Origin of the sequence: Chitinimonas viridis (assembly GCF_030409555.1) — a bacterium.
Classification (GTDB): Bacteria; Pseudomonadota; Gammaproteobacteria; order Burkholderiales; family Chitinimonadaceae; genus Chitinimonas; species Chitinimonas viridis.
In genome coordinates, this window is record NZ_JAUFPU010000019.1 from 345,182 (window position 1) to 402,852 (window position 57,671).

Consider the following 57,671-nt stretch of genomic DNA (forward strand, 5'->3'; position numbering starts at 1 on the left):
GTCCCTGGGCGCTCGCCCACATCTACCCACGCGCGCTGCTGGCAGAAACCGTGCGCATTGCACAGCGCTGCGGCCAGTTCCTGGCTGATCTGGGCTATGAATACCCCGCCGAACTGGTACCCGAGGGCGCAACACCGGCAAGCCATCTGTGCACACTGACCGAAATCGGCTTAAACCAGCGCTATCCAGCAGGCGCGCCAGAAAAAGTCCGCCGCCAGATAGCGCACGAGCTGGCGCTGATCACCAGGCTTCGCTATGAGTCGTTCTTTCTCACCGTCCACGATATCGTCGCCTACGCCCGTAGCCAGAAGATCCTCTGTCAGGGCCGTGGCTCAGCGGCCAACTCGGCCGTCTGCTTTGCCCTGGGCATCACCGAGGTAGACCCAGATAGATCCAATCTGCTGTTCGAGCGCTTTCTCTCGCAAGAGCGGCAGGAACCACCCGATATCGATGTGGATTTCGAGCATGATCGACGGGAGGAGGTCATCCAGTACATATATAAGCGCTATGGCAGGGAGCGCGCCGCACTGGCCGCCACCGTGATTACCTACCGCCCGCGTAGCGCCCTGCGGGATGTGGGGCGTGCACTGGGGTTTGACGAAGAGCAACTGGATCAGATCAGCAAAACCCTGGCCTGGTGGGATAGCCGCGCAGAGCTGCCCAAGCGCCTGCAGGAGGCAGGCTTCGACCCCGAGAGCCGGCCAGTCCAACTACTGCTGCGGCTGGCACAGGTGCTGATGCGCTTCCCTCGCCATCTGTCGCAACATGTGGGCGGTTTTGTTATCTCCCACAGTCCCTTGGCACGGTTGGTCCCCATAGAAAACGCCGCCATGCCAGACCGCACCGTCATCCAGTGGGACAAGGATGATCTGGACGCCATGGGTCTGCTCAAGGTCGATGTGCTGGCATTGGGCATGTTGAGCGCCATACGCCGTACGCTGGCACTGGTGTCCGCGATACGCCAGCAACCACTGATGCGCATGGCCGATATCCCCGCAGAAGACCCACAGGTCTACGAGATGATAGGACATGCCGATACCGTGGGCCTGTTCCAGATCGAATCCAGAGCGCAGATGTCCATGCTGCCGCGACTCAAGCCCAAAACCTTCTACGACCTGGTGGTCGAAGTAGCCATCGTGCGCCCTGGGCCCATACAAGGCGGCATGGTGCATCCCTACCTGCGGCGGAGACAAGGGCTGGAGCCCGTCGATTACCCATCCGAAGCCGTCAAGAAGACGCTGGAGCGAACCTTGGGTGTGCCTATCTTCCAGGAGCAGGTCATGCAACTGGCCATCGATGCCGCTGACTTTACCCCCGGCGAGGCCGACCAGCTTAGGCGCTCCATGGGCTCCTGGCGCCGCACGGGTGAACTGGCGGATTACCAAGAGCGGCTGGTCACCGGCATGCTGGCCAATGGCTATACCCAGGAATTTGCAGACCGGCTATGCAAGCAGATAGAAGGCTTCTCCGAATATGGCTTTCCCGAATCCCATGCCGCCAGCTTCGCCCTGCTGGTGTATGTATCAGGCTGGCTCAAGCGGCACGAACCTGCCGCCTTCACCTGCGCTCTGCTCAACAGCCTGCCCATGGGTTTTTACTCCGCATCGCAGCTGATACAGGACGCAAAGCGGCATGGCATCGTCGTGTACCCTGTCGATGTGCAGCGCAGTGATTGGGATTGCACACTGGAAGACGAACAGCGCCCCCAGCACGCACTCCGACTGGGTTTGCGGCTGATCAGCGGCCTGGGCCGGGGCGTAGGCGAGCGCATTGCCGTCCACCGGCCAGCGGCTGGTTACGATAGCCTGATCCAGCTACAGCGCCTGGCCGGTCTCGACAAGCGCAGCTTGGGCATCCTGGCGGATGCCGATGCGCTGGCCAGCCTGGCTGGAAATCGCCGACAAGCCCGCTGGCAGGTAGGCGGCCTACAGCTGGAGCAAGACCTCGCAGGCATGGCCGCCAAGGCAGAGGCAGCCATCACCCTCCCGCTCCCCAGCCTGGGCCAGCAGGTGCTGGAAGATTACCGCAGCCAGGGCCTCACCCTGAGGGCCCATCCCCTCAGTCTGCTACGCCCACGCCTGAGTCGGGATCGCCTGCTCAGTTCCGCCGAGCTGCGCGCCTGCCAGCACGGCCAACCCGCACGGGCCTGCGGCATCGTAGTTGGCCGCCAACGTCCCGGCACGGCAAGCGGCGTCACCTTTGTTACCCTGGAAGACGAAACCGGCAACACCAATGTCATTGTCTGGCAGGATCTGGGCGAAAGGCAGCGCAAGGAACTGCTGGGCGCCCGGCTACTGGCCGTCTACGGCGTGGTGCAGCGGGAAGGCGAGGTCGTCCATCTGCTCGCCAAGCGCCTGGCCGACAAATCCGAGCTACTGGGAACCCTGTCGGTAGAGAGCCGCGATTTCCACTAGTCCCATCGCAGCGCCAGCCAACCAGCCATCAAAGACGACCCCGATTGATGCGCATCAAGGCACCGCCCCTCGCACCCAGGCACACTGGCCGCACCTCATATCGACATGGTTGCCCGCATGAATGCGCCCGCTCCCACTGCCATTAAGCCGGCCCCAGCAGATTTTGATGTTCAAGGCCTGTCTTTCGACAAAAGCCTGATCGAGCGCCTGGCGGGCAATGGCCCTCGCTACACCTCCTATCCCACGGCCGACCATTTCCATGCCGGGTTCGATGAAACCGCCTATCGCGCAGAAGTGGCAAGGCAGTTCCCCGCTGGTCAGCAAGGCCCGTTGTCGCTCTACGTGCATATCCCTTTCTGCAATACCATCTGTTACTACTGTGGCTGTAACAAGATCATCACCAAGAACAAGGCTCATGCTGAGGTATACCTGGACTACCTCGACAAGGAGCTTGCCCTGCAAGCCCCCCTATTCGCAGGCCGCGCCAGGGTGGAGCAGCTGCACTTCGGCGGCGGCACCCCCACCTTCCTCTCCGATGCCCAACTCGGCCGACTGATGCAGCAACTTCGAGCTCATTTCGACTTCGCCCCCAAGGACGAAGGCGAATACTCGATAGAGATAGACCCGCGCAAAGTCCAGCCAGCCACCGTGGCACACCTGGGTAAGCTGGGCTTCAATCGCATGAGCCTCGGCGTGCAGGACTTCGACCCCGCCGTCCAGCAGGCCGTCAACCGCATCCAGAGCGAAGCCGAAACGTTGGCAGTGATTGAAGCGGCCCGAGCACATGGCTTCAAATCCATCTCCATCGACCTGATCTACGGCTTGCCATTGCAGACCGTACAAGGCTTCAGCGCCACCCTGGACAAAGTGATCGCAGCCCGACCGGATCGCCTTTCCATCTACAACTACGCGCATATGCCGCAGCTGTTCAAAACGCAGCGGCAGATAAACGAAGCCGACCTCCCCGCACTCGACACCAAGCTCGATATCCTCAGCCTCGCCATCAGCAAACTCGCCGCCGCCGGCTACGTCTATGTCGGCATGGATCACTTTGCCCTGCCCGATGACGAACTGGCCATTGCCCAGCGCGCAGGCACCCTGCACCGCAACTTCCAGGGTTATTCCACGCGCGACGACATCGATCTACTCGCCTTGGGCGTCTCAGGCATCAGCAAGTTGGGCGCAAGCTACAGCCAGAATGTACGCGGCACCGAGGAATACTACGCCCTGCTGGATGCCGGCAAACTGCCGCTGTTCCGAGGCATCGCCCTGAACGAAGACGACAGGCTGCGCCGCAGTCTGATACAGCAACTGATGTGTGATTTCGCACTCGACTTCGCCCAGCTGGAGGCGCGCTGGGGCATCCGCTTCAACGAATACTTTGCCGCCGAACAGCCCAAGCTGGCAGCCCTGACAGATGATGGCCTGCTCAGCCTGGATGGACAGCGCCTGCAGGTACTGCCACGCGGTCGCCTGCTGGTACGCAACATCGCCATGATCTTCGACCGCCGCCTACAGCAAAGCCAGCCCCTGCAGCGCTATTCCAAAACCATCTGAGCCCACCACAAGACAAAGGCTGGCACCTTATCGGTACCGGCCCCTGGCACAACCACATCACCGCAACACTTACAGGCGCATGGCAGGTATATGCTCAGCCATCTCCCGGCGCATGAACTCATGGAAATGCAGCATGCCATCCTCCATCGGGCTCTGGTAAGGGCCGAACTCGTCCCTACCCTCCTTGTATAGCCGCTCCCTGCCCTCTTCCATGCGGCGGATGATCTCCATGTCCTCTACCGCCGTCTCCTGGTAGGCCGCCTGCTCCGCCGCCATGAACTCCGGCTCGAACAAGGCCACTTCCTCAGGGTAATAGAACTCCACAATGTTCTTGTAGCGGCGAGGGCCATCCGGCAGCAAGGTCGAGATCACCAGCGTATGCGGATACCACTCCACCATCACATTGGGGTAATAGGTCAACCAGATGGCACCATGCTTAGGCATCTGGCCACGGTTGAATGCCAGCACCTGCTTGTGCCACTCCGCATACGATTTCGAACCGGCCTTCGCCAAGGCATTGTTGATACCCACAGTCTGGACCGAATACCAGTCGGCAAACTCCCACTTCAGGTCATCGCACTCCACAAACCGGCCCAGGCCAGGGTGGAATGGATCCACATGGTAGTCCTCCAGATAAACCTCGATAAAGGTCTTCCAGTTGCCCTCGTAAGTATCCACCTGCACGCTATGCAGCATGTAGTTGCTGAAATCCAGATCCTTGGCCACGCCCAGGTTCTTCAGGTCCGCCTCTACATCCCTGCCGCCCGTACCCAGCTCAAACAGCATGCCGTTCCAGGTCTGCAGCCGGGTCTCCGGCAGGTTCAAGCAGGGCTTCTCAGGAAAATGCGGCGCACCCAGCAGCGTGCCCTGGTTGTCATAGGTCCAGCGATGCAAAGGGCAAACGATGTGCGAGCTATTGCCGCGCCCATCCACCATCAAAGCCTGACGGTGGCGGCAGATATTCGACAGCAGCTTGACGCCAGACTCGGTACGCTTGAGCAAGCGCGCACGATCATACATCTCCAACACCTGATAGTCGCCCACGTTGGGAACCATCAGCTCATGGCCGACATACTTTGGCGCCTGGGAGAACAGCGTTTCCTGTTCTAGCCGATAAAAATCCGGGTCAAAATAGACCGAGATAGGCAATTGCGCTTGAGCCGCGCGAAGCTGGTTGGATGAAGTCAGGTTGGACATATCCCACACCCCCAAGAGTCGGAGTTGGGCGCAATCCATCTAGAGACGCGCCCCAACACCCGAAGGTCTAAGAACGTCTTGCCTTGATGGATTACGAGTCGGCAGGCATTGCGCCTAGCCGGAGACGAGCCCGCAAGCCCAGCCTCCCTAGCCTCATGGCCCTTTGGGGCAAGCACCAGGCACGCTTTTCAGCGCCCTAATACCCGCGTTGGGCGAGGTGCCGCAACGCTATAAAACAAGGGCCGGATTTTCGCCCAATCCCCCCTCGCAGGCAAGTCATTTCTGTCAGAAAACTTGCTTACAGATTAGGGACATAGCACATCAGCAAACAGGCAGCCATCAAAGCGCAACGGCCCACCCCACAGGCAGGCCGAGCGCTCAACGGCAAGATACCCGATTACTTCTCGACAAAGGCACGCTCGATCACATAGTCGCCAGGCACACCAATGCGTGGCGAAACATGGAAGCCACGGGCATCCAGCAAGGCCGCCGTATCCTTCAGCATGCTCGGGCTGCCGCACATCATGGCACGGTCGGTTTCCGGGTTCAGCGGTGGAAGGCCCAAATCCTCACACAGCTTGCCGTTCTCGATCAGATCAGTCAGCCGGCCCTGGTTGCGGAACTCCTCGCGGGTCACGCTGGGGTAGTAGATCAGCTTCTGCTGGATCACATCGCCAAAGAATTCATTCTTGGGCAGCTCATTCTGGATGTAGTCAGCATAAGCCAACTCATTCACAAAACGCACGCCATGGAACAGGATGACCTTCTCAAAATGCTCATAGGTCTCCGGGTCCTTGATGATGGACATGAAAGGCGCCAAGCCAGTACCCGTACCAAACAGGAACAGATTCTTGCCAGGCTTGAGATCATGTATCACCAAGGTGCCGGTAGGCTTGCGGCTCACCAGTAGCTCATCACCCACCTTCAAGTGCTGCAGGCGCGAGGTCAGAGGGCCATTGGGCACCTTGATGCTGAAGAACTCAAGATGCTCTTCATAGTTGGCACTGGCAATCGAGTACGCCCGCATCAGGGGGCGCTCATTCACCTGCAGACCTATCATCACAAAGTGTCCATTCTCAAACCGCAGCCCGGGGTCGCGGGTCGTGGTAAAGCTGAACAAGGTGTCGTTCCAGTGATGGACGCTCAGGACGCGTTCGGTAGCGATGGTGGACATGAGATGAGAACGGTTGTTAATTGGCAGACCGGGATTTTAGCAAAGTATTAGAACCTCCCCCTACACATTCAGGTATTTGCATCCAGCAGAATGGAATAAAGGGGGCGCCCAGCAACCTCCAGCCTCGCAGAAGTCGCCGGCACAGGCATGGCCAGCAAGACGCCAACCACACCCACACCTGCACAGAGCCTTACTTCTTGCCGGCGCGCTCCTGCGCAATCAGCTTGTTCAATATGGCAAACAGCTGCTGCTCGCCACCCGCCTGGCTTACCGAAGTCGAATACTTGCCGTTAACGATAAAGGTCGGCACCCCATTGACGCGATAGTCACGAGTCATCTGCTTGGCACGGCCAATCTGGCTGCCGATACCAAACGACTTGTAGGCAGCCTCAAACTGGGCACGGTTGATACCGCGCTTGGCCACCCACTCAAACAACGTCTTCTCGTCACGCAGTTCCACCCGGCCACCGTGTATGGCATCAAACACGGCACGCTGGTGCTGAGCCAGCAGGCCCATGGTACGCAGTGTCACAAACAGCTTGGTGTGGCCTTCCATGTCCGAGCGGCCATCCCACATCACATGCTCACGGCGCAGAACCACATCAGGCGGCAGGCTCTTCTCCCAGGCCGCCACCGCAGGCTCCAAGGCGCTGCAATGTGGGCAGCCAAACCAGAAGAACTCGATCACCTCGATCTTGCCAGGGGTAGCCACAGGCTGGGCAACCGGCAGCTTGGTTACCGGGCCAGCATGGTCGCCAGCAGCCAAGGCCGAGGCACCGATTACCGACAGACCCAATGCCAACAAGGCACGGGCAAATAGACGCTTGCTGTTCATACAGAGTGCTTTCTCATTGTTTGGATGGATCAGGCGGCCATCCAGCGGCCGCCATTGTAACTGCTGAAAAACTGAAGCTCATTCAAAAAGCGTCGAAAAGCGCGCCAATGCAGCGCCCTCCACGCAACGTGCAAGAGGCACTTCCGTCGCGGCAACAAGGGCGGCACAAAACCTTTACCCGGCCGCCACCCCAACGCCTAGCACAGGGTTTCCCTGTGCGCCAGCGCCTGACCAACATCGCTAGACAAATGCCAGCCACCACGGTTCCCCATCAACAGCCGCTTCAGCGCCGGCGCCACCGGCAATCCAACAGGGCAAACGCCCCGTCAGACGCGTCAACTGCTAGTCTCAGCGGAGAGGCCGCAACTGTCAGCCAAAAACACCAAAGTTATTCAGAAAGGCCGCCATCGAGCCGCCTATCAGCAACACCAGTATCAAGGCCGTACGCAGATTACGGCGCGCCATGGCAGCCCTGTCTCGTTGCTTGTCGTTCATTTCCTGCTCGCTCATTGAATACCCACTCCTTCATTGCCCGGATGCCCTACACCGCACAGATAGCCACAAAACGCTACCGTGACGCCAGTAAAACAAGACTTGTCTGAATACATCATGAAAATCGGCGAAACAGCCCAGTCGGCACAACGCACCGCAGAGACCCTACGCTACTACGAAAGGCCGACAGCCTGCCATGAACCCAATCCTTGGTGGCTACTCGCCGACCGGGTTGGAGCCAGCACTGGCGCTGCATGCCAATGCCGCCTGAACCAGCAGGCCCAACCCAGGTCAAGACGGACACAGCATAAATCTTGAAGTAACTACAAGGTCAAGCACCCAGCTGCAAAATTGCTGCCTGCAGGTTGGCCCGGGCTGGCAGCTCCAGCCGCTTAAACAAAGCATCGGTCGCATAAATACGCGGCCGCGCCAGAAAACCCGCAAGCACAGCAGCGCGCCTGGCCGCAAAAACAGCCGGCGCCACCCAGGCATACTCCTGCCTGATCTGCTGCTCATACTGGGCAAAGCGCGATGCCTCCGCCCCCAGTATCGCCAGGTCGATATCCACCAGCAGCTGGGCATCCACCGTCAGAGGCAGCACGTCATGCCGGGTCGCCATGATCAACTGCACCACCCGCTCCACCGCCGCCCCACCCACCCCGGCCGCCAGCAAAGCCTCCCACGCCCAAGCCGCACTGCGCGCCTCATTATCCCGGCCCTGCACATCATAAATGGCATCATGAAACCACAAAGCCAACGCCACCTCCCCCGGCCGCTCCGCACAGGCAGAGGTGGTTTCAAACAGCGCCAGGCACTCATCCAGGTGCTGCAAGGTGTGGTAGAAGCGCTGGACCTCCCCATACCGCGCCAGCAACGCAGCCAGCAAAGCCGCATCAGGCTCCGCCACCCCCACACCCATCCAGGCATGACGCCAGCTTGCAATTCTGTCCACCATATCCCACGCGCCGCCTGCTATTGAAACGCCACATCGTACCTCAGCTCACCCGATTGGTCGGCCCAAGCAGAGCGGCTACTGCGAGGCTCGGGAGCTGCCAACAGGTATGCGCCGCACACACTGTGTGAGGACTGCCATTTCGCAACAGCGCCGAAATGAGTTGCCTAGTAGCCCGTTTTACCCAGCCGGCGTCGTCAGCGCTGCAATCATCTCCTTGACCGCAACAGCCGCCAGCTCCGGCTTCTCGAAGGGAAACAGGTGCCCGCCATCAAACTCTGCCAGTTTCACGCCGAAATGCCGCTTCATGCTGGCAATGTCGGCTGGCCGTACATAGATCGAGGTCTTGCCGCCGATAAAGCCGGTAGGCACTGTCAGCTTGCCTCTATGGCGTGGAAAAACATGCGGCAGGCCAACATAGATGCGGTACTCCACTTCGGTGTCAAACTTGAGCCTGACGCCGTTTTCCGTCGGTACAGTGCCCTCCATCACATAGTCGCGCAGGCAGCGAGGGTCGAAATCGGCAAACATGCCGCGTCCCTCGAAATGGCGATAGGCAGCTTCCGTGCTGGGCCATTCGCGGCGGCGGGTACGTGACCCCCGGCCTGGGGTCAATCGCTCGATAAAGCCAAACCATTTCCCCAGGCGCAACATGCTGGAAACCCGTCTGCTGAAGATGGGGGAATCGAGCAGCACGACGGCGCGAAACAGGTCGGGCCGCTCCATGGCACACATGAAGGAGAGAAACCCGCCCAGCGAATGACCAACTGCGATCACCGGCTGGTCATAGCGCTGCTCGATGTAGCGTATGGATTCAAGCACCTGATTTGGCCAGCAGTCATGCACGGGATACCGCGGATCATGCCCCAGCGCTTCTATGTAACCCACATCGAAATCAGCTTCGAACTGCGACAGGAACTGCTTGTAGCTGCTGGCCGGAAAGCTGTTGGCGTGGGAGAAATGCAGAGGAGTTTTCATGCGAGTCCGGGGCGGCCAAGTTTGCATGGCAGAAAGGTGACATGTCACCCTATCCGCCACTCAAATAAACTATCTAGCGGTTGCTAGAATATTAACTCGAATCATACCCTCGCCCTGCCCTGACTGTCAGCGTGGTGGATGAATTTCCTGCCAGCCGGCATCCAGCCTGGGCAACAGCACCTTGTCCGCCGACAGGCGCATCATCAGCTCGGATGCAGGCATGGGGCGACCCAGTAGATAGCCTTGCACCAGATCACAGCCGGCGGCACGCAGGAAATCAAACTGCTCAACCGTTTCCACGCCCTCGGCCACAACCTTCAATGCCATCTTGCGGGCGATGGCAACAATGGCCTCCGTGATGACCATGTCGTCGCCTTCGTGTGGGATGCCCGAGATAAAACCACGGTCGATCTTGAGGTTATCCAGCGGGAACTGTTTGAGGCTGACCAGCGAGGAGTAGCCGGTACCAAAGTCATCAATGGACAAGGCGACGCCCATTTCCTGCAAACGCAACAGCAGCCTCACGGCATCCTGCGGTTGTTGCATCACGGTACTCTCGGTCAGTTCCAACTCCAGCATATGGGGTGGCAGGCCGCTCTGGCTCAGCGCCTCGCTGATATAGCCCAGTAGATTGTCGTCGGCAAACTGGCGGGCGGAAAGGTTCACCGCGATATGGCGCAGGCCATAACCTGCATCCAGCCACTCCCTGCCTTGCCGACAGGCCTCCTGCAGCACCCAGGCGCCGATGGGCACAATCAGGCCATTCTGCTCAGCCAGGGGGATGAACCGTGCGGGCGGCACCAGACCCAACTCCGGATGCCGCCAGCGTATCAGTGCCTCCACCCCAACGATCTCGCCCGTCTCGGTCGCCACCTGTGGCTGATAATGCAGTTCAAACTCGCCACGCTCCAGTGCGTGCCTAAGGCTGTTTTCGAGCAGCAGATGCTCAAACGCCTGGGCATTCATCTCCTTGGCAAAAAACTGATAGGTGTTCTTGCCCCGTTGCTTGGCCCTATACATGGCCACGTCAGCGTTCTTCAGCAGCGACGCCGCATCATGGCCGTCCCCTGGGTACACAGCCACACCCACGCTGGCGGTCACGAACATCTCGTGGCCATCGATAAAGAAATGCTGCGCCATAGCATCGACCACCCGGTTCGCCACGTCAGCTGCCATTTCCGGGTTGGGCAGGTTCTCCAGTACGAGGGTGAACTCATCTCCGCCCAGGCGACCCAGCAGATCCGTCGCCTTGACCTGGTTGCGCAAACGCTCGGTGGCAGCCACCAGCAGCTTGTCTCCCGCACCATGCCCCAGTGTGTCATTGATGGCCTTGAATCGGTCCAGGTCGAGAAACAACACGGCCAGCGACTGCTTGAGATTCCGTGCCCGGCTGATCTCGTGCTCCAGCTGGCTCATCAAGCCGCTGCGATTCAACAGCCCTGTCAGACCGTCATGGTTGGCGAGATAGTGCAGCCGGGTTTCCGCCTCTTTGCGGCTGGTGTAGTCGGTAAAGACTCCAACATAGCTATTGATGCGCCCTGCATCATCACGCACCGCCGAGATGGACATCCACACCGGATACCACTCACCACCAAGACGCCGATCACGCATCTCACCCTGCCAGTGACCATCACGTGCCAGGTGGTCGAGCATTTCATGGTTGAATTCAGCACGGGCATCCTGCCGCATCAACATGCGCGACAGCTTGCCTATGGCCTGCTGCGCCGAATAACCGGTAATACGGCTAAATGCCGGGTTCACTGCCACGATCCGGCTATCGGCATCTGTGATCAGTATCCCCTCAGAGGCTGACTCGAATACCCGCTCTGCCAGCCTGGACTGCCGCTCCGCCTCAATCCGCTGGCTTACGTCCAGCGCAATACCCATCACGGCCAGCCGACCATCGTATTCAAATACCCGGCCATGCGCCTCCACCCACAACAAGCTGCCATCGCGACGCCTGGCGCGGTAGGTATAGCGGGCACTTTCCATTTCGCCCGCCAGTCGGCGGCGGTGATAGTCGCGCAACAGGGGTAGATCCTCGGTGGCGGTCATGTCCTCCACCGAAAGACCGATCAGCTGGTCGGCCGAGTCATAACCCAGCACACGCGCAATTTCTGGATTGGCATAAACCAGCCGGCCATCCTGCACCACATACAGGCCAACCAGCGACAGCTCCACAAATGCGCGAAACTTGCCTTCCGATTCCAACAGCTTGCGCTCTGCCGCCCGTATGGGCGAAAGATCGCTGATGATGGCTATGTAGTGGCTGACGGCATGGTGCTCGTTGCGCAGTGCGCTGATCGACAGCATGGTCGGATAGACGTCGCCGTTCTTGCGCAGGGCCAGGAACTCCCCCTGCCAGCGGCCGCTGCTCAGGGCTGCCGCCACGATATGCTCCAGGCGCGTGCCACTGATGCGGTGCTCCAGCGACAGCACAGGCTGCCCCACCAGCTCATCGCGGCGATAGCCCGACAGGCTTTCCAGGGCAGAGTTGACGGTAACGATCATGCCCATGGCATCGGTCACCACGATGCCTTCGCTGCTGGCCTCGAAAGCCCGCGCATACAGCGCCAGTTCATGCTGAACGGTGATGCGGTCGGTAATGTCGATCAACACACCGACCAGACGATGCTCGCCCCCCAGCCGGGCAGCCCTGCTATGCACTTCACAATGCCTTATCTGCCCATCACCGCGCAGGATGCGGAAGGGATAGCGCAGGCTATCGACCTCCCCCGCCATGCGGCGGCGAACGTTCTCGGTTACCAGCTCAAGGTCATCAGGATGTATGACGCGACTGAGCGGCAGGTCAGACAGCGCATCGCGTGGGTAGGCCAGGATATCGGCCATGGCCTGATTGCCATAGACGATGCGGTCAGCCTCCAGGCAGTAGATACCAACCAGAGACTGCTCCACAAAGCCAGCAAGTTCTGCGGCAACTTCGGTGTCGTCAGGCTTGGCGGCAGAACGTAGATGACAGAAATAGGCCACCCCTCCACCTATGGCCACGGCCAGGGGCAGTGCCACCCATGCAGGCAGCAGGCTCGCCGCCAGAACAGCGGTAGCCGCAACCGTCCCCTTCAACAGGGGCGGCCAGATTCCGGGGGTCTTCTCCATTGCGCTCTTGGTGTTTGGGTGTCAGCCAGGGCCAACAACCGTACTCGGCGTATTTCAGCATTTGATTGTAAGGTAAATCCGCCAAACCACCAGTTACCCATCCACCCCAAGCCGCCAAACACCCCAAACCTGATGCAAACCGCCAACTACCCGCGCCAGACGCGAACCACTCAAGCCGCGCCAGACAGCCTCACAATCGCCAGCCCTGGCAGGCTGCGCAAATGCTTGTTCAGTATCTTGTAGCTATCCAGGTCAAACGGCATCTGCCCCACTTGCTCCAGCAGCTCGGGCAAGTCCTCTTCGCAGTTCACTGTACCCAGGTGGCGCCAGTGGTCTATCAGGTGCAGATCCACCGCCGCGCTGGACTCGGCCTGTTCCTTGACCAGGATAGGTCCGCCATAGGGCCAGCTATTGAGCTTGAGCTTGGCCAGCACGGCGCAGGCACGCGCCTGGTGGGTCAGCATGGGTTCCTTGTTGACGCAGGCACCACGGCATTTGCCTATCTGCATGCCAAAACAGGGCGTACCCGCTCGCCGGCTTGTACGTTCCAGCCCCAGTGCCATCATGCATAGCTTGTTGGCCTCGGCGATCTTGCGCAGGGTGTTGGTTGCCTCCCGCTCATTGCCGTAAAGCCCAAACAAATTGGTCTGGCGACTAAAGTCCAACTCGTGGGCGTAGACCAGCTCAAGCTTGGCACTCCCCTCTGCATTGGGCTCATAGCGCCAGGCGCACAACTGCTCGTCGCACCGCTGCTTTGGGTTATGCAGTGGCTGCAGTTGCTTGAGCAGGCGTGCTTCCATCAGCAACGCCCCCAGCTCGCCAGCGGTGGATATCCAGTCTATGCGGGTGATCTGGTGGTGAAAGCGCAGCGCCTTGCTGGCACGCCCATCCCCAGAAAAATGCGCCAGCACGCTGCGCTTGAGATTACTGCTCCGCCCCACATAGAGCGAGGCATCGCTGTCACCATAAAACAGATACACCCCATGGCCATCCGGCATGGACTCGATCACCTCGGGATCAACACCTGCGGGCAGACTGGCCTGGCGGCTGATCTCCTCCAGCACGGCATTCAATTGCTCTGCCGGTAGCTCACGCTTGAGCTTGACCAGAAACTGGTAGATCAACCGCGCATCGGTCAAGGCACGATGCCGCTCACCTTCAGCAACCAGGCCATTGCGCGCCGATACGGCATCCAGATTGTGCTTGTACTCGCCAGGAAACAGCTTTTTCGAAAGCTTGACGGTACACACCACCCGCGCACGGAAGTTGAGGCCAGCGCGCTGAAACTCGTTCTTGAGAAAGCCATAGTCAAAGCGGGCATTATGGGCCACGAATACCCTGCCCTCCAGCCGCGCCAGCAGCGGCTCGGCCAGTTGGGCAAAGGTCGGGGCCTCCGCCACCATTGCGTCGCTGATGCCCGTCAACTGGCTGATAAATGGCGGAATGGCAGTCTGCGGGTTGACAAGGCAGCTCCACTCCGTCATGCACTCGCCATCCCACTCCACCAGGCCAACCTCGGTGATACGGTCGCGCTGCGCATTGGCCCCGGTGGTTTCGAGGTCGACAAAGATCAGCGGCTGGTCTAGCAAATCAGGCATGGTGCTACGCAATGAGAAGGGCAAGGGGCCGTCACTTTAATCGAAAGTCCAGGAATACAGCAGATCCGCCGCACTACTCTGCCCTGCGGTCAAGGCTACCGATACCCGCCGTGTCAGCTGATACGTCAGTTTTACCGCATAACCCACGCCGTCCAGACTCTGCTCGTAGCTCACATAGGCCTTGTCCGATACCCGCTTGCCCAGGCTGACCACCCGTCCCGACAAGGCGCCGCCATCCCCCTCGTCCTTGGTATAGCTGTCAGAGCGGCCAATGCTGATATCGTCCAGCCCCAGGCGGCCCGCCATCTGCTGGCGCAAGCCCACCGAGTCACCCGCTGTAAACAGCGCATCCGCCGCCGTCAGCAAGAGATCGGCATCGCCACCGCCCGCCGCAGAGCCGCGGCCCAATACCAACCAGGACAACTTCTCTGCATCCGACATGGCATCGTTGGATACCAGGCTCACCCTGGGCGCCAGGGCAGTGCCCACGATTTTCACCCCCACCACCACCGGCAGGTTCTTGCGCTCAGCCAGAATATCCAGCGCCGGATTGTCCAGCGGCCCCTGGAAAGTAATGATGCCTCGACTAATGGCCAGATTCTGGCCATAGGCGGCGTAGCGCCCTTCATCCACCTTGAGCGCGCCACTGGCAGAGAGGTTCTGGGTGGGGCTGGCGGCGATTCTCACCAATCCAGACAGGCGGGCATCCACCCCCTGGCCCTTGAACACGAATTTCTGGCCCAGATCCAGATCAAGCCGCAGGGTAATCGGCGGTGCCTTGCTGCGCTTGCGATCAGGCGTCTCCCGCCCCTTCACGATCACGTCGTCACCCAGCGTCGGCGCATCGCCACGCGGTAGCTCTATCAGGCCCTCATCGGCAGATAACTTACCGGTCAGCGTCAGTGCCTCGCCCTGCACACCCAGGGCGGTTTCTCCCGACACCACCAGGTTGCGATCAGGTCGGGTCAGCGCGCCAAATTGCGCAAACTTCACTAGCAGCGAGCCCTCAGGACCGGTATCCCGCAGACTCATACGGCCCGATGCGGTCATTTCCCCCTTGCCGGCCTTGAGCGATAAGGCCGAGAGCTGTGCGGTATCACCGTCCAGCGTGGCATCCAGCTGACCCTCGCGCCAATAGATACCACTGTCGGGCAGCCTCAGTGCCACGTCTTTGGCGCTGAGCCGCCCAAACCAGCTTGGCGCGCCTATATGCCCACCGGCCGTAACTTCAGCCGAAAGCTTGCCTTCGACCTTGGCGGCCGGCCCAAGTAGCGGGCCCACCCAGCCCAGGGATGGCATTTCCGCCTGCAGCTTGCCCTCCAGCGCAGCGCCTGCGGCGGGCCGCCACCCTTGTTCAGTACGCTCGAACCGGGTGCTGATACGGCCCGAAGCCGAACCGAAGGAAGCTGATTTCAGATCCAAGGCCAGGGCCGCCTGATCGCCAGCCAAATCCAGCTGCGCCTTGGCACTCGATAGCTTTAGTGGCATGGGCTTGATCGTCGGGTCATCCACCAGCAGTGCCAGGTCGCCAGTCTGCCTTTCAAGCACCAGGCTGCCTGCCAGTTTCTCATCGCCCTGCAAGTCAAAGCGTGCGGCCAGCACCAGGTCGGTAGACAGATTGGATTTGAACTCAGGCAAACGTTCCAGCCATTCAGCCAGCGCCACATCGCGCATATCGCCTTGGGCGCTGAACCGGCCACCATGATGCCACTCGCCACGCTGCACCCGTATCTTTGCCCCCAGTGCCACAGCATCCAGCCCCTGCACCGCACCGCCATCACGCGCCACCTGCAACTGCGCCGGCATGTTCAGGCGCACGGGCCAGACGCCCTTGTTTTCCAGTGCCACTACCTGCCCACGCCACTGCTGTGTATCCAGGCTGCCGCCCCCCTTCAGTAGTAGCTCGAAATCTTCCTCCGCCAGCTTGCCTGCCCCCTCCAGCTCCACCGTGTGGGCAGCCTGGGTGCCGCTAATCTGCAGCCGTGCCCGGTTCAATGCCAGCTTGGGGGCGGTCAGCTGTGTCACATCCAGCTTCAGCATGAGCGGGCTGCTGGCAGGCTTGTCGGGTGCGGCATCCAAGCGGGCCGCCAGCACGGCATTGCCTATTGCGATCTCACCAGGCAGGCGCAGCTGCTCACTACGGGCCGTCCCCTCCAGCGAAGGCCGTTGCAAGGTGCCGGACAGATTCAGCTGCGCCTCCAGGCGGCCGTTGAATCCCTTACCGAAGTCGCTGACATCCGGCATTTGTATATCCAGACGCAGGCTATTACCAGGCAGGCCAAAATCACCCTGCGCGTTCAAGCGATTCGGCCCCAGCGCCAATGCAGCCCTCACCTTCTGCAACACGGCCGCGGCCCGCCAATCCGCTGCCAGTTCGCCTTGCAGTGGCTGCCCGTTGAAACGGCTGGGAGCGATATCCGCCTTGAAGGTGAGTGCCATAGGCGCGGCCAGTTGCCCTGCCGCAGTGATATCTGCATTGATCTGACCAGCAGGCAGGGGGTAATCCACCAATTTGGCCAGGACTTGCGGGTCCATCCCTGCCAGTTTTCCGGTCAGCTTAAAGCTTTGCTTGCCTGCCAGCCCCAGCTCCCCGGTAAGCGCCAGGCTGCCTTCCGCCGCCTTCAAGATCAGTTGCTTCGCCACAAGCTTGTGGGCTGGCAACTCGCCAACCACGCCCAAGTCCATCGCCAGCGTCAACCGGCCATCGCCCACCTCACCTTGCAGCAGTGGCGCTTGCGGGCTACCGGACAACACCAGCTGACCGGATAACGGCCAGGCAGGGCCACCAAAAGCGGCGGGATTCAGCTTGCTCAGCACGGCCTTGATATCCAGCTGATCCAGCGTTGCCGTCCCCGCCAAGCCCAATTCCCCCTCCGCCAAACCGGCGTTCAGCTGCTCTATCCAGAGGTGTTCGGTATCCAGCCGCAGGCTGGCAGATGCTTGCCGAAGAGGCAGCCGGCCGGCTGGCCAGTTGCCAGCCAGCGGATTGCTCAGTTGCACACTCACCGCCACCGCCTCTTCGCGGCAGGGGGCACGCCTATGTTCCTGCCCTTGGCTGCCGACACGGGCATCATTGCACCTTGCCGGCCTGGCTTGCAGTTGTAAATCCAGCGCCGTGCGCGGCAGGCTGGCAGAGAGCACACGCAGATCCATCGCCTCGGTAGCCACTTCACCTGCCTTGAGTATGCCGTAGGCCGAGCGGGAAAACGGCGCAAGCCGCAAGTCGTAACGGGCACGGAATGGCTTATCCTGCACCGGGCCACCCTGGGCCTGTCCTACCAGGCGCAGGCTTTCCAGTGATTCAGACATTTTCAGTCCGGCCTGCCAGGGCGCGCCCTCTGCGCTGCCAGTCATCTTGAGCTCGCCGTGGAGCTTGAACGGCCGGGTACCCGTCAGTTGCAACTGGCCCTTGCCATCGAACCAGGGGGTGCGGGCTTGCTGTACCGTCAGCTGATGCAGCGTGCCAGTGCTCTCCAGCGTCAGGCTGGCAGATTGCAGAACATGCACGCCATCCACCACCACCTTGCCGACAGTGGCCGAGCGGACGCGCAAAGCCATCGGCAGATCCAAGGCATCGGGGACTTCGGTGGGGCTTGTACTGGGTTGGGTCCGTATGTCCAGATTGCCTAGCACCAGTGCATCCACCGCCACCCGCCCCACCAGCAATTGCGCTGGCTGCCAACGCAACACAGCACTGTCCAGCCGCACATCCTCAGTTTCGGTCTTGATCTGCACACCCTGCAGGCGCAGCTCTCCCCATAGCGTTCCTTCCACCTGGGCCACCCGGATCATGCCGTCGGTCAAATGCGTCAGCAGGGCAAACAGGCCACGCGTCCCGGTGGGGCTGGCTGCCATCAAAACTGCGGCCGCCAGCAGCGACACCAGCAGAAACAGGAACAACTCCAGCCACACCGGCCCCAGGCGCCATCTACGCTTGGCCTTGGGTGTTGCTGGCTGTGGGGCGGAAGTGGTCTGGGGCTCGCTCAAAACCCTATCCCCAGCGAAAAGTGAAAGCGCACTTTCTTGTCCGCCGCACCATAGGCCGCATCAAGTGCAAAGGGCCCCACCGGGCTAACCCAGCGGGCACCGACCCCATAGCCTTTGTACGCCTTGAAACTGAGCCAGTCATCAGCGGCGGCACCCACATCGGCAAATACTGCACCGCGCCACTTGCCCACAATGCGGTGCTGATACTCCACACTACCTATAGCCAGCACCCTGCCCCCCTCCACCGCACCGGTATCCGTCTTGATGCCGATGGACTGGTAGTTGTAGCCGCGCACCGAACCCGCGCCGCCGGCCCGGAACAGGGAATCGGTCGGCACACTGTCGCTGTTGTCGCTCACTACCTGGCCGGCTTCTCCACGCAACAGCACGATGCCCGCATCCCCGACAGGCATATACCAGGTGGCCCGCCCCCAGGCGCGCACAAAGTTGGTATCCGACAGCAAAGCCTTGGCCGCCCCCCCCAACTGCCAACTCAGCGCTAAACCGCTGCGTGGGTCTACCGGGTTGTCCAGCTCAGATCGCGACCAGGCTTGCGATGCAATCAGGGCGCGGTTGAGCTGCCTCTCCTTGCCCTCGGCCTGCTCCGCGCTACGGGTGTACTGCAAGGCCTGGGTTACCTCGATCAGACCCTTGAGCCGGCTGCGTTGCACCCCCAGGGTTTGCGCCGAAGTCCGTACCGCCTCCACATCTTCGTTCTTGGCCTGAAAACTGCTGCTGTAGCGATAGCCATCGACATCGGGCGGCAGCTTCACATCGGCATCAAAGCGCTGCTCTCGCCGCTGCAGTTTCAGCTCCAACGATCCTATCCAGCCACGGCCTCGCAGATTATTGTCAGTAAACGCCAGCCGCGTCCGTGCCCCCTTGTCGGTTTCATAACCCACACCGGCATCGGTGCGATAACGCGGTGCCTCGGCCAACTCCAGCTTGACCGGCACATCATTGGGCTGGCTGGCATCAATGGGTACATCGAGAAACACCGATGAAAAATACGGCGTGTTCTGCAAGGCAGTCTGAAAATCCAGCAGCTTCTGCTGGCTATAGCCCTCGCCAGGCTTGAAGGTCTGCAAACGCTCCACCAGCTCACGCGAATACTGCTTGAGCCCACTGACCTGCAACTGGCCAAAGGTAAACCTCGGCCCGGAGTCGTATTGCACGCTCAATTCCGCACTGTTCTTGTCCGGGTCGATATACGCGCGGCTGTCCCTGATGGATGCCGCCGGGAAACGGTCGATAATCAGTGCCTGCACACCACGCCGCTTGGCGGCATCCCAATCGGATTGGGTAAAGTATCCCCCTATGGGCAAGGGCCATACCTCAATCAACTCAGCCCAGCGGCTACCGAAATCGGGTTCCTCGCGGATGGCGCCTGCTATTTGCAGCTCCACATCATGCACCAGCGCCTGCTCGCCCGGCTCCACCTTGAAACCCAGCAGCCAGCGGTGACGCTCTGTCCCCATGCTCGCGGTGATCTTGGGGTTGAAATACCCCTGTGGCGCGAGCAGTTTCTCTATCTCCTTCGGCGTTGCCTCGTAGAGCCGCTGCAGTTGCTCCTGGTCGATATAGTCACTACCCTGCCAGCGCAATACCCCCAAGTTCTGCCGCAGCAGATCATCCAGCGGTGAAGGTGCAACAATCTCGACCCGATACTCTAGGCCGGCAGCATGGCCCTGTGCCGCCAACAAGGCAGTCAACAGATGCAGGGGGATAAGTTGGGATAGGCGGCGCACGTCGGGCAGTTTAGCGAGGCGCCGGCCCAACGTCATGGCATGTGTGAGCAAATCGTGGGGTATTCCATCGAGAACAAGGGCTTAACCGACAACCGGGGATACAATTATCGTCGATCGGGCGGTAAAATCAGGTTAGGGGAATATCCGCGCCGTGTAACGCGCATGATGGGGATAGACCAATGAGCATCTCAGGGGTTTCAGCCAGCAGCACATACTATGCATCCATGCCCGCGCGGCTGCATAGTAGTGGTTGCAGCTGCGCCATGTGCATGCCCCAGACCGTCAAGAGCTCGCCCCCCCCTACCGACCTCAGCGGCAAGCCCGTCAAGACCGATCCCGCCAAGCCCGAATCCGGCAGCGCCCAGGAGCAACAGCTCAGCCGCGAGGAAATGGAGCGCGTGCGCGCGCTACAAGAGCGTGATCGACAGGTCAGGCAGCACGAACAGGCCCATATGGCAGCCGCTGGCGGCCTGGTGGTATCAGGTCCCAGCTATACCTACCAGCGCGGCCCCGATGGCGTGAACTACGCCGTCGGCGGTGAAGTCGCCATCAGCGTATCCAAGGGCAGGACGCCCGAAGAAACCATCAGCAAGGCGCAGGCGATAGAACGCGCCGCACTGGCGCCGCAAGACCCTTCAGCTGCAGACCGCGCCATTGCCGCCCAGGCTAGGCAGATGGCGATGGACGCCCAGGCCGAGCAAGCCCGGCAAGCGCAGGGGGAGGAGCCCAGCGAGGCCGATGGCAAGACAGGTGCCACACTAACCGAAGCAGAAAGCAATACCCGCCAGGGCCAGCGTGCCCGCCAGGCTTATGAGCAAAGTCCCGGCGCACAGGATTTCAACCAAGGCTTGCTGAGTGCTTATGCTTGACAGCGCCTTGATGAGAGAGGCACCTAAAAGCAACACGGGTACGGAAACCCCCTGCAGCGGCACACTCAGCTACGCAAGAGCGCAGAGCCGGCGAATATCATTAAAGGGAACGCAACCAACCAGAATGCCAAGCTGACAACAATAGCGGCGACAGCCTTTAACTCAAGGACAATACTGAACGCCAACACGCTTACGGCAACAACAATGAGCGATCCTATGACCTGAATCATTTCGCCACCTGGGAAAATCCACGCGTTCGCCAATGCATTCAGAAAGAGCGAAAACGCGGCCGCTTTCATGGATTCAAACAGTCCCACCTCTGCAGACGCCATGCGGGCGGCAAACTTCACTACCCATCCTGTTACCAAGGAAAATGCGACCACCGCTACAGCCGCCTTGATTGAAATCATGGCCACAAACATCAGTAGCAATACCAATACCAATAAAAACATTACCGCTTTCCATTTGAATGTTAGCGACACTCAATCCGCATTCCGCATGAAATCTGCGGTGCGCCAGAATGCCTGCTCCAGATGATCAACCAAGGACTGATCCAGATTCATTTCACCCATGGCCTTGAACATGCAATAGAGCCACTCATCGCGCATGCGCTCGTCTATGCGAAAAGGCAGGTGCCGGGCGCGCAGCATGGGGTGGCCGTATTTTTCGATATACAGTGCCGGCCCGCCCATCCAGCCGGTAAGAAACAACCGCAGCTTCTCTCTTGCCTCGGCAAGATCAGGTGCATGCACACTTCGCACCCCGGCCGCGACCGGGTCACTATCCATGATGTCGTAGAAGCGCTGCACCAGGGTGGCGACGCCAGCCTCGCCGCCCAGCATGTCGTAAGGGGTGGTTTTCAGTAACTGACTCATAAAATGCTCTCTACTCCTGGCTGACAGCCAATGGTGGCAGGCCGTGTCGGGCACGGGCGCGGTTGCAGGCCGGCGGAAAGACCCCATGCTCGGCCAACGGGGCAAACTCGCGGCAAGGGCCAGGCCGCTCGGCATAGATGCCGCATTGCACCCGGCTGCCTATGGTGCCCACCAGTGCTATACAACGGGGCTTCAGGTAATCCGTACCGCGCAAGCGGCACAGCACATCGTTTTCGTAGTCCACCAGACCTACAGGGACTCGCCCGCCCTCCTCGTCCAACTCAGCGCGGTCAAAGCTCACCCGAAACGCCGCACAGCAGGCGCCGCAGCTCAGACAAGGGTTGTCGTTGGGGCTAGCGTTCATGTAGGTTGAATCAGGCCGGAATGGCAGCCAGCTGCGACTGGGTGCGTATTTCACGGAACAAGGCCGTGGCTTCCGGGTAGCTACGGCGCAGATAGCCCAGCCATTGCTTCAAACGCCCCGGCGCATAGGTGGGGGCACCGGTGCCGATCAAGCCGGTATGAAAGCGCCGGATGATCTCCAGCAGCTCAGGCCACTCAACCACGTCAGCCGCCTCGCCAGCGATGGCTGCGCGTATCTGTCTGGCAAGGTCAGGCCGGGCTACCAGCCCACGCCCCAGCATGACGTCGTCACAGGTCGATTCGCTGCGGCAGCGAAAGTAATCTTCCACTGTCCAAATCTCGCCATTAGCGACCACGGGCGATTTCACCACTTCCTTGATACGGGCAATCCAGTGCCAGTGCGCGGGTGGTTTGTAGCCATCCAGCTTGGTACGGGCATGCACCACATGCTCGGCCGAGCCGCCCTCATCCAGCGCGCGGGCGCAATCGAGCACCAGTGCCGTGTCTTCATAGCCCAGCCGCATCTTGGTGGTTACCGGTACATGGGCAGGTACAGCACGGCGCACTTCGCGCACGATGGCGTGCAGCAACTCCGGCTCCTGCAGCAGCACGGCACCACCGCGATGGCGATTGACTGTCTTCGCAGGGCAGCCAAAGTTCAGGTCTATGCCAGGCGCACCCAGCTCGGCCGCACGGGCCGCATTATCAGCCAGGCAGGCGGGGTCCGACCCCAGCAACTGCAACTTGAGCGTGACGCCACCGGGAGTCTTCCAGCCATTAGCCCACTCCGGCGCCACCCGCTTGAAGTAGCGTGGCGGCAACAGGGTGCTGGTTACCCGCACGAACTCGGTCACACACCAGTCCACACCGCCAATTTCGGTCAGCGCAGTACGTAGTGGGGCATCAACCAGTCCCTCCATCGGGGCAAGCGCAATACGCAAAATAGACAAGCCTTTGAAAAACCTTGGATTCTAGCAAAATTTGGCTTGTTTACCGAATGGCAATTAGCAATGCGTTTTTTTATATCTTTTGTATGCTGATAGATAGGCATTGCCTATGCCAAACCATCCAGACGCCACTGCCAGACCCAGGCAGAAAGAGCGCCAGCTTCCACCTTGTACATGGGTCAACGCGGAGAAACAGCATGAAAGACCTCAGCTTCGGCTTACGCATAGGCGCCAGCTTCGCCTTGCTGCTGGTATTGATGGTAATCGTCGCCATCACCGGCTCACGCGGTGTGGAACAGCAGTATCAGCAGGTCAAATCGCTGGTGGAGGGCGACATCGCCCTGAACACGGCAGCGAGCGACACCCGCTACCATGTAGGCAACCTGCGTCGCTACGAGAAGGACAGCTTCATCAATATCGACAAGCCAGAAAAGGTAAAGGAATACCGCGAAAAGTGGGATGGCTCGCTGGCCAAAGCCCAGGAGAGCCTGGGCAAGGCCGACAAACTGGCAGCCGAGGACATACGCCAGAAGATAACGGCGCTACGGGAGCAGATGAGCAAGTATGCCGAAGGCTACCGTGGGGTGGCGGGCAGGCTGGGCCAGGACATCACCACCACGGCTGACGCCAATGCCGCCATTGATGTGCACAAGGCCTATGTACGTGGCATGGAAGGCCAGTTGAACGAACTGCTGAAATACACCGAAGGCCGTGCCGCCAAGGTGACCGATGAACTGGCCAGCGCCAAGGCATCGACCGAGCGTGGGCTATGGTTGTGGGCAGGTACGGCCATACTCCTTGGCATCGGCATTGCCATCTGGGTTGCCACCTCCATCCGCACCCCGCTCAACGCCGCCCAGACGGCCGCCCAGAAGATCGCGGCCGGCAACGATCTCACCGTCAAGATGCCTTCGCATGGCGACAACGAAATAGGCCGTACCGTCAGCGCCTTTTGCCGGGTGCTGGAAGGCCTGCGCAGCCTAGTGATAGATACCCGTGGCGGGGCACGCCAGGTGGCGGAATCCGCCAGCGAAATGGACACCATTTCCGAGCAGGTCGCCCTGGCCTCCTCCAACCAGGCCCAGGCATCAGCCGCCGTCGCCTCTGCCATAGAACAGCTCACCACCAGCATCGCCGTTGTATCCGACAGCGCAGAAAGTGTGCGTGAGGCAGCAGGCGCAGCCACCGGCCAGGCGGGCGACGGTGAACGACTGGCAGGGCAGACCGCCGATGAGATTGCCCGTATCGCCGAGGCGCTCGAGGCCGCCAGCCAGGCGATTGCCACGCTCAATGCCCGGTCCGACGAAATCGGCGGCATCGTCCGCGTGATCAAGGACATTGCCGATCAAACCAACCTGCTGGCCCTCAATGCAGCTATTGAGGCCGCGCGTGCCGGCGAACAAGGCCGCGGCTTTGCCGTAGTGGCCGATGAAGTACGCAAGCTGGCCGAGCGCACCGCAGGCGCCACGGCAGATATCTCGGCCAAGATAGAGACCGTGCAACGCGATACCGTCAGCGCTGGCGCACGTATGCAGGAAGCCAGCGGCCGCATCGATGCCGGCGTATCCCATGCCCGGGAGCTGGCCGATGCCATGGAACGGATACGTGCCGGCTCGCAAGGTACGGTCAACACCCTGACCGAAATCGCAGACGCCATCCGTGAACAGCGGGTGGCCGCCAATCAGATCGCCATCAACATCGAGAAGATTGCCCAGATGAGCGAGGAAAACCACGCCTCGGTCTCGTCCGCCAATCTCTTGGCCAAGCGCCTCGGCGAACTATCGCGCGGGCTGAATGTGCAGATAGGCCAGTTCGTGGTGGATTGATAGACCCGACAATCGCCCAGCGTCACGCAGGTGGATAGGCCAGGACGGCTTGCCACCTGCCCCCTACCTTCCAGCAGGCCAGACGCTGGCCGCCCCAAGTCAAGGCTACGGCCTGCTTAGCGACCTTGTGTCTTCCAGCAGCCGCTAAGCGCGCCCCCTTCTGGCAAATCGCCTGGCCTCACAGCCGTCTTCCCAGCCAGATGCACCCAGGCTGCCGAAACAGCTCGACAAATCCAAACCGGGCATACCATCCCACAGCACGCTCATTACGCGGGTCCACCCCCAGGTGTACTGCCGGCGCGCCTGCAGCCCGCAGACTACTCATCAGCTTCTCCATCAACACACCGCCCACTCCCTGCCCTTGGACACGTGGCAGCAAATCCACATGGAGATGCGCTGGCCATTCGGCCAGGCGTGGCTCCAGCGTATGCACAGACTGCAAACGGTTGATCAGCCAGCCATCAGCAGGGTGCTGCGGCACGCGATAGCGCTCACGTAGTGGGGGTAGCCAAGCCCGCTCCATATCGGCATAGAACGTTGCTGAATTGGCACACCCCAAGGCATAACCGCAAACGCCCTCCTCATCCTCTGCCACCCAGGCATGCTCAGGCGCAAGCGACAGATACGGCCCCGCGTAAAGGTGCCCGTAGAGTGCCTCCTGCCTGCCTGGCGCGCTGGCATCGCGACCGGCATCTCCGGTCAGCAGGCAGATGCGATACACCGCCTCTCTATCCGCCTCGGTTGCCATACGATATATTCGCATATAAGCAAATTCCAATCTTGATGAATGGCTCATGATCTGGCCATACTGCCACGCTGACTGCAAACCGTGCACCGCCCGATTCGAAGCGCCTCAGCAGTTCCGCAGAAGGGAGCCGTGTTGAAACGCCTATATGCCCGTTTGATACCGCACACCGCCAGGATCAAGATCCTCATGGTGTTTATCGCCATCAACCTGGCGGCAACGGTGGCTTATACCCTCTACGCCTGGAACCTGAAAGCCGATGCGGTCCGCGAAACCATCGATGCCCGGCTGGTAGCCGCCGCCAGCGCCGCCCCCAAGATGATAGGGTACGACTACCTACGCGAAGCACGAGACCCTCTGGCGATAGACGAGCAGCGCTACCTGGCCATGGTGCGCCTGCTGCATGACTACTGCCAGAAGGTAGGCCTGCGCTACCTCTATGTCTTCACCCAGGAAGGCAACAACATCATCTACCTGGCCGACGCCGCCAGCGAGGAGGAAATCCGCGCTGGCAACTATGGCCGCTACTATGGCGAATACGACGCCCGGCCCTTGGGCCTGGCCCAGGCCTTTACCACCGGCAAGCCACAGTTCGCCGAGTACGAAGATCGCTACGGACACTTCCGTTCCGTATTCCAGCCCATGCAGCGGGAAGACGGCAAGACCTTGGTGTTCGGCGCGGATATCGACCTGAGCGATGTAGAAGCCCAGCAGCGCGAAGCACTGAACCAGGCCCTGCTGATAGGCATGGGCTTGTTCCTGGCCGGCGTACTCGGCTCATTCTGGCTGGCCCGCACCCTGTCTGCGCCGCTCAGCCGACTTGCCGAGGCGGCAGACCGTATTGCCGATGGCGATTACCGTGTCAGGGTGCCGGCACGCGGCCACGACGAGTTTGCCCTGCTTGCCCGTGCCTTCAACAGCATGGGCAGCGCCATATCGGAGCGCGAGGCGGAAATCATCCGCATGGCCTATATCGACCCACTGACCGAGCTGCCTAACCGCGTCAGACTGGCGGAACTGATAGCCGAAGAAATCCAAGCGGCCCAGCAGGGCGACGACAGCGTCGCCGTGGTGATGATAGATATCGACCGCTTCAAGTACATCAACGACTATCTGGGCTATAGCGCAGGCGATGCCGCACTCAAGAGCATTGCCCAGCGGCTGCGGCAGGTGCAGCGAGATACCGACCATCTTGGCCGCTTCTCTGGTGACGAGTTCGTCCTGGTCATGCCAGGCGTGCACAAAGGCAATATCGACAATGTCGTACGGCGCCTGCACCGAATACTGGAGAATCCGCTTGCCATTGCCGGCCAGAGCATCGATGTAGCTGGCTCCACCGGCGTGGCGTTCTTTCCCCTGCATGGCACCAGTGCCAATGTGCTGCTGCGCGAGGCCGAGGCCGCCATGTATCTGGCCAAGCGCACCCATGCCGACTACCTGGTCTACGATCCTGGCCAGGAAGCCAACCGCAAGAGCCAGCTATCGCTCCTGGGCGAGTTGAAAACCGCCGTCGAGAGCAATCAGCTCTCCACCTTTCTGCAACCCAAGATCAACCTCGCCGATGGCCGCATTTGCGGGGTGGAGGCGCTGGTACGCTGGAATCACCCCGAACGGGGCTGGATACCGCCCGGCCAGTTCATACCGTTTGCCGAACAGACCGGCAAGATACGGGCACTCACCCTGTGGATGCTGCGCGAATGCATGCTGACCAGTTGCCACTGGGCTGCGCTGGGCCGCAATGTGCGCATCTCAGTCAACGTATCGGTCAACGACACCGAAGACCCCGCTTTCGCCGGCATGGTGCAGTCCCTGCTGGAAGAAACAGGCGCCGACGCCCACAACCTGTGCCTGGAAATCACCGAATCGGCCACCATGGAAGCGCCCGACAAGGTGCTCGATGCACTCAGACATCTACGCAACCTGGGCTTCAAGCTCTCCATCGACGACTTTGGCACCGGCTACTCCTCACTGGCCTATCTCTCGCGCCTGCCAGTGCAAGAACTCAAGATAGACCGCTCCTTCGTACTGCGGCTGGACGAGGCCGATGGCCTGCAGATTGCCCGGGCCATCGTCGAACTGGGCCACGTGCTCAAGCTTGACGTGGTGGCAGAGGGAGTGGAAACCCAGGCTGCGTGGGACACCCTGGTAGAGCTAGGCTGCGATCAGGTGCAGGGCTTCCTGGTGGCCAAACCCATGCCGATTGTGGACTTTGATGAATGGTACAAGCGCCACAAAGGCTATTGGCGCGAAGCCATGGAAGAGGACAAGTCTGGGCAAATGGCCTGATTTTGGCTACAAACATAGCCAAAGGGGAAGCACATGAGCACGCGATCAAGTGGTGGTGGCGGGCGTAGGCCCCCCGGTGGCCCAGGGAAGCAGCCTTTCGGTTCCCACAGTCACTATAAGGAAGCCCAGGCCCAAAAAGACCAAGCTGCGGAAGAAGGTGACGAGGGCAAAGAACTCGCCGCCATCAAGACAGAAAGAAAATCCCGTTCCGTGCATGGCAATACCCAGCATGGTGGTCTGGATACAGGGCACCAGAAATGGAACGCCCACCTGAATCGCCGTATCAGGCAGCTCGAGGCACACCAGGAAGAGCAAAGAGACTTGGCCCGTGGCCCAGTGGGTTCAGATGGCAGCAGGCCAACTCCCAAATCCTCGGCACCGCTTGCCCCCACCTGGGGTTCAGGCCGCATTCCCGGCACTGCACCCAAGCCGCCCTCCCTGGGTGTTGATGCCTTTCCTGCGTTGGGTGCATCAAGCTCCAGCAGCTCCAGCAGCAGTCATACCACGCCCGGGCCGATGCCATCGATAGTTACGCCCTCGCCCAGCACGTCCACCCCCATGGCTCCGATTCCCGTACCGCGACCGACTTCTGTACACGGTGGCGGCTCCAGCAGCTCAACATCATCGGGTGGCCTAGTACCAACAGGACCGACATTCTCCCCCCCCGTCCAATCCAGCGGCCCCAGCCGGCCAACCGCGCATGCCATGCCCCCGGTTCCGTCCCAGCCCAAGCGAGGTGGTGGGCCGGGCTCCAGTAGCAAACCGGGTTCGGGCGGCAAACCCGGCGGCGGTGGCGGTGGCACACCGCCTACTGGTGGTGCTACCGGCAAGTAAGTGCCAAAAAGAACGGCGTGGCGATTCTGGCAATACCCACCCGCATGGTGCTAATGGCGCTTGGGCAGCGCAAAGAAAAAGCTCGCGCCCTGCCCTGGGCTGCTGCTGGCCCAGATGCGGCCACCGTGCAGCGCGATAATGCGGGCGCACAATGCCAACCCTATACCGGTGCCGGGGAACTCACTGCTCTTGTGCAAGCGCTGGAACAGCACAAACAGCTTGTCGGCGTGCGAGGGATCAAAACCAGCGCCATTGTCGTAGACCTCGATCACCCATTCCTGGCTGCTGGCCTCGCTACGGTCACGAATACCGACCACCGGGTCGGTTTGCCGGGCGGAGTACTTCATCGCATTGTCGAGCAGGTTCTGCAGGACTTCACGCAGCAAGATGCGATCAGCCTCAAGCTCTGGCAAGGTGCCAACTTGCCAGCTGATCTTCGCCGCCGAGTCGGCATTCATCTCACCCAGCACCTCATCGACCAGGCCATTCAGTGCAAAACGGCTGACATTGAGTGCAGCACTACCCAGCCTGGCCACCGACCAGAGCCCCTGTATCATGTCGTTCATGCGCTCAAGCGCCCGCTGCGAGCGTTCCAGCCACTGGCGGGACGGATCCTCATCCGGCATGGCCTCGCCAACCATTTCCAGATAGCTACTGGCCTGCCGCAATGGCGCCCGCAAGTCATGCGCAATGGCATGGCCAAAGCTCTCCAGCTCGCCCAGCGCCTCGCGTAGTGCGCGGGTGCGCAACTCAACCTTTTGCTCCAGTTCCACGTTCAGCCGGCCCAGTTGCTCCTGGGCATAATGCAGTGCATTGATATTGAGTATCACGCCGTCCAGCCAGACCAACTGGTCTTTCGCGTCATAGCAGCCCTGCCCCTGCTCCATCACCCACATGATCTGGCCATCCTTGTGCTGCAGCCGATATTCAACCCGGTAGGGCAGCCTGTCTTCCAGCGCATGCTGTATCTGCCGCCACAGTAGTTCACGATCATCGACATGGACTACTGCATTGAAGCTGATGGCGCCCGTACCAATGAAGGCCGCTGCCGGATAACCGGTGAGCCCCTCCACCGCATCGCTGATGTAATGCATGGTCCAGTCAGTATCATTGGCGCAGCGGTACACGATGCCGGGCAGATTGCTGACCAGGGTCCGATAGCGGGATTCCCTTTCCGCCAGGTCGTCATGCAGTTTCAGTATGTCGTTGAAATGCCTACGGCCACGGCGATGGGCCAGCCCCAGTATCACCGTGGCGATCACCAGCTCAATCAACAAGGTCGCCACTGCAATATTGCGCAGGGTAGTGAACGAGGCCTCAATCTGCCTGACGATAGGCCCCAATGGCAGGCTATTGACCAAAACCCAATCGGCGCCCTCAATGCGGGCGACAAACCACACCCGGTCCGTCTGGGTGACCCGGACAAACCCCTGCCTGGCAAGACCCTGCTGGCGCGCCTGCTGAATCGCCGCAGCCCAGGCCGGGTCGCCAAGCTGGCCTAGCCGCAGCTGCCCCTTTGCCCGCAGTATTTCCTCGCCATATTGGTCCGATGCCACGATGCTGTCCTGGCCGCTCAAGAGGACAAAGCGGCTACCCTCCTGCTGTCGCAGTTGCTGTGTCTGTAGCAGCAGATTGGCCAGCGGCATGTCATGGCCCACCGATCCATACCATGTGCCACGCCAATAAAGCGGCGCTACAACGCTGGTCATCCAGATACGGGGCACTGGGTCAAAAGCCAGGGCAGTCCAATAGGATTTACGCTGCGGATTCTGTGCCGGTTCAGTCGGCATGAACCACTCGGTGGCGCGGTAATCGAAATCTGCAGCCGGTTGTTCCAGCCAGCCCGGCTCGCCCGGCCAGAAGATCACCTCACCACCATGTCTGGGCAGTATCCAGGTATTGACAAAGGCCTTGCCGACCGTAGCCTGTCCAAACAGGCTGGTGTAGTGCACGCTACGGACAAAGAACTCGCGGCTGGCTGCATCCGGCTGCAGGTATTTGGGCAGCACGGCAGCGGCATCGCGCTGGGGGTCCAAGCTGACCCGGCGAGAACGGTAGGAACCATCCGGCAGCTTTTCAAACAGGCTATCGAATGCCCCGGCGGCATGCGGATCGGGGCGATCCAGCTGGCGCTCCAGCTCCCGCGCAAAGCGCTCTATCGAGCCGCGTGTATCCCCCAGATCGTGCGCCATGCTGGCAGCCACCCGCTGGGCGGTCTGCTCGTGCCGCTGCACTATCTGCTCAAGCCGCTCAGACAGCAAGGCCTGCTGCTCTCTCTGCCCCGTCACAAACAGGACGAGCAATACCGCCGCACCCAGCAAAGCCGGCACATAAAGCGGTAGCACCGGCCGGTAGCGCGGCCTGTCGTCAGTCGTCATGATCCTCTTTCGGATCCCTCGTTCTACTCACTATAGCCAGCCATAGTAAATAGCAGCCTCCAACCGCTCTGCGGCGCTCCGATATGACGGAAGCCCACAGGTTCAAGGCAAACAAGGCCCGATCGACAACTACCCAAGCGTATGCATGAAATGCAAAAAATTTATAAGTTCGTTGAACTGCCGTGAAATTGAATATGGCCGCTACGCAGCCATACAATGGCTGATAAGTCAGGCTAAGCAACAGCTGAAATCATGTCATGCCACTCAGTTCTGCCCTCCCACTCCGCACACCAAGCGACAAACCTCTCGGCAGGCATTGGCTTGGCTATTCCATAGCCCTGTGCTACCCGACAGCCCATTTTCTTCAGTATGGTCGCATGTTCCAGCGTTTCCACCCCCTCTGCCACCACATCTCTGTCAAATACTCCCGCCAATTGAATAACCCCTTCAACTATCCCGAGATCATCACCATCCTCAAGCATGCCCCGGACGAAGCTTTGATCAATTTTCAATGAGTCGAGTGGCAATTTACGCAAATAGGTCAAAGAAGAATAACCCGTACCAAAATCATCCAGCGCGAACTTTACACCCAGCTGCTTGCAACGCTCCAAAACCTCTACCGCCTGCCTCAGGTCACCTATCGCAGCGGTTTCCAGTATCTCCAGTTCAAACTGGCTTGCCGGCAGATCAGGGTATCGATCCAACGCACTTTGGAGTTGATCAAAGAAACACGGCATCATCAGGTAATCAGCACTGACATTGGCACTCACTGCCAACTTCAAACCATCATCCGCCCAAGTAGCAGCTTGTAATAGTGCGGTAGAAATAACCCACTCACCCAACAGCGGCTCAAGCTCGCTGCCTTCCACGTAGGGCAAGAATTCGGCGGGCGACAATAATCCTCGCTCTGGATGTTGCCATCGTATCAGTGCTTCTGCACCGACTATCCTGCCCGTATTCAGCTCTACTTTAGGTTGGTAATACAGTATGAACTCCTGTCTTATCAAGGCCTCACCCAGTAACATGATAAAATGCCGATGGAATTTCGCAGCCTTATCCCTATCCTGATCAAATAATTGATAGCGATTCTTCCCTGCCTCTTTGGCGAGATACATAGCCTGATCCGCGTGGCGCAATAGAGTATCGGTATCCACATTGTCTTCGGGGTACAAGCTCACGCCAATACTTGCGGTGGGTGTGATAATGAAATCCTCGATTTTCACCGGTGTGCTGGTCGCCTTTAGCACACGCTCCAGAATTGCATTACACTCTTCATTTGAATTCAACTCGGACAACACCAGCACAAACTCATCACCGCCCAATCTCGCCAGAGTATCATCAGCTCGCAACACCGCTTTCAGATTATTTGCAACCCCAATAAGTAGCTCATCGCCCACTGCGTGCCCAAATTGATCATTTACAGATTGGAAACCATCCAAGTCAATAAAACAAATGGCACTCGCCTTATCGGTTCGTGCAGACCGCGCAACCGATTGCTTAAGCCTGTCTGAAAGCAACCTTCTGTTAGGCAGCCCAGTCAACGCATCAAAGTGTGCCACTCTATCCAGATCTGCAGCATGCTGCTTTTCCTGGCTGATATCCGAGAACACCCCCACAAAATACTGGATATGACCTGAAGTATCCTTCACCGCTGAGATGGAAAGCAACTCGGCATACACCTCGCCACTCTTACGCCTATTCCAAATCTCACCTCGCCAAAAGCTCTGGCTCAAAACTGCATTCCACATGTCTTTATAAAAAGCCGCACCATGCTGACCTGATGACAGGATTGTTGGTGACTTCCCCAGCACTTCAGACTCCGTATACCCCGTAATACGCTGAAAAGATGGATTAACCTTGATAATTCTACCTTCCGGGTTCACGACCATAATGCCTTCATGGGTGCTATCAAATACTGCTGCAGCCTCGCGCAATGCCTGCTCATGCCGCCTGCGCTCTGTGACATCAGCGACAGTGCCTACTACGCGTAACGCCCTGCCCGTTTGCTCATCACGTAATGTTGCGCGTCCCCAAGAGCGTATCCAGCGGGGAGCACTATCATGCCCTGCCAGCCTGAAATCAAATTCGATCGAAGGCGTTTCTCCTGATACGTGCGCCTCTATGGCTTCCAATACGGCATCTAAGTCCGCCGGACTCACAAGTTGACGGAAAAATGCAAAATCACCTGCATCATCCTTAGGATCCCGATCAACAACCTCATAATAACGCGCCGAGCGGAATACCTTTCCGGTACTTAAATTCCAGTCCCAAAATCCATCAGAGGTGGCGTCAACAATTAATTGAAGTCGCTCTTCGCTGGTTTGTATTTTCAAAGCCGCAAGCGTTCTCTCTGTAATGTCTTGCACAGTCCCCCACAGCCTCACCACCCTATCACCTTGGCCCAGAACAGCCTCACCACTCGCAATAATCCAACGATGCTCGCCATCGGGTCTAATGATTTCAGCATCACAGGCATAAGCAATGCCCTGCGACACAGCCTTATTTACCGCACTCTCCAGTCGGCACCAGCTTTCCGGTGTAAAATACTCTTTGATCTCTGGGTAAGTAGCTGGCGGCAGTGTGACATCCCTTCCATAAATGCGGAACACTTCTTCCGACCAGTAATGGCTGTTCGCAACCAGATCCCATTCCCAATTACCAACGCCCGCCAAGCGCTGTGCTTGTTTCAACGCAGCCTCACTTGCACGTAACGCCATTTCCGCCCGCCGGTGGGCCGTCACATCTCGTGATATTCCAAACAAACCAGCAACTTGGCCTGCACCATCAAATATAGGCCCCTTGATAACATCGAAAATCAGACAACGTCCATCCTGAGTCGTTAGTTGCTCCTCCTGATTAACGACGGCGCCGCCCATCATGATGACCTGATCCTGTCGCATGAGGTCCACGGCTGTCTTTTCGTCAAATATTTCCGTATCATCACGACCAAGAATTTCACTTATTGGCTTATCAACCATTCCTGCAGCCGCCCGATTCACCAGCAGATAGCGACCTTGTTTTTCTTTAATAAAAATAGCATCTGAAGCCCCGGAAATCACTGCGTTTAGTAACCTTTTATTGCGCTCCATTTTACGCAAAGAATGATGAAATAAGGTGCTCAACAGGCTGACTGCCACGCCGTTTACAACCAGCATAAACCACTGCATTCTACTTAATGGATCAGCCTGCGACTGATGCAAATAGGGTTGCGCAAGAAAATCCGCACCAAGTACCAGAATCAGGGTTGATGTCAAACCAGGCCCCGCACCGCCCAGTAACGCACTTATCACAATCGGTAGCATGAAAAATATCAACAGTGGGCGCGTACTAAAATCGGCGTTGATATTCAATCGCACCAGCAACATCGCCACACTCATAGCAACGGCGAGTAGGTAATACCATGTGCGTCTGTGTAAGGGCGTCAACGCGCCACGAGCCATCGAATCCGCAAACATTTCCTGAGTTCGACCAGCCTGTGACAAAGGCGGGACAGCCCGTAATGCATAAACCAGCCCGGCGGCAGAAATCAGAATGAAAAATACCCCCTTTGTCGTAGACAAAGACAGTAGGTTTTCTTGATCGACCATGGCGATGAGAACACTGTCCGACAGGAATATCCATGTAATACTGAACAACAGGTAGCCAACTACAACAAGACCGATGAACCGTGACCTATCACTCGTTGCGCTGTTATACCAATTGGCAAGCAGTGACATGGTGCCCCTCCCAAGTTAGGTCGCAACTTCTGGCCTCCAATTTTTTTCGCTCCCTATTTTCCAGATATGTCAGGTACTAGATCAGCGGGTCGTTCATACACCACTGTAGTTTCTGTTGTCGTAGCATCTGATTTCCTACTGCAAGAAGCCAGTCGTATAGGTAACCAACGGGGCTTGGGCGCAGGGCGCGATGCTGCAGAAGATGGCACACTTTTAGCAGGCAACACTTCACCATAGCCTTCTCACGCGGGATTGGCATCCTCTAAACGGGGGAAGCTGGCCGTCTTTGATGACAGAAACGCTGCCAGTTACATCAAAGGTAAAAAAAGGCGGGACATCGTCCCGCCCCTGCTTGAGCGCTTGCCGCAATGCCTGGCGGCTATCTCGGCGCCGGGTCTTCTCGGCCTTGTCATGCACACCCCCGCCACCGCGCTGGCTGGCGGCCAGCGCAATGGGGTTACGGGGCTTGGGTACTTTCAGTTTGATCTTCATGCTGTCATCGTCTCCAGATTCAATTGATACAACCTTGCATCACAGGCCCGCTGCGCCTGCTTCTTGCTTAAAAAACGCGGCACCTCGCTCCCTGCCGCAAAACAGAACTGCCTGGGCAGGTCGGTGTAGATCGAGCGTGGGGGCTGACGCAGGACTATGCCCTTCAACGACAGGCACGATGCCGGGCTGTGATAGAACATGCGTCGCAGCCCCAACTCCTCCCGTACAAACCAGATGGTTGCCGCCAGCATGGCCTCTGCCCACAGCTTGCGATAACGTCCAAGCGCAAACTCGGCGTAGGCACGTATGTTTTCTTCACTTGCGTCCGCACCCCACACCAGCCTGGGGTTCAATGCCGCAGCAGCGACATTGCGCAGCCAATCGGTCTGAACCTCTTCTATCAGTACCTCTCCAGATGTCATATCCACGTCCAGGCGGGACCACGCCAGTGTATTGCGGCCCACCCTGTTGATGGGATGGCAGCGGGTGCCAAATGGCAGGCAGTGCTCCTTGGGCCTAACCAGGCGCTGGTAGATTGCATCGTGGCCACGGTCAAAATTGAGCTGCAAAACCAGATTCGCGCCGCCACGGGTGGTCTGTGCGCCATCCCATAGCCCCAGGCTCAGGGTAAAGGCCAATGCTGCCGGGTCGCCGTCCGCAGCCAATACATCTGCTGCACATAGCCGCTTGCTACCAGCCTGCGCCAGCCACTGCCTGATCCTGGGCTTCTGCAAAAGGCCCGCGTAGGCACTCCGCTTGATCGCCGCAATGCTTACTCCTGAGCCGACTAAGTGTTTGAGCAACAGCCAGGCATAACGGTCTGGGTAATAATTGAAAATCGTCCTGCCCTCAGGCAGGCAGCCGATGATCTCCTCGGCATATTGTCTGTTCATAGACAGCTTCCCTCTGCCGCCTTTCTGGCGGCGCAATCTTGTATGGATGTGCGTGTTGGGGTTGGGCTGTCACTTGCATGGCGTACTCCTGGTCTAGCGGAAATCTTGTGGGGGATGGCGCACAAAGGCCGAGCACAGCCAGCCGATCGCAACAGCGATGGCATCTGGCAAGTGCAGCAGCACGCAATAGGCGCATGAAAAAACCCCGGACATGGCCGGGGCTTTGCGGGCGACCGGCGTGAAGGCTGTACCCTTCACGCCAATGGCGGTATGGGTCAGCGGATTAAGCGGAGATACATGGCAACAGACATCGGTGTTTCTCCTTTCCTGACTGAGAGTGGGTTGAACAAGTCCTGCCTTTTTAAACCAGGCGGGCCTGCGAGGTCAAGTGCAGGCTGACAGGCCAGGGACACGCTGATTGATTCCCCGGAGCCGCGGAATCAATCAGCCTGTCCTTAACGCTGCAGCGGCACTGCCAATACCTGGGTGGGCTTGAGGCTGGCTGCATCCTTCAGGCTGCCATCGGCTTGGTACCGCCCGACAAAGGAATTGGCAATCACATACAGCTTATCCCCCACCAAGGTGCCCGTGGTCGGCTCATCCAGCGCAGGGTGGTGATGCGACTGTAGTACCGTCATACCGGTGATGCTGCGGCCATCGGCGGCAAGCGCCACGCGTATCACCCGCCCTGGGTTGGTGCTGTTCTGCACCCCAAACAGCGCCTGGTCACGCCAGTAAAGCCCGTCTATCCCGCCAGTCATGACCGTATCGGGCTGCGGCATACGCATCGCTTCGCCTGTCGTCGCATCCACCCGGGCAATACCGGTGGAGAGGGTCACATACAAGGCATTCCCCTGGCCTACCGCCAACCCATTGGCGCCACGCAAGCTCCCCTTCTCGCCAAAACGTGCCAGCACGGCTTCGCCCGGTTTCAGTCGCCAGAGCGACCCTTCGGCCGAATCGCTGACATACACGCTACCGTCATCGGCAACCGCAACATCGTTGAACTGCAGTGCATCCTCCCCCTCCAGCCTACCCTGCAATTTGCCAGTGCGCAGATCGTAGCGCAGCACCGCATTGCGGCGCGCCAACTTGCTGCTGTCCTCAAAGCCATTGGTACTCACGGCATAGAGCACGCCACGTGCGGCATCCACCGCCAAGCCCAGCACGGCATCCAGCTTATCGGTCTTGCGCGAGAAATCCTTGGTTCGCCCCTTGGCGTCCACCACCACGATCTTGTGCTGGGCCACACTCCCCAGAAAGAAGCGCTTGCCGCGTGCATCATAAGCAATACCCTCGGGTATCAGTTTGGGGTCTGGCAGGCTCAAGCCGACTGGCGCATCTGGCGTGCGCGGCTCATCCGCTGCCAGCTCCTGCCGCACAGCCTGGAAATCGGCATCCGCCCATAGCGCATCAAACCCCAGGCCGGGCGAGGGCACCAAACCCAGCTTACGGCCCTTCAGCGCCCGTAGCTCCGCCAGCGCCGCAGCCTTGTCGCCCAGGCTGGCAAGCGTCATGGCTTGGTAATACGCCAGCAAGCCATCACCGGGCCGCTCTGCCCGCAGTGCCTGCACACGGGCCAAGCGTGCCTTCAGAGCCGCCTGCGGGTCATCTTCTGCCTGGGCGGGCGCCCCAAGGGCAAGGCATAGCAAGCTGCAAATCCAAAGGCGTGAAGCGGGCATGGCGGGCTCCTGAAAAGTAGTCGGCCACTATAGTAGTGCCACGCCAGCTTCGTCGATGCTGGGCAGCAGCAAGGTGCCAATAAGCAACAGGCAGCAAAGCCAGGCAGGCTTCTCGCTACCTTACATAGCGTTAAAGCACGTTAATCCACCTGCACTTATATTTGTGGGAATATAACTAGGCATGCCTTATGCCACCGCCAAGCCTTGCTGTAAGCCACGGCGCGCAGCATCATGCACCCCATTACACCCGCCACTGAGCCTTAAAACGCGCCATCAACGGTACAAACATACACATGAACCCAACCACGATACAGATCATAGGCGCAGCGCTGTTTGCCATCGCCCTAATACATACCTTCTCCACTAAGTTCTTCGAGCGCCTGGCCCGTAGCCGGCCGCAGCATGCTGGCATCTGGCATCTGCTGGGCGAGGTGGAGGTGGTTTTCGGGTTCTGGGCCATGGTGCTGATGCTGGCGATGTTCTTCCTGCAGGGCAAGGATGTCGCAACAGCCTATATCGACTCGCGCAATTTCACCGAGCCCTTGTTCGTTTTCGCCATCATGGTCATCGCCGGTACTCGCCCCATATTGCAGTTGGCCAATTGGCTGGTCGAAGCCCTGGCCAGGCTGATCCCGCTGCAGACGAAACTGGCGCATTACTTTCTGGTACTCGCACTAGTTCCCTTGCTGGGCTCCTTCATCACCGAACCTGCCGCCATGACACTGGCTGCGCTGGTGCTGCGTGATCGCTATCTGGGTGCCGGTGTCAGCAACCGCTTCAAGTACGCCACCCTGGGGGTACTGTTCGTCAACATCTCCATAGGCGGCACCCTGACACCCTTTGCAGCACCGCCTGTCCTGATGGTTGCGGCCACCTGGAACTGGGATATCGCCTTCATGATCACGACCTTTGGCTGGAAAGCCGCTGTCGCCGTCGTGTTCAACGCCGTTGCGGTGACTACCCTGCTGCGCAAGGAGTTGCTGGGGCTCCAGCCAAACAGCACAGGTGCTACGACACACCCTGTCCCCCTTGCGTTGATCGCCGTGCATCTGCTGTTCATGGTCGGGGTCGTAGTATTCGCCCATCACCCTGCCGTCTTCATGGGGCTGTTCCTGTTCTTCCTTGGGGTGGCCCACGCTTACGAACGCCATCAGGACAAGCTGATCCTGCGCGAAGGCTTGCTGGTGGCCTTCTTCCTGGCTGGCCTGGTGGTATTGGGTGGCCAGCAGCAGTGGTGGCTGCAGCCCGTACTCCTGAGCATGAATGCCGATGCGGTCTACTTCGGCGCCACCGCACTGACCGCCGTGACCGACAATGCCGCCCTGACCTATCTGGGTTCGCTGGTAGAAGGGCTGTCCGACGAGTTCAAATACGCCCTGGTAGCCGGTGCCGTCACCGGTGGCGGCCTGACCATCATCGCCAACGCGCCCAACCCGGCGGGTATCGCCATCCTGCGCGACAAGTTCGATGACGGCGCCGTGCACCCATTGGGGCTGCTGGCCGCCGCACTCCCGCCCACCCTGGTGGCCATGCTGGCCTTCAAGCTGCTGTAGCGGGCTTCCCGCAACCTCAGTTTCCAAGCATGCCGTATCGCAGCGAATTGCGGTTGCTACGAAAGTGGGGTTGCTACGAAAGTGGGGTTGCTACGAAAGTGGGGTTGCTGAGCGCCCTCGGCAGGAGTGGCACCGTGTTGATCATCACCCCGGGGCACTCCCTTCACCGGCTGGCGCGGTATCAAGCATGGCCTATATTGCAATGCCGGGCACGGCAACACTGCCCGGCATTGCTTTTTCCAATTCAGGAGTATTGCCATGCTGAAGATAACGCTGCCGCGTACCGCCATAGCTGTGGCCGCAATAACCCTTGCCGCCATCACGGCACAAGCTGCAAGCGAGTGGTATTTCTACGTCCAGAACAACACCAAGACCAAGATAGTGAAGCTGCAGGTATCCGAGACCAAGAAGGATTGGGGCGACTTTGACATAGGCAGCGGTATCGGCCCCGGCAAGAAGGAGCGCATGGAATGGGACGAGAGCACCGATACCGAAGGTTGCGATCAGTGGATACGGGCCAAGTTTGCTGATGGCAGCTATAGCGAACCTAGCAAGTTCAACTTCTGCAAGAACCTGGACGACCCCATTGAGTTCGACGATTGAGTCCCCCCGCGAAACCCTGGCTCGCCAGGGTTTCATCCTTCCAGCGTAAACCACATCACGCTACGCGCTCCCAGATTCTCCCTCCCGGCTACTAGCCACCAGAATAGTCGGCAGTACCGCCCGGCTGGTGTAAAATTACATTTCCACAAATGCAAATAGACTTTGATGCATGGACCGGCATCGTTCCAAGCCATTCCCGTGCCCACAAGCGCATCTGAGCAGCAGCAGATAGCACGACACCCAAGGGAGATACAGCATGTTGACCATCGCCATTCCAGCCTTGAACGAGGCCGCCAACATCGGGTCGGTTGTCAGATTCGCCAAAGCCCACCCATCTGTCCGAGAGGTCATCGTAGTGGATGATGGCTCGATTGATGACACGGTGCGCCTGGCCACAGAAGCGGGGGCAAACGTCATCACCAGCACCTTGCTGGGGAAAGGCCCATCCATGCGTGATGCGCTATCAGTCGCCCAGACAGACTTCATCCTCTATCTGGATGGCGACATGCGCAGGCTGGACGCCTCGCTGATCGACCGCATGCTGTCTCCGCTTGAGCGAGGGGCAGACTTCGTCAAAGCCAGCTTCGCCCGATCCGCAGGCCGGGTCACCGAACTCACCGCCCGCCCCCTGCTGCGTACCTTCTTTCCGGAACTCAGCCAGTTCAGCCAGCCATTGGGCGGGATCATCGCGGCCCGCACCGAGCTATTGCAGCGACTCAGGTTCGAAGACGACTTCGGCGTGGACATCGGCCTGCTTATCGACGCCCATTTCCTGGGCGCGCTGGTGGTAGAGGTCGATGTCGGCACGGTAGAGCACGACAGCAAGCCACTGGCCAGCCTGGGCAATATGGCCATGCAGGTCAGCCGCGCCATCCTGCGCCGGGCCGAACTGGTAGGCAGGCTGCAAGCCGACAAACTGGCCGAGACCATGGAGCACGAGCGCCAGCTCGGTGCAGAATTGGACGGCATCGCATCCAGTATCGACGCTGGCGGTAAGCTGGCCCTGTTTGATATGGATGGCACCTTGCTGCAGGGGCGCTTCATCCAGGCCCTGGCGCAGCGTGCCGGCTTTGAGCAGGCGCTGCACCCCCTGCTGGACAATGGCATTCTGGATGCCGCTACCCGCTCCCAGGCCATCGCAGCCTTGCTCAAGGGCCTGCCCCAGCAGACATTCATCGACGTGGCAAAATCCATTCCCTTGCAGGAAGGCGCGGTAGAGGCCGTGATACAGCTGCGCAAGATGGGTTATCGCGTCGGCATCGTCTCAGACAGCTACTACATCGCCGCAGAAATCATCCGCAAGCGTGTCTTTGCCGATTTTGCCGTCGCCCATATACTGAACTTTGCCCAGGGCGAAGCCACTGGCGAGCTGAGAGTCAACGAACTGTTCGCACACTCATCCGGCTGCGCCAGCCACGTGATTTGCAAGCGCAATGTCTTGCAGCATCTGGAGGATTTCGCCGATCAACCTTTTGGCCACACCCTGATGGTGGGCGACGGCGACAACGACCTGTGCCTGATCAAGGCTGCCGATGCCGGCTTCGCCTACCGTACCCGCTCACCACGGCTCAGCGCCAGCGCCACGCCGCTAACCGATCTGAGGGAAATCAGCGCGCTCATCAGCCGTGAACCCGCATTGCTCCACTGAGTGGTCTGGCAGAAACCGGACTTTCAATGTAGCTCGCACCCAATGCAAACAGGCCGCTATGCGGCCCGTTTGTATTGCCAAGTATTACCTGATCAGTAGATATTGAAGATGAAGTACTTACGCTGGATTTCCTGGTAAACACCGTTCTCCAGAATGGCAGCCAGCGCTGTATTCAAGCGTGACTTCAGCGCGGTATTGCCCTTGCGCAGCGCAATGCCCTGGCCCTCGCCAAAGAACTTGGGGTCAACCACCGACGAGCCCACCAGCTCAAAACCCTGGCCCTTGGGTGTCTGCAGGAAGCCATAGTAGCCGGCCACCACGTCGTCCATCACCATATCGACCTCGTTACGGCTCAGGCCCTCGTACATTTCGTCCGCGTTCTTGTAGCGGGTAATGGGCGAGGTGGCCGAATACTTGGCCGTCAGGTAACGGTCATAGGTGGTATCGGCCTGCACGCCTATCTTCATCTTGGCGATACGCTTGGGCGTGATGAACACATAGGGCACGCGTTTATTCTTGGCAAAGAAGAAAGCCGGCGTATTGGCGTAGCGGTCGGTAAAATCAACCTGCTTCTTGCGCTCTTCCGTGATGGACATCATGGCCACCGCCGCGTCCACCTTCTTCTCCTGCAGGGCCGGGATCAAGTCATCCCAGTCCACCTTGACCAGCTTGCACTCCACCTTCATCTCCTTGCACAGCGCCAGGGAGATATCGATGTCAAAACCCTTGAGATTGCCCTTGGCGTCTACGTCAGAAAAAGGCGGATATTTGCCTTCGATGGCAATGCGCACTTCTTCGGCCTGTGCGGTAGAAAAAATCGCCAGCAGCAAAACCGGCAAGAGCAAACGTAAGCTTTTCATGATTTCGATACCCCTTATGCAATGCACCATCCGAGTGTGGGCGCAAGGGCCGAAGCCTACGCCTAGCTCACAATACGAACAACCTTCCCCCTGCATTTGTCGCAATGCAGCAATAGCGATGTTGTAGAACGCGAACATGGCCGCTTGCCGCAGCACCGCGACGCGCTACAATCGCCGATATGCTCAGCGAACGCGCCCAAATACTGCTAAAGACCCTGGTCGAGCGCTATATCGCCGAAGGCCAGCCGGTTGGTTCCCGCACCCTATCCAAGTACTCGGGTCTGGAACTGTCACCGGCATCCATACGCAATGTGATGTCCGACCTGGAAGAACTGGGGCTGATCATCAGCCCGCATACCTCAGCGGGACGCATCCCGACACCGCTGGGCTATCGCCTGTTCGTCGATACCCTGCTCACCATCCAACCATTGGAGCAACTTCAGATACGGGAGTTGCAAGGACAGCTACAGCCCGACAACCCTACCCGTGCCGTGGCAGCCGCGTCCACCTTGCTGTCGCAGTTGACCGAGTTCGCCGGTGTAGTCATGTCGCCCAAGCGGCGAGGCATCCCATTGGCACAGGTGGAATTCGTCCGCCTGGCCGAAAAACGCATCCTGCTGATCCTGGTCACCGCCGATGGCGATGTGCAGAACCGCATTCTGCTGACCGAGCGCGACCATTCCGCCAGCGAGCTGATCGAAGCCACCAACTTCCTCAACCAGCATTGCGTGGGCAAGACGCTGGAAGAAGTACGCGACGCCGTCTATCAGGATCTCCGCAATCTGCAGGGCAATATCTCCGCACTGATGAATGCGGCAGTCGAGGCCGGCAGCCAGGCCATGGCGGAGGAAGCCACGCCCATGGTGATCACAGGTGAAAGCAATCTGCTGCGGGTAGACGAGCTGTCAGGCAATGTCGAGCGCCTGCGCCAGTTGTTCCGCGTGTTCGAAGAGAAAACCGCCCTGCTGCAATTGCTGGATCACGGCCAGCATGCTGCCGGCGTACAGATATTCATCGGCCAGGAAGCCGGCATTTCCTCGCTGGACGAATGCTCGGTCGTCACCGCCCCCTACAAGGTCAACGGCCAGATCGTCGGCACACTGGGCGTCATCGGCCCTACCCGCATGGCCTATGAGCGGGTGATACCCATAGTTGATATCACAGCGCGGCTGCTGTCATCCGCGCTCTCGCACCACCACTGAGCCTGTCAGCCCGTCGCGCTACCGCGATAGGCTGGCATGCCGTGCCCACACCCACCGGATATCCTGTTTTGATCCTACGTTCGCTGCTGCTCACCCTCGCCGCCATCACCTGCCTCGCCGACGATGCGCCGCCCCCATCCGCCCCCGAGGCCACGCCCGCCTATTGGGAACGGCCCGATGTGCAGGCCTTCATCGACGAAATGGCCACCCAGCACGGCTTCGACCGCGCCGCGCTGGTCCAACAGTTCGCCCAGGTCACACTCAAGCCCAACATCCTGGCCGTGCTGGATAAGCCTTCCACCAGCCGCCCTTACCACGCCTTTCGCCCCGACTTCGTCAACGATACCCGCCTGCGCCTGGGCGTAGCCTATTGGCAGGCCAATGCCCCGCTGCTGCAAGCGGTGTCCGATCAATACGGCGTAGAGCCCGAATACCTGGTCGCCATACTCGGCGTAGAAACCCTCTGGGGCCGCAATACCGGCAGCTTCCGCGTCATGGATGCGCTTGGTACCATCGCCTTCGACTACCCCCGGCGTGCCGATTTTTTCCGCAAGGAACTACGCGAGTTCCTGCTGCTGGCGCGCGATGAGCAGGCCGACCCCTTTGAATTCAAGGGCAGCTACGCTGGCGCCATGGGTGCTCCCCAGTTCATGCCGTCCAGCTTCCACGCCTATGCTGCAGACTGGGACAAAGACGGACGCCACGATATCTGGAACAACCAGGGCGATATCCTGGCCAGCGTGGCCAATTACTTCGTCCAGCATGGCTGGCAACGCGGCGAGCCACTGCTGGTGCCTGCTACGGTGGAGGGCGAGGGCTACGCCCCGCTGGTCGCAGACAAGTTCAACCTGCATTACAAGGTCAGCGAACTGGCGGCCTTTGGCGTACGCCCCTCCGAACCGCTCAATGGCGACCCCCTGGCCGTGCTGGCACCACTTGAGCACGAGCCCGGCGTGACCCGCTACTGGCTCGGCCTCGCCAACTTCTATGCCATCACCCGCTACAACCGCAGCACCCATTACGCGATGGCGGTGCACGAGCTGGCCCAGCGCATCAAGGCTGCCTATCACGACCCCAGTCTGCTGCCCAAGGTCGAAGCGCCCAAGCGCAAGCCAGCCAAGCCCAAAAAGAAATCCGGCAAGCGACGTAAATAGCACGGCCACAGGCTCTTACGGCAAACCGATTGCCAAACCGCATCCGGGTCAGATAGCCGACAGGGCACCTGACCCGCTCATGCACCCATCAGGAAAATGATATCTGCACCGCCCAGGGTCTATGCTGATAGACAAGGCGCCGGGCAGGAGGAAAGCAGCGCCCATACACCGGTCAACAATAAACGGCTCCAATGTCCTTACGTACGTTGTTGCAGCGCATACCGCCTAGTCTCTACTACGTCCTGATCGCAGCGGCATGGATCGCCTTTTCCGATCGCCTGCTCCATGCTCTGGTCAGTTCGCCCACCCTGATCGCCACACTGCAGACCTTCAAGGGCTGGTTCTTCGTTCTGCTCACCGGCGCCGCTCTGCACTGGCTGATACAACGCAGCCGAGCCAGCAACCGCCTGGCCCACCACCGCATACAAGCACTGGCCGGCTTCTATCAAGCGGTCTCCAAGGTCGGCGATGCCGCCATGCGGGCAGAGCATAGCGAGCCGCTTTACCAGGCCGTCTGCGAGGCCGTCGTCAGCAATCCAGGGATACGCGTCACCGCCGTCACCCGTATCGATCCCGATAAAAAACTCCTCCAAAGCTGCTACAGCCTGGGCGAGGCCACCGCCATCTACGCAGAACCGCTGTCGCTGGACCCAGCCAGCTCCCGCGCCGCGCCGGTCTCACTGCGTGCCATCCAGTCCGGCAAGCCCTTCATCTGCAACGACATCGACAAAGACTACGCGTTTGCCCTGCAGCGGGAGCTGTACCGGGACCATCAACTCAACGCATTTGCGGCCTTTCCCCTGTTTGAGGAAGGACGCATAGTCGGCACCCTTACCGTCGCCAGCCAGCATGTGGGCTATTTTGATGCCGAGCTGGTCGAGGTCATCACCCGCCTGGCCGACGCCGTCTCCTTCGGCCTGGGCCACCTGCGCCGCCTCCGCCGGCTCAGGCTGATGGACAGGCTGATAGAACGCGCCAACGACGGCGTCATCGTCACCGACCCCACCGGCGTCATACGCGCCGTCAACCCCCGCTTTTGCGAGATCACCGGCTACACGGTGGACGAAATACTGGGGCAGACCCCCCGTGTGCTGCAGTCAGGCCGCCAGAGCGCGCAGTTCTACCGCGACATGTGGCAAAGGCTCACCCAGCACGGCCATTGGCGTGGCGAGATATGGAACCGCCGCCGTAACGGCGAGATCTACCCCGAATGGCTGACCATTTCGTCGGTCAAGAACGAACATGGCGAGACTGAAAACTACCTTGCCGTATTCAGCGACCTCAGTGAGCGCATCGAGGCCGAGCAACGGATACGCGAACTCACCGCAGTCGACACCCTCACCGGCGTACTCAACGCCGAGGTCTTCCGCGCCCGCCTGGCAGAATTCCTGCGGGATACCCGGCAACAAAAGCAGCGTGCCCTGGTGGCCGTGCTCAACCTCAATCGCCTGCGGGTCATCAATCAGGTGTATGGCCGCGAAAAAGGCGACCGCATACTCAGCGAGATAGGCGAACGCCTGCGCGCCCTGCAACTGAGCAATTCCCTGATGGGCCGGCTGGGCGGCGACGAATTCGGCATCGCCGTGGGCGGTTTGCACACACTGGAAGATGTGATGCGCATCGCAAGGCGGATAGGCGGCTGCTTCAACGCCCTCTTCGTGCTGGATGCCGACACCCTGCTGATACGGCCCAGCATCGGCGCCGCCTGCTTCCCCGAGCATGGCGAAGACACTGTCAATATCCTGGCCCACGCCACCGCCGCCATGCAGCGCTGCAAGCGCGAGGCACTCGACACCGTACGACTCTATACGCCCGACCTCTCCCACGAGGTCAACGCCCCGTTCGAACTCGAACAGGACCTGCGCCGCGCCATCGACAACGGCGAACTCTGGCTGTCCTTCCAGCCCCAGGTCGATATCCGCGACGGCAGGCCCATAGGCATGGAGACCCTGCTGCGCTGGAACCACCCCAGCCTGGGGCCGATTTCCCCTGCCAAGTTCATCCCGGTCGCCGAAGAATCCGGCCTCATCCTGCCCATAGGCGAATGGATATTGTTTGAGGCCTGCCGTCAGGCCGCACTCTGGAACCAAGGCCGGGCCCAGCCGCTGCGGGTCGCCGTGAACGTCTCGGCCGTACAGTTCCAGCGCCAGAACTGGCCCAGGCTGGTCGAGAAAGCCCTTGTAGCCAGCGGCCTGGATCCCGCCTGCCTGGAACTGGAGGTCACCGAAAGCGTGGTGATGCAGCATATCGACGCCGTCGCCATGCGACTCCGCGCCCTCAAGGCCCTGGGCGTACAACTTGCCATCGACGACTTCGGAACAGGCTACTCCTCTCTGGCCTACCTCAAGCGCCTGCCCATAGACCGGCTCAAGATAGACCAAAGCTTTGTGCGGGGCCTGCCCGGCGACGCAGGCGACACCGCCATCACCCGCGCCATCGTCGGCCTGGCTGCCAGCCTGGGTTTCCAGACCATTGCCGAAGGGGTGGAAACCCTGGAGCAGGCAACCGTATTGAGCCGCATGGGCTGCCCCGAAGCACAAGGCTGGCACTACGCCAAAGCCATGCCCGCCAAAGACTTCAGTGCCTGGCTGGAAAAACAGGACCAGCGCATCGCCACCAGCAATTAGCCCCCGCGCCTAGTCCTCCTGTCTCCCCCTACGGTTTCCATCAGCACACGCAACGGCCGGCATGGCGTCGGCGTATAATCATCCGCTTCGCCGAACCCACCCCATCCGCCGCTCGCCATGCCGCACTTGCTGCCCATACCGCCGCTGCCACCCGCCGGCCAACGCACCCGACTCGTATTGCCTGCCGGCTCCAGCGATGCCAGCTTGCTCGCCGCGATGGCAGACCAGGTCAAACCCCTGGCCATACTGGCAGCCGATGCCCAGACGGCAGCACGGCTAAAGGACGAGATTGCCTGGTTTGCCCCCGGCAAGACCGTCGTCCTCCTGCCCGACTGGGAAACCCTGCCCTACGACAGCTTCTCGCCGCACCACGATCTGATCTCCGAACGGCTGGCCACGCTGTGGCAGATACGCCAGCAACAGGCCGACGTCATCATCGTCCCGGTACAGACCGCGCTGATGCCACTGCCACCGGTCGAATACCTCACCGCCTACAGCTTCTTCCTCAAAGCCAAGACCCGGCTGGATGTTGAGAAACTCCGCAGCGACTTGGCCTTCGCCGGCTACAGCCATGTCACCCAGGTATATGGCCCCGGTGAATTCTCCATCCGTGGCGGCTTGATCGACCTCTTCCCCATGGGCTCCACCCTGCCCTACCGGCTGGACCTGTTCGATTCCGACATCGAAACCATCCGTACCTTTGATGTTGATACCCAACGCAGCATCTATCCGGTGCCCGAGATACGCCTGCTGCCAGCGCGTGAATTCCCGCTCGACGACAACGGCCGCGCCAAGTTCCGCTCGCGTTTTCGCGAGGTATTTGAAGGCGACCCCAGCAAATCGCGCGTCTACAAGGATATCTCCAGCGGCCTGATTCCCCCCGGCGTCGAGTACTACCTGCCGCTGTTCTTCGACCAGACCGCCACGCTGTTCGACTACCTGTCCGCAGACGCCCTGCTGGCACAGCATGGCGACCTGATGCAAGCCTGCGACCGCTTCTGGGCCGATACCCAGAGCCGCTACAAGATGTTGGCCGGCGACCGTGACCGCCCCCTGCTGCCGCCCAATGAATTGTTCATCGGCACCGACCGCTTCTTCGCCCTGATGAAGCCCTACCGCCGGCTGGAGCTCACCGCCGAAGCCCCAGCGGTAGAGGACGCGCGCGAAACCGCCTGGCGCGAAGCCAGCCGAGGCCTGCCCGATCTGCGGGTAGACCGCCGGGCCGACAACCCCATCCAGAAACTGGCCGACTTTGTCGATGGCTTCGATGGCCGCGTCGTCCTGCTGGCCGAATCCCTGGGCCGCCGCGAGACCCTGCACCAATACTTTGCCGAATACGGCCTCAGCGTCGCCGTAGCCGAAACCTGGCAGGACTGCCTCGCCAGCACTGAACGAGTACTGCTGGGCGTCTCGCCCCTGGCGGCAGGCTTTATCGTCAGCGGCATGGCCGTGATAACCGAGGCCGACCTGTACGGCCACAGCAGCACCCTCAGCCGCCGCAAGGCGCAAAAGCGCAGCAACGCCGAAGGCATGCTGCGCGATCTGTCCGAACTCAAGGTCGGCGACCCGGTCGTGCACGAACAACACGGCATAGGCCGCTACATGGGCCTGGTCAGCATGGATCTTGGCGAGGGCGTCACCGAGATGCTGCTGCTGGAATACGCCGGCAGCGACAAGCTCTATGTCCCCGTCGCCCAGTTGCACCTGATCAGCCGCTATGCCGGCGGTGCCGAAGACAGCGCACCGCTGCACAAGCTGGGTTCAGGTCAATGGGAGAAAGCCAAGCGGAAGGCAGCCGAACAGGTACGCGATACCGCCGCCGAACTGCTCAACCTCTACGCCCGCCGAGCCGCCCGCGAAGGTTACGCCTTTGGCTTCAAGCCGCACGATTACGAAGCCTTTGCCGACGGCTTCGGCTTCGAGGAAACCGCCGACCAGGCCGGCGCCATCGAAGCCGTGATCGCCGACATGACCAGCGGCAAGCCCATGGACAGGCTCATCTGTGGCGACGTGGGCTTCGGCAAGACCGAAGTCGCCCTGCGGGCCGCCTACGTGGCCGTGGCAGACGGCAAGCAGGTCGCCGTGCTGGTCCCCACCACCTTGCTGGCCGAGCAGCACTTCCAGAACTTCTCCGACCGCTTTGCCGACCTGCCAGTACGGGTGGCCGAACTCAGCCGCTTCCGCTCCAAGAAAGAAGTCGATGCCGCCGTAGCCGGCATGGAATCAGGCAGCATCGACATCGTCATCGGCACCCACAAGCTGGTGCAGGACGGCATCAAGTTCAAGAACCTGGGCCTCGTCATCATCGACGAAGAACACCGCTTCGGCGTCCGCCACAAAGAGCAGCTCAAGGCGCTGCGCAGCGAAGTGGATGTACTCACGCTGACCGCCACCCCCATCCCGCGCACCCTGGCCATGTCACTGGAGGGTCTGCGCGACTTCTCCGTCATCGCCACCGCCCCCAGCCGCCGGCTGGCCATCAAGACCTTTGTCGCCAACTGGAGCGACGGCGTCATCCGCGAAGCCGTCCTGCGCGAACTCAAGCGCGGCGGCCAGGTGTTCTTCCTGCATAACGAGGTGGACACCATCATCAATATGCACGAGAAGCTCGCCGCCCTGCTGCCCGAGGCCCGCATCGGCGTCGCCCACGGCCAGATGCGCGAACGCGATCTGGAACAGGTGATGCGCGACTTCAACCAGCAGCGCTTCAACCTGCTGCTGTGCACCACCATCATCGAAACTGGTATCGACATTCCCAATGCCAATACCATCATCATGAACCGCGCCGACAAGTTCGGCCTGGCACAGCTGCACCAGATGCGCGGTCGTGTCGGCCGCTCCCATCACCAGGCCTACGCCTACCTGCTGGTCCCCGACATCAAAGCCCTGACAGCCTCCGCGCAAAAGCGCCTGGAAGCCATCCAGCAGATGGAAGAACTGGGCTCCGGCTTCTATCTCGCCATGCACGACCTGGAAATCCGTGGCGCAGGCGAAGTGCTGGGCGACGACCAATCCGGCGAGGTGCAGGAAATCGGCTTCTCACTGTATTCCGCCATGCTCAACGAAGCCGTCAAAGCGCTCAAGAAAGGGGTGGAGCCCGATCTCAACGCCCCGCTGGGCGTCGCGACCGAAATCAACCTGCACAGCCCCGCCCTGCTGCCCAATGACTACTGCCCCGATGTGCACGAACGGCTGGTCATCTACAAGCGCCTGGCCAACTGCGAAACCAACGACGAGCTGGACGACATGCAGCAGGAACTGATCGACCGCTTCGGCCTGCTGCCGCCGCCAGCCAAGATCCTGCTCGACTGCCACCGCCTGCGCCTGGTGGCCAAGCCCATGGGCGTGCTCAAGCTAGATGCCTCCGAGATCGCCATCTCAGTACAGTTTGCCGCCCAGAACACGCTGGACCCCATGAAGGTCATGAAACTGATACAGACCAAGCGCAACTACAAGCTGGCCGGTCCAGACCGCCTGCGGGTAGAAAGCGCCCTGCCCGATCCCGCCATCAGGGCCGTGCGGGTGAAGGAGCTGCTGGCCGAACTCAGCTGACAGCTAATCACCGGCCCTGACGCCCTCCCTACAACATGCCTGCAACACAGGCGTGCGAGGCTAGTTCAATCAAAACAAGCACTTCGCGCCGGGTGGGAAAAACAACAATCCGCCATCCAAGCCTGTGCTTGTATGCCCCCATGTTTTTGACCACAATCAAATCAAACCGGAGGACGTAATGACAGCAGTACCGGCCCTCAGCCTGCCCATGACGGGCGACCAAATGTTTGACACGGCCCAACTGGCCGGCACCCCCTACGTTCTCTATTTCTACCCCAAGGACAACACCCCAGGCTGCACCACCGAGGGCGGTGATTTCCGCGATCACCACGCCGCCTTCCAGGCCGCCGGCACCCAGGTGTTCGGCGCCAGCCGCGACAGCCTCAAGTCGCACGAGAACTTCAAGGCCAAGATGGCCTTCCCCTTCGAGTTGGTATCCGACCCCGAAGAGCAGCTATGCGAAGCCTTCGGCGTAATGAAGATGAAGAACATGTACGGCAAGCAGGTGCGCGGCATAGAGCGCAGCACCTTTGTCGTCGATGGCAAGGGACAGATTGTGAAGGAATGGCGCGGCGTGAAGGTGCCGGGCCATGTGAGCGATGTGCTAGCTTTCGTGCAAACGATGAAATGACCGAAACGCCCGTCTCTGTGACGGGCGTTTTGCTTTGTGGAGCCGGATGGGCGCCGCGAACAAAACCCAACCTAGCACTGCTGGCCAAGCGTGCAGCAGGCGCGCGCAGCAGACCGTCCAGGCAGCACGGCCGGTCCGCACCGCAAGGCCAGCCGGGTTTTGTCAGCGGCACCGATTGGTACCGGTTCTCGCGACGTCGGCCACAAGCCGACCTATCACCTAGCCCGAGGAAAATATGGCCGCTGCCCGTAAAGCCAAAACCACCAAGCTCTTTGTGCTGGATACCAATGTACTGATGCACGACCCCACCAGTCTGTTCCGCTTTGAGGAACACGACGTCTGCCTCCCCATGGTCACCCTCGAAGAACTCGACGGCCACAAAAAAGGCATGAGCGAAGTCGCCCGCAATGCCCGCCAGGCCAGCCGATTCCTGGACGACATCGTCAGCGGCAAGGAAGGCGAGATCAACCAGGGCGTCTCCCTGAAAGACCCCTCCAAGGGCATGGCCACCGGCAGCCTGTTCCTGCAGACCCAGGCCACCCGCATCGAACTACCTGCTGACCTGCCCGTCGGCAAGGCCGACAACCAGATACTCACCGTCGTCATGCAACTGGCGCAGCAGCATGCAAAGCGCGAAGTTGTGCTGGTGTCCAAAGACATCAACATGCGCATCAAGGCCCGCGCCCTGGGTCTGGCGGCAGAAGACTACTTCAACGACCAGGTGCTGGAAGACACCGACCTGCTGTACACCGGCGTACGCGAGATAGACCAAGGCTTCTGGGAGAAAAACGGCAAAGACATGAAAAGCTGGCAGGAAGGTGGCCGCGCCTACTACCAGCTCAAGGGCAACGACTGCGCCAGCCTGCTGCTCAACCAGATGGTCTGGCAGGAAGCCGACAAACCCTTCCTCGCCATGGTCAGGTCGGTCGAAGGCAAGACCGCCGTACTGGAGTCACTCAAGGACTACAGCCACCCCAAGAACGCCATCTGGGGCATTACCGCCCGCAACCGCGAACAGAACTTCGCCATCAACCTGCTGATGAACCCCGATATCGACTTCGTCACCCTGCTGGGCCAGGCCGGTACCGGCAAGACCCTGCTGACGCTGGCATCTGCCCTGATGATGACGCTGGAGGAAAAACGCTACACCGAGATCATCATGACCCGCGTCACCGTGCCGGTAGGAGAGGATATCGGCTTCCTGCCCGGCACCGAAGAAGAAAAGATGGCCCCCTGGATGGGCGCCCTCGAAGACAACCTGGACGTACTGAACCAGACCGATGGCGAATCTGGCGAATGGGGCCGCGCCGCCACCCGCGACCTGATACGGTCACGCATCAAGATCAAATCGCTCAACTTCATGCGCGGCCGCACCTTCCTCAACAAATTCCTCATCATCGACGAAGCGCAGAACCTCACCCCCAAGCAGATGAAGACCCTGATCACCCGTGCCGGCCCCGGCACCAAGGTAGTCTGCCTGGGCAATATCGCCCAGATCGACACCCCCTACCTGACCGAAGGCTCGTCCGGCCTCACCTACGTGGTGGATCGCTTCAAGGGCTGGGGCCATTCCGGCCACATCACCCTGCAGCGGGGCGAACGCTCGCGCCTGGCCGACCACGCCGCCGAAGTACTGTAACCTCCCCCGCCCTGGCCAGCCTACCCATCAGGCTGGCCCAGGGCAGGCCCATCCCACCAAACCGCCCGGCCATCGCAGCAAGCCGGGCGTTTTTTCATCGCCATTGGCCATACGGCAGCTAAAATGATGGCAGACCAACGAGGCGAACCGCATGACCATCATTGCCGTATTCAATCAGAAGGGTGGCGTAGGCAAGACCACCACCACCGCCAACCTGGCCGCCGCCATGGCCCGCAACGGCTTGGCACCATTGGTGATCGACCTGGACCCGCAGGCTCACCTCACCAGCATGTCCGGCCTCACCCCCAAGGCCAGCCGCACGGTCTACAGCTTCTACCAGAACCAGACGCCCCTGTCGGAGCTGGTGACCGAGCTGGGCAACCAGGTCAACCTGATTCCCTCGCACATGGAACTGGCCAAGGTCGACATGATGCTGACCCAGAACCGGCGCGACTTGCGGCGGCTCAAGAAAGCCATGGCAGACGAAATGCTGGCCGATAGCGACACACCTGTACTGATCGACTGCTGCCCCATGATCGGCGTACTGTCGCTCTCAGCGCTGATGGCTGCAGATGTCGTACTGGTACCCGTCACCGCCGAATACCTCGCGATGAACGGCGCCCAGCAGCTCGACCAGACCCTGAAAGGCCTGGCCACCAAAGGCCTCTATCGCCCGCGCAAGGTATTCATCAACCGCTACCAGCGCGGCCACCCCACCTCAGAAAAAGTCTCTCACGAACTGACCCGCCGCTACGGCAAGGACTTCTGCCGCACCCGCGTGTTCGAGAGCCAAAGCATACTCGAAGGCGTAGGCAGCAATCAGGACGTCTTCAGTTTCGCCCCCGATTCAGAAAGTGCCGAGGACTTCAGCTACCTGTTGGACGAACTGATCGAATCCGGCTTCATCAAGGTGAGTTTGTGATAGTACGCATCCTGTTCGCACTCAGTCTCATGGCCTCGGCCCTGGCGGCCGACGTGGACAAGCTATGGGACTACGACAAACCAGCGGTATCGGAAACCCGTTTCCGCAAAGCCCTGGAACAAGCCCAGCAGGCCGGCGACGCCGCAACGGCAGGCGAACTCATCACCCAGATCGCCCGTGCCCAAGGCCTGCAGGGCAACTTCCAGGCCGGTAATCTCACGCTCGACAGCGTACTGCCCACCATGGGCCAGTTGCCACCCACCGTCAGCGTGCGCTACCTGCTGGAACGCGGCCGCCTGATCAACTCAGCCGGCGAGCCCAAAAAAGCCTGGCGGTGGTTCCGCAACGCCCTCTCCCTGGCACAGCGCCACAACCTCGACTTCTACACCATCGACGCCCTGCACATGCTGGGCATCGTCGATAGCGGCAAGGCCACGCTGGAATGGAACCAGCAAGCCATCCAGCTGGCCGAGAAGAGCAGCGACACGCGCGCCAAAGACTGGCTGGGCTCGCTCTACAACAACCAGGGCTGGACCTACCACGACCAGAAAGACCTGCCCAAGGCGCTCGACTACCTACGCAAGGCCCAAGCCTGGCACGAAGCGCACGGCAGCGGCAAAACACTGCTGGTAGCCCGCTGGAGCGTAGCCAAGGTACTGCGCGAAAGCGGCGAAGTGGAACGCGCCCTGACCATCCTGCTAGACCTGGAACGGGCCTGGCAGCGCCAGGGCGAGGAAGACGGCTACGTCTACGAGGAAATCGGCGAGAACCTGCTACTGACCGGCCGCCGCGAGGAAGCCCGCAACTACTTCGCCCGCGCCCTTGCCGTGCTGTCCAAGGACGAATGGCTGGTCAAGGCAGAACCGGCACGAATGCAACGGCTGCGCCAGCTGTCACAGTAGCGCCATGCCATATCGCAAGCCCCAAGCACCCTTGATACCGGTGGCGTCCGCAGGTAGGGCGGCCTGAGCAAAGCGAAGCCCGCCGCATGGGGCAGATTGAAATACCAGTCCCCTCAGCGTTCACGCCAACCTCGGCAGCCCCCCGCAAACAGCCCTAGTCGCGCGTAGCTACTTCAAATATCTCGCCACAATCGCCTGCGCCTCTCCGCTACGACTCTGCTCCACCAACTCCCTGTCCAGATCAGCAATAAAAGCCTTCTGTATCGCATCGGTCTCGCCTGGCCCAAAAACCACATGGGCCGATTCGCTGGAGAGCGTCAAGCTTTCACGCAGGTCCAGCGCCGCCATCGACGCCTTGGTGCGAGGGTCGCGCTGCAATCGCCTAAGGTTCCACAGGATGGAAAACCGATCATTGACATAGCAATGGGTCCTACCCGCCGCCAGCGCCAGCAGATTTTCCTCATTGCCTTTGAACTGCGTGACCCTGATCGCACCAGACTGCCGTGCCTGCACAAACACATCGCTCATGGCAAAACCCTGGTTGATGCCTATGCGCAGGTCGCCATAGTCCCGGGGCCAGTCTGGCCTGGGTGGTTGCAATACCTGCTGCCTGCAGAACACCGCGACATGCTCGTGCTGCAGCGGGGCAGAGTAATGCGTGATATAGGACCGCTCAGACCGACGGTAGGAAGCAAACAAGCCAAAAATCCGCCCATGCGCCAGCTCCGCCAAACCGCGCTCCCAAGGAATGGGCCGCAGCTCCACCTGGTATCGCTTGAGCCTGGCCACGGCGGCCCGCACCTGGTCTACATAAATGCCCTTTAAGCGCCCCCGCTCAACATAGGAATAAGGGGGAAACGCCTCATCCGCATACAGCACGATGGGCGCAGCCTGGCTTGCTGGCATGCATAGCAACGGCAACAAAGCCAGCATGCCGCGCCAGTGGCTCGCACCGCCCACGGTCGCTTCGTACAGCCTCAGCAACGCGCGACGGTCAAGCCAGCAGCGGCTGCTCGCCCTAGCAGCAGCGCCCTGGCACACCACTGCCCAATGGAATCGGCAAGAAAAAATCATTCCCCAGACGACCAGCCGCCACCTGGCAACGCCGCATTCTCGAAGCGCGACCAATGGCCCAGGAAGGTCAGCTTGACCACACCCGTCGGGCCGTTACGATGCTTGCTGACAATGATCTCGGCCAAGCCCTTGTCGGGCGAATCCGGGTTGTAGTACTCGTCCCGGTACAGAAACATGATCAAGTCGGCATCCTGCTCAATGGCGCCCGATTCCCGCAAGTCAGACATCATGGGACGCTTATTGGGCCGCTGCTCCACCGAACGGCTCAACTGCGACAGGGCAATCACCGGCACCCGCAGCTCCTTGGCCAAGCCCTTCAGCGAACGCGAGATTTCACCCACTTCGGTAGCACGGTTCTGATCCTTGCCCGAACCCGACATCAACTGTATGTAGTCGATCACGATCAAGCCCAGCTTGCCGTCAAACTGCCGCGCCAGGCGGCGGGCGCGAGCGCGTAGTTCCAGCGCCGTCAAGCCTGGCGTTTCGTCGATAAAGATATTGGCCTCAGAGAGCTTGCCAGCGGCATAGGTCAGCTTCTGCCAATCATCATCCTCCAGCCGGCCAGTCTTGATCTTATGCTGATCCAGCCGCCCTACCGAACCGATCATACGCATGGCCAGCTGCGCACCGCCCATTTCCATCGAGAAAATCGCCACCGGCAAGGCCGAATCGATGGCCACATTCTCCGCGATGTTGACCGAGAAGGCCGTCTTGCCCATGGAAGGCCGCCCCGCCACGATAATCAGATCACCGGGCTGCAAGCCCGATGTCTTGCCATCCAGGTCCGAGAAACCGGTAGGTGTCCCGGTCACCTCATCCGGGTTGTCGCGGCTGTAGAGTTCATCAATCCGCGTAACCACCTCTTTCAGCAGCTGCGGCATGCCCAGAAAGCCCTGCTTGCCACGGGCAGACTGCTCGGCAATTTCAAACACCTTGCCTTCCGCCTCATCCAGCAGCTGTGCCGCCTCGCGGCCACGGGGGCTATAGGCGGCATCGGCAATTTCGGTACCGATGGCGGCCAACTGCCGCATGATGGAGCGCTCACGCACAATCTCGGCATAGCGCTTGATGTTGGCAGCGCTGGGTACGTTCTGCGCCAGGCTGGCCAGATAGCTCAGACCACCCACATAGGCCAGCTGGCTGGCATTATCCAGCGATTCCGCCACCGTCACCGCATCCGCCGGGCGGCCAGTTTCCACCAACCGCGACACATGGCGGAAGATCACACGATGGTCGTCACGGTAGAAGTCCGGCTCGGTAATGGCGTCCGCAATCCGGTCCCAGGAACCATTGTCGATCAGCAGGCCACCCAACACCGACTGCTCCGCCTCCACCGAGTGCGGCGGTGT

At 60.1% G+C, this 57,671-nt stretch carries 40 protein-coding genes (2 of these 40 running past the window's edge); 16 read left to right on the forward strand and 24 right to left on the reverse strand.

What is annotated here, in order from left to right; all coding sequences use genetic code 11:
* Nucleotides 1-2,414, forward strand: the 3' portion of a protein-coding gene (locus QWZ03_RS20155; RefSeq protein ID WP_290334409.1) for an error-prone DNA polymerase. The gene continues 676 nt to the left of window position 1, outside the view; only the last 2,414 of its 3,090 coding nucleotides appear in the window; its start codon lies off the left edge, out of view; the stop codon is at nucleotides 2,412-2,414.
* A 117-nt stretch (nucleotides 2,415-2,531) separates the two neighbouring features.
* Nucleotides 2,532-3,971, forward strand: a complete 1,440-nt coding sequence (gene hemN, locus QWZ03_RS20160) for an oxygen-independent coproporphyrinogen III oxidase (RefSeq protein WP_290334411.1) — start codon at nucleotides 2,532-2,534, stop codon at nucleotides 3,969-3,971.
* 69 nt (nucleotides 3,972-4,040) lie between these two features.
* Here the strand turns inward: hemN and QWZ03_RS20165 are convergent, their stop codons facing one another.
* From QWZ03_RS20165 to QWZ03_RS20210, 10 genes are all read right to left on the reverse strand, one after another.
* The gene (locus QWZ03_RS20165; RefSeq protein WP_284196089.1) at nucleotides 4,041-5,168 is read right to left on the reverse strand and encodes an aromatic ring-hydroxylating oxygenase subunit alpha; all 1,128 of its coding nucleotides are present in this window, start codon (nucleotides 5,166-5,168) and stop codon (nucleotides 4,041-4,043) included.
* Between the two features lie 397 nt (nucleotides 5,169-5,565).
* The gene (locus QWZ03_RS20170) at nucleotides 5,566-6,342 is read right to left on the reverse strand and encodes a ferredoxin--NADP reductase (RefSeq protein WP_284196090.1); all 777 of its coding nucleotides are present in this window, start codon (nucleotides 6,340-6,342) and stop codon (nucleotides 5,566-5,568) included.
* A 190-nt stretch (nucleotides 6,343-6,532) separates the two neighbouring features.
* Entirely contained in the window at nucleotides 6,533-7,177 is a 645-nt protein-coding gene (locus QWZ03_RS20175; RefSeq protein WP_284196091.1) for a thiol:disulfide interchange protein DsbA/DsbL, read from the reverse strand.
* A 369-nt stretch (nucleotides 7,178-7,546) separates the two neighbouring features.
* The gene (locus QWZ03_RS20180; RefSeq protein ID WP_284196092.1) at nucleotides 7,547-7,687 is read right to left on the reverse strand and encodes a hypothetical protein; all 141 of its coding nucleotides are present in this window, start codon (nucleotides 7,685-7,687) and stop codon (nucleotides 7,547-7,549) included.
* Nucleotides 7,688-8,000: 313 nt separating this feature from the next.
* On the reverse strand, nucleotides 8,001-8,624 hold the full coding sequence (locus tag QWZ03_RS20185; protein WP_290334412.1) for an HD domain-containing protein: 624 nt from the start codon (nucleotides 8,622-8,624) through the stop codon (nucleotides 8,001-8,003).
* A gap of 177 nt (nucleotides 8,625-8,801) precedes the next feature.
* On the reverse strand, nucleotides 8,802-9,599 hold the full coding sequence (locus QWZ03_RS20190) for an alpha/beta fold hydrolase (RefSeq protein ID WP_290334413.1): 798 nt from the start codon (nucleotides 9,597-9,599) through the stop codon (nucleotides 8,802-8,804).
* A 126-nt stretch (nucleotides 9,600-9,725) separates the two neighbouring features.
* Entirely contained in the window at nucleotides 9,726-12,716 is a 2,991-nt protein-coding gene (locus QWZ03_RS20195; protein ID WP_290334414.1) for a PAS domain S-box protein, read from the reverse strand.
* A 170-nt stretch (nucleotides 12,717-12,886) separates the two neighbouring features.
* Nucleotides 12,887-14,314 carry a 3'-5' exonuclease family protein gene (locus QWZ03_RS20200; protein WP_290334415.1) on the reverse strand — a complete coding sequence of 476 codons (1,428 nt, stop codon included), beginning with the start codon at nucleotides 14,312-14,314 and terminating at the stop codon, nucleotides 12,887-12,889.
* Nucleotides 14,315-14,350: 36 nt separating this feature from the next.
* Nucleotides 14,351-18,301 carry a translocation/assembly module TamB domain-containing protein gene (locus QWZ03_RS20205; RefSeq protein WP_290334416.1) on the reverse strand — a complete coding sequence of 1,317 codons (3,951 nt, stop codon included), beginning with the start codon at nucleotides 18,299-18,301 and terminating at the stop codon, nucleotides 14,351-14,353.
* Nucleotides 18,298-20,049 (reverse strand): autotransporter assembly complex protein TamA, encoded by a 1,752-nt coding sequence (locus QWZ03_RS20210; RefSeq protein ID WP_290334417.1) that lies wholly within the window; start codon nucleotides 20,047-20,049, stop codon nucleotides 18,298-18,300. Before QWZ03_RS20210 ends, QWZ03_RS20205 begins: the two co-directional genes overlap by 4 nt.
* Nucleotides 20,050-20,318: 269 nt before the next feature.
* Here QWZ03_RS20210 and QWZ03_RS20215 point away from each other — a divergent pair, with 269 nt between their 5' ends.
* Nucleotides 20,319-20,918, forward strand: coding sequence for a putative metalloprotease CJM1_0395 family protein (locus tag QWZ03_RS20215; protein WP_290334418.1), 600 nt, complete (start codon nucleotides 20,319-20,321; stop codon nucleotides 20,916-20,918).
* Between the two features lie 65 nt (nucleotides 20,919-20,983).
* Here QWZ03_RS20215 and QWZ03_RS20220 read toward each other — a convergent pair whose 3' ends face one another.
* From QWZ03_RS20220 to QWZ03_RS20235, 4 genes are read right to left on the reverse strand one after another with little or no spacing between them, the layout of a single operon-like run.
* The gene (locus QWZ03_RS20220; protein ID WP_290334419.1) at nucleotides 20,984-21,370 is read right to left on the reverse strand and encodes a hypothetical protein; all 387 of its coding nucleotides are present in this window, start codon (nucleotides 21,368-21,370) and stop codon (nucleotides 20,984-20,986) included.
* A 30-nt stretch (nucleotides 21,371-21,400) separates the two neighbouring features.
* Nucleotides 21,401-21,793 (reverse strand): group II truncated hemoglobin, encoded by a 393-nt coding sequence (locus tag QWZ03_RS20225; protein ID WP_290334420.1) that lies wholly within the window; start codon nucleotides 21,791-21,793, stop codon nucleotides 21,401-21,403.
* Nucleotides 21,794-21,803: 10 nt separating this feature from the next.
* A complete protein-coding gene (locus QWZ03_RS20230) occupies nucleotides 21,804-22,157 on the reverse strand; it encodes a YkgJ family cysteine cluster protein (protein WP_284196118.1) in 354 nt (117 codons plus the stop codon).
* A gap of 10 nt (nucleotides 22,158-22,167) precedes the next feature.
* Nucleotides 22,168-23,106 carry a tRNA dihydrouridine synthase gene (locus QWZ03_RS20235; protein WP_290334421.1) on the reverse strand — a complete coding sequence of 313 codons (939 nt, stop codon included), beginning with the start codon at nucleotides 23,104-23,106 and terminating at the stop codon, nucleotides 22,168-22,170.
* 194 nt (nucleotides 23,107-23,300) lie between these two features.
* Between QWZ03_RS20235 and QWZ03_RS20240 the strand changes: the two genes are divergently transcribed.
* Nucleotides 23,301-24,929 (forward strand): methyl-accepting chemotaxis protein, encoded by a 1,629-nt coding sequence (locus QWZ03_RS20240; RefSeq protein ID WP_290334422.1) that lies wholly within the window; start codon nucleotides 23,301-23,303, stop codon nucleotides 24,927-24,929.
* 178 nt (nucleotides 24,930-25,107) lie between these two features.
* Here the strand turns inward: QWZ03_RS20240 and QWZ03_RS20245 are convergent, their stop codons facing one another.
* Nucleotides 25,108-25,692, reverse strand: coding sequence for a GNAT family N-acetyltransferase (locus QWZ03_RS20245; RefSeq protein WP_290334423.1), 585 nt, complete (start codon nucleotides 25,690-25,692; stop codon nucleotides 25,108-25,110).
* 114 nt (nucleotides 25,693-25,806) lie between these two features.
* Between QWZ03_RS20245 and QWZ03_RS20250 the strand changes: the two genes are divergently transcribed.
* Nucleotides 25,807-27,960, forward strand: coding sequence for a putative bifunctional diguanylate cyclase/phosphodiesterase (locus tag QWZ03_RS20250; protein WP_290334424.1), 2,154 nt, complete (start codon nucleotides 25,807-25,809; stop codon nucleotides 27,958-27,960).
* A gap of 497 nt (nucleotides 27,961-28,457) precedes the next feature.
* Here QWZ03_RS20250 and QWZ03_RS20255 read toward each other — a convergent pair whose 3' ends face one another.
* The 6 genes from QWZ03_RS20255 to QWZ03_RS20280 form a co-directional block, all read right to left on the reverse strand.
* Nucleotides 28,458-28,667 carry a hypothetical protein gene (locus tag QWZ03_RS20255; RefSeq protein ID WP_290334425.1) on the reverse strand — a complete coding sequence of 70 codons (210 nt, stop codon included), beginning with the start codon at nucleotides 28,665-28,667 and terminating at the stop codon, nucleotides 28,458-28,460.
* A gap of 177 nt (nucleotides 28,668-28,844) precedes the next feature.
* Nucleotides 28,845-31,172, reverse strand: a complete 2,328-nt coding sequence (locus QWZ03_RS20260; RefSeq protein WP_290334426.1) for an ATP-binding protein — start codon at nucleotides 31,170-31,172, stop codon at nucleotides 28,845-28,847.
* 233 nt (nucleotides 31,173-31,405) lie between these two features.
* Nucleotides 31,406-34,888, reverse strand: a complete 3,483-nt coding sequence (locus QWZ03_RS20265; protein WP_290334427.1) for an EAL domain-containing protein — start codon at nucleotides 34,886-34,888, stop codon at nucleotides 31,406-31,408.
* 228 nt (nucleotides 34,889-35,116) lie between these two features.
* Nucleotides 35,117-35,380: a hypothetical protein gene (locus QWZ03_RS20270; RefSeq protein WP_290334428.1), complete on the reverse strand. Its 264-nt coding sequence runs from the start codon at nucleotides 35,378-35,380 to the stop codon at nucleotides 35,117-35,119.
* Nucleotides 35,377-36,273, reverse strand: coding sequence for a hypothetical protein (locus tag QWZ03_RS20275; protein WP_290334429.1), 897 nt, complete (start codon nucleotides 36,271-36,273; stop codon nucleotides 35,377-35,379). The genes QWZ03_RS20270 and QWZ03_RS20275 overlap by 4 nt, the downstream gene beginning before the upstream one ends.
* A gap of 455 nt (nucleotides 36,274-36,728) precedes the next feature.
* Entirely contained in the window at nucleotides 36,729-37,955 is a 1,227-nt protein-coding gene (locus QWZ03_RS20280; RefSeq protein ID WP_290334430.1) for an SMP-30/gluconolactonase/LRE family protein, read from the reverse strand.
* A gap of 293 nt (nucleotides 37,956-38,248) precedes the next feature.
* Here QWZ03_RS20280 and QWZ03_RS20285 point away from each other — a divergent pair, with 293 nt between their 5' ends.
* The 3 genes from QWZ03_RS20285 to QWZ03_RS20295 all read left to right on the forward strand — a co-directional run bounded on the left by QWZ03_RS20285 (nucleotide 38,249) and on the right by QWZ03_RS20295 (nucleotide 41,759).
* Complete coding sequence (locus tag QWZ03_RS20285) at nucleotides 38,249-39,508, forward strand: putative Na+/H+ antiporter (protein WP_290334431.1); 1,260 nt, start codon at nucleotides 38,249-38,251, stop codon at nucleotides 39,506-39,508.
* A gap of 258 nt (nucleotides 39,509-39,766) precedes the next feature.
* A complete protein-coding gene (locus tag QWZ03_RS20290) occupies nucleotides 39,767-40,111 on the forward strand; it encodes a hypothetical protein (RefSeq protein WP_290334432.1) in 345 nt (114 codons plus the stop codon).
* 256 nt (nucleotides 40,112-40,367) lie between these two features.
* On the forward strand, nucleotides 40,368-41,759 hold the full coding sequence (locus tag QWZ03_RS20295; RefSeq protein WP_290334433.1) for an HAD-IB family phosphatase: 1,392 nt from the start codon (nucleotides 40,368-40,370) through the stop codon (nucleotides 41,757-41,759).
* 92 nt (nucleotides 41,760-41,851) lie between these two features.
* Here the strand turns inward: QWZ03_RS20295 and QWZ03_RS20300 are convergent, their stop codons facing one another.
* The gene (locus tag QWZ03_RS20300) at nucleotides 41,852-42,619 is read right to left on the reverse strand and encodes a transporter substrate-binding domain-containing protein (RefSeq protein ID WP_290334434.1); all 768 of its coding nucleotides are present in this window, start codon (nucleotides 42,617-42,619) and stop codon (nucleotides 41,852-41,854) included.
* A gap of 179 nt (nucleotides 42,620-42,798) precedes the next feature.
* Here QWZ03_RS20300 and hrcA point away from each other — a divergent pair, with 179 nt between their 5' ends.
* The 8 genes from hrcA to QWZ03_RS20340 all read left to right on the forward strand — a co-directional run bounded on the left by hrcA (nucleotide 42,799) and on the right by QWZ03_RS20340 (nucleotide 55,248).
* Nucleotides 42,799-43,821, forward strand: coding sequence for a heat-inducible transcriptional repressor HrcA (gene hrcA, locus QWZ03_RS20305; protein ID WP_290334435.1), 1,023 nt, complete (start codon nucleotides 42,799-42,801; stop codon nucleotides 43,819-43,821).
* A gap of 68 nt (nucleotides 43,822-43,889) precedes the next feature.
* Entirely contained in the window at nucleotides 43,890-44,975 is a 1,086-nt protein-coding gene (gene mltB, locus QWZ03_RS20310) for a lytic murein transglycosylase B (RefSeq protein ID WP_290334436.1), read from the forward strand.
* 191 nt (nucleotides 44,976-45,166) lie between these two features.
* Entirely contained in the window at nucleotides 45,167-47,602 is a 2,436-nt protein-coding gene (locus tag QWZ03_RS20315; protein WP_290334437.1) for a bifunctional diguanylate cyclase/phosphodiesterase, read from the forward strand.
* A 117-nt stretch (nucleotides 47,603-47,719) separates the two neighbouring features.
* Complete coding sequence (gene mfd / locus QWZ03_RS20320) at nucleotides 47,720-51,154, forward strand: transcription-repair coupling factor (RefSeq protein WP_290334438.1); 3,435 nt, start codon at nucleotides 47,720-47,722, stop codon at nucleotides 51,152-51,154.
* A gap of 178 nt (nucleotides 51,155-51,332) precedes the next feature.
* Entirely contained in the window at nucleotides 51,333-51,785 is a 453-nt protein-coding gene (locus QWZ03_RS20325; RefSeq protein ID WP_290334439.1) for a peroxiredoxin, read from the forward strand.
* A gap of 235 nt (nucleotides 51,786-52,020) precedes the next feature.
* Nucleotides 52,021-53,424 (forward strand): PhoH family protein, encoded by a 1,404-nt coding sequence (locus QWZ03_RS20330; protein WP_308447589.1) that lies wholly within the window; start codon nucleotides 52,021-52,023, stop codon nucleotides 53,422-53,424.
* A 151-nt stretch (nucleotides 53,425-53,575) separates the two neighbouring features.
* On the forward strand, nucleotides 53,576-54,346 hold the full coding sequence (locus QWZ03_RS20335) for a ParA family protein (RefSeq protein WP_284196137.1): 771 nt from the start codon (nucleotides 53,576-53,578) through the stop codon (nucleotides 54,344-54,346).
* Nucleotides 54,343-55,248, forward strand: a complete 906-nt coding sequence (locus QWZ03_RS20340; protein ID WP_290334440.1) for a tetratricopeptide repeat protein — start codon at nucleotides 54,343-54,345, stop codon at nucleotides 55,246-55,248. The genes QWZ03_RS20335 and QWZ03_RS20340 overlap by 4 nt, the downstream gene beginning before the upstream one ends.
* A 168-nt stretch (nucleotides 55,249-55,416) precedes the next feature.
* Here the strand turns inward: QWZ03_RS20340 and QWZ03_RS20345 are convergent, their stop codons facing one another.
* Both QWZ03_RS20345 and dnaB read right to left on the reverse strand, forming a co-directional pair.
* On the reverse strand, nucleotides 55,417-56,154 hold the full coding sequence (locus QWZ03_RS20345) for a substrate-binding periplasmic protein (RefSeq protein WP_290334441.1): 738 nt from the start codon (nucleotides 56,152-56,154) through the stop codon (nucleotides 55,417-55,419).
* Between the two features lie 164 nt (nucleotides 56,155-56,318).
* Nucleotides 56,319-57,671 carry the 3' portion of a replicative DNA helicase gene (dnaB, locus tag QWZ03_RS20350; RefSeq protein WP_505538580.1) on the reverse strand. The gene runs 57 nt beyond the window's last position, so the window shows 1,353 of its 1,410 coding nt (coding positions 58-1,410); its start codon lies beyond the right edge, outside the window; the stop codon is at nucleotides 56,319-56,321.

What these genes read in the sequence shown, in the direction of transcription:
- hemN (WP_290334411.1), top strand. Translation starts at nt 2,532, where the DNA reads ATGAATGCGCCCGCTCCCACTGCCATTAAGCCGGCCCCAGCAGATTTT.
- QWZ03_RS20165 (WP_284196089.1), bottom strand. Translation starts at nt 5,168, where the DNA reads ATGTCCAACCTGACTTCATCCAACCAGCTTCGCGCGGCTCAAGCGCAA.
- QWZ03_RS20170 (WP_284196090.1), bottom strand. Translation starts at nt 6,342, where the DNA reads ATGTCCACCATCGCTACCGAACGCGTCCTGAGCGTCCATCACTGGAAC.
- QWZ03_RS20175 (WP_284196091.1), bottom strand. Translation starts at nt 7,177, where the DNA reads ATGAACAGCAAGCGTCTATTTGCCCGTGCCTTGTTGGCATTGGGTCTG.
- QWZ03_RS20180 (WP_284196092.1), bottom strand. Translation starts at nt 7,687, where the DNA reads ATGAGCGAGCAGGAAATGAACGACAAGCAACGAGACAGGGCTGCCATG.
- QWZ03_RS20185 (WP_290334412.1), bottom strand. Translation starts at nt 8,624, where the DNA reads ATGGTGGACAGAATTGCAAGCTGGCGTCATGCCTGGATGGGTGTGGGG.
- QWZ03_RS20190 (WP_290334413.1), bottom strand. Translation starts at nt 9,599, where the DNA reads ATGAAAACTCCTCTGCATTTCTCCCACGCCAACAGCTTTCCGGCCAGC.
- QWZ03_RS20195 (WP_290334414.1), bottom strand. Translation starts at nt 12,716, where the DNA reads ATGGAGAAGACCCCCGGAATCTGGCCGCCCCTGTTGAAGGGGACGGTT.
- QWZ03_RS20200 (WP_290334415.1), bottom strand. Translation starts at nt 14,314, where the DNA reads ATGCCTGATTTGCTAGACCAGCCGCTGATCTTTGTCGACCTCGAAACC.
- QWZ03_RS20215 (WP_290334418.1), top strand. Translation starts at nt 20,319, where the DNA reads ATGCCCCAGACCGTCAAGAGCTCGCCCCCCCCTACCGACCTCAGCGGC.
- QWZ03_RS20220 (WP_290334419.1), bottom strand. Translation starts at nt 21,370, where the DNA reads ATGTTTTTATTGGTATTGGTATTGCTACTGATGTTTGTGGCCATGATT.
- QWZ03_RS20225 (WP_290334420.1), bottom strand. Translation starts at nt 21,793, where the DNA reads ATGAGTCAGTTACTGAAAACCACCCCTTACGACATGCTGGGCGGCGAG.
- QWZ03_RS20230 (WP_284196118.1), bottom strand. Translation starts at nt 22,157, where the DNA reads ATGAACGCTAGCCCCAACGACAACCCTTGTCTGAGCTGCGGCGCCTGC.
- QWZ03_RS20240 (WP_290334422.1), top strand. Translation starts at nt 23,301, where the DNA reads ATGAAAGACCTCAGCTTCGGCTTACGCATAGGCGCCAGCTTCGCCTTG.
- QWZ03_RS20245 (WP_290334423.1), bottom strand. Translation starts at nt 25,692, where the DNA reads ATGCGAATATATCGTATGGCAACCGAGGCGGATAGAGAGGCGGTGTAT.
- QWZ03_RS20255 (WP_290334425.1), bottom strand. Translation starts at nt 28,667, where the DNA reads ATGGCATGCGCGGTTGGCCGGCTGGGGCCGCTGGATTGGACGGGGGGG.
- QWZ03_RS20260 (WP_290334426.1), bottom strand. Translation starts at nt 31,172, where the DNA reads ATGACGACTGACGACAGGCCGCGCTACCGGCCGGTGCTACCGCTTTAT.
- QWZ03_RS20265 (WP_290334427.1), bottom strand. Translation starts at nt 34,888, where the DNA reads ATGTCACTGCTTGCCAATTGGTATAACAGCGCAACGAGTGATAGGTCA.
- QWZ03_RS20270 (WP_290334428.1), bottom strand. Translation starts at nt 35,380, where the DNA reads ATGAAGATCAAACTGAAAGTACCCAAGCCCCGTAACCCCATTGCGCTG.
- QWZ03_RS20275 (WP_290334429.1), bottom strand. Translation starts at nt 36,273, where the DNA reads ATGAACAGACAATATGCCGAGGAGATCATCGGCTGCCTGCCTGAGGGC.
- QWZ03_RS20280 (WP_290334430.1), bottom strand. Translation starts at nt 37,955, where the DNA reads ATGCCCGCTTCACGCCTTTGGATTTGCAGCTTGCTATGCCTTGCCCTT.
- QWZ03_RS20285 (WP_290334431.1), top strand. Translation starts at nt 38,249, where the DNA reads ATGAACCCAACCACGATACAGATCATAGGCGCAGCGCTGTTTGCCATC.
- QWZ03_RS20290 (WP_290334432.1), top strand. Translation starts at nt 39,767, where the DNA reads ATGCTGAAGATAACGCTGCCGCGTACCGCCATAGCTGTGGCCGCAATA.
- QWZ03_RS20295 (WP_290334433.1), top strand. Translation starts at nt 40,368, where the DNA reads ATGTTGACCATCGCCATTCCAGCCTTGAACGAGGCCGCCAACATCGGG.
- QWZ03_RS20300 (WP_290334434.1), bottom strand. Translation starts at nt 42,619, where the DNA reads ATGAAAAGCTTACGTTTGCTCTTGCCGGTTTTGCTGCTGGCGATTTTT.
- hrcA (WP_290334435.1), top strand. Translation starts at nt 42,799, where the DNA reads ATGCTCAGCGAACGCGCCCAAATACTGCTAAAGACCCTGGTCGAGCGC.
- QWZ03_RS20315 (WP_290334437.1), top strand. Translation starts at nt 45,167, where the DNA reads ATGTCCTTACGTACGTTGTTGCAGCGCATACCGCCTAGTCTCTACTAC.
- mfd (WP_290334438.1), top strand. Translation starts at nt 47,720, where the DNA reads ATGCCGCACTTGCTGCCCATACCGCCGCTGCCACCCGCCGGCCAACGC.
- QWZ03_RS20325 (WP_290334439.1), top strand. Translation starts at nt 51,333, where the DNA reads ATGACAGCAGTACCGGCCCTCAGCCTGCCCATGACGGGCGACCAAATG.
- QWZ03_RS20330 (WP_308447589.1), top strand. Translation starts at nt 52,021, where the DNA reads ATGGCCGCTGCCCGTAAAGCCAAAACCACCAAGCTCTTTGTGCTGGAT.
- QWZ03_RS20335 (WP_284196137.1), top strand. Translation starts at nt 53,576, where the DNA reads ATGACCATCATTGCCGTATTCAATCAGAAGGGTGGCGTAGGCAAGACC.
- QWZ03_RS20345 (WP_290334441.1), bottom strand. Translation starts at nt 56,154, where the DNA reads ATGCCAGCAAGCCAGGCTGCGCCCATCGTGCTGTATGCGGATGAGGCG.